Genomic DNA, 55781 nt, shown 5'->3' with positions numbered 1-55781 from the left:
CAAGGACGCCGGCATCGACCTGTCGGCGATCGCCGGTACCGGCCCGCATGGCCGCGTCGTCAAGAAGGACGTCGAATCTGCGGTTGCCGGTGGCACGGCAAAGCCTGCGGCAGCACCTGTTGCCGGCGCCGCTGCACCGGCCGCAGCCCCGCTTGCCAAGGGCATGTCGGAAGACGCCGTTCTCAAGCTGTTCGAGCCAGGTTCCTACGAGCTCGTGCCGCATGATGGCATGCGCAAGACGATCGCCAAGCGTCTCGTCGAATCCAAGCAGACGATCCCGCACTTCTACGTGTCGGTCGATTGCGAGCTCGACGCGCTGCTGGCGCTCCGTGCCCAGCTCAATTCCGCTGCCCCTGAAAAGGACGGCAAGCCGGTCTACAAGCTCTCCGTCAACGACATGGTCATCAAGGCCCTGGCGCTGGCTCTGCGTGACGTTCCGAACGCGAACGTCTCCTGGACCGAGAGCAACATGGTCAAGCACAAGCACGCCGACGTCGGCGTTGCCGTGTCTATCCCGGGCGGCCTGATCACCCCGATCATCCGCCAGGCGGAGCTGAAGAGCCTGTCGGCCATCTCCAACGAGATGAAGGACCTCGGCCAGCGCGCCAAGGACCGCAAGCTGAAGCCCGAGGAGTACCAGGGCGGCACCACGGCGGTGTCCAACATGGGCATGATGGGCGTCAAGAACTTCGCCGCCGTCGTCAACCCGCCGCACGCCACGATCCTTGCGGTCGGCGCCGGCGAGGAGCGCGTCGTCGTCAAGAACAAGCAGATGGTCATCGCCAATGTCATGACCGTCACGCTCTCGACCGACCATCGCTGCGTCGATGGCGCGCTCGGCGCCGAACTGCTCGGAGCCTTCAAGCGCTACATCGAAAACCCGATGGGCATGCTGGTCTGACCTTGGGGGCCTGAATGGACGAGATGCGCAAACCGGCATCCCTGATTTCCCGTATTCTGCGGGCTTTCGGAGTGTCGGTTGGCGCATCTTTCTTGTCTGGTTTCGCAGGATTTTTGGCGTTCTGGGTCTTTGCCCTTTCCTTGGTGAAGATCTTAGGGGCCGAGGAACTGCCGTTTGACGGACCGGATTTCTCGTTGGTGAGCTTTAACCTCCTTCCAGTAACGCTGATCGTTGGTCTCGTGTCGTTCGGAGCGCAGATGCGAACCGCACCGGTCGCGGCCTTGAGGCAAGGCATGCTGCTTTCGCTCGTTCTCTTACTGGCCGTCTCGACAGGGGGCGTCGTCGCCGCGATCTATTTGAACGATGGCATAGACCGCGGATTGACTGATCTGCTCTACCTCATCGGTGCGGTTACTCCTTGTGCGTTTGCTGTGGTCGTCCACTGGGCCCTCGTCCGCGCTCGGATCTCCTCACCGGTCCAGGAGGAAAGTAAATGAAAACGGTTCTCTGCTACGGCGACAGTCTGACCTGGGGTTACGATGCCACCGATGGCGGCCGCCATGCGCTTGCCGATCGTTGGCCGAGCGTGCTGCAGAAGACGCTTGGCCCGGATGTCCAGGTGATCGCCGAAGGACTGAACGGTCGCACAACGGCCTATGACGATCACCTTGCCGATTGCGACCGCAATGGAGCGAAGGTGCTGCCGACGGTTCTGCACAGCCACGCACCGCTCGACCTCATCATCTTCCTGCTCGGCACCAACGACATGAAGCCGGTGATCCACGGAACCGCATTCGGCGCCGTCAAAGGCATTCAGCGTCTCGTCAACCTCGTGCGCCGGCATGACTGGCCGGTCGAAAGCGAGGATGGACCGGAAATCCTGATCGTTTCGCCGCCGACGCTGTGTGAAACGGCGGATGCCGGCTTTGGTGCCATGTTTGCAGGCGGCATCGAGCAGTCGGCGATACTGGCGCCGCTTTATCGCGATCTCGCCGACGAACTCGATTGTGGCTTCTTCGATGCCGGATCGGTCGCTCAAACGACCCCACTCGATGGCGTGCATCTTGATGCGGAGAATACGCGTGCGATCGGCCGGGGGCTGGAGCCGGTCGTGCGGATGATGCTCGGGGTCTGACAATGGCCGGCGGCATTACCATTCGTCCGGCGGAACGACGTGAGGCGGCCGAGCTCGCCATCCTCGTCGATATCGCAGCACAGGGTTTTGCCTCCTGGCTCTGGTACGGCGCGGTGCAGCATGGGGTGACGGACACCGCTTTCGAACGCGGCCGCAACAAACTGCGCGAAGAACCGGGGCCGGGCAACTGGCGGGATGCGCTGGTAGCCGAGGTTGATGATGAGGTGGCGGGCCTTTCCGTCGGCTATGCGATCGGCCCAGACGTGTCGAAGGTCGTCGCCGGGCATCCGGTTCTCGAACCCTTGCTGGCGCTGCAAAGGCAGATCGTCGGTCACTGGTTCATCGAAAGCCTCGGCGTCTATCGCCATCAGCGTGGCCGCGGCATCGGCCGAGCGCTTCTGGCCAAGGAATTCAAGCGCGCCGGTTCGGCGCCGGTGAGCCTGATCACCGAAAGCCATAACGACAGGGCACAGGCACTATACAGGGCAAGCGGTTTCGGCGAGGCAGCGCGCGTCGAGGCGGTTCGGCTCTTTGAAGAAAGCAAGAAACACGACTGGGTGCTTCTCACCCGCAAGGTCGCTTGAGACAAAGGCAGGAAACACATGGCTGAGAATTACGACGTCATCGTCATCGGTTCGGGTCCGGGGGGCTACATCGCCGCCATTCGTGCAGCACAGCTGGGTCTCAAGACCGCGGTTGTCGAGCGCGAGCATCTGGCCGGTATCTGCTCCAACTGGGGCTGCATCCCGACCAAGGCGCTGCTGCGCTCAGCCGAAGTTCTGCACTATGCCCAGCATCCGGGTGCCTACGGCATCAAGATCGAAGGCACGGTGACGCCGGACCTGAAGGCAATCGTCGCCCGTTCGCGCGGCATCGCCGAGCGCATGAATGGCGGCGTCGGCTTCCTGATGAAGAAGAACAAGGTCGACGTGATCTGGGGCGAAGCCAAGCTGACGAAGCCGGGTGAGATCGTTGTCGGCAAGTCGACCAAGCCGGTCGTCCAGCCGCAGGCGCCGCTGCCGAAGAACACCAAGGGCGAGGGCACCTACACCGCCAAGCACATCATCATCGCGACCGGCGCCCGTCCGCGCGCGCTGCCGGGCATCGAGCCCGATGGCAAGCTGATCTGGACCTATTTCGAGGCGATGAAGCCCGAGGAAATGCCGAAGTCGCTGCTGGTCATGGGCTCCGGCGCCATCGGCATCGAGTTCGCCTCCTTCTACCGCACCATGGGTGTGGACGTGACCGTCGTCGAAGTCATGCCGAACGTCATGCCCGTGGAAGACGCCGAGATCTCGAACATCGCCAAGAAGCAGTTCGAAAAGCAGGGCATGAAGATCCACCTCTCTGCCAAGGTGACGAAGGTCGACAAGGCCGCCAATTCGATCACTGCCCATGTCGAGATGAAGGACGGCAAGGTTGAGAAGATCACCGCCGACCGGATGATCTCGGCCGTCGGCGTCCAGGGCAACATCGAAAACCTCGGGCTTGAAACGCTCGGCGTGAAGACCGACCGCGGCTGCATCGTCATCGACGGCTACGGCAAGACCAATGTTCCCGGCGTATACGCGATCGGCGACGTCGCCGGCCCGCCGATGCTCGCCCACAAGGCCGAGCACGAGGCCGTTATCTGCGTCGAAAAGATCGCCGGCCTGCCGAATGTCCACCCGATGGACAAGCTGAAAATCCCGGGCTGCACCTATTGCCACCCGCAGGTCGCTTCCGTCGGCCTCACCGAAGCCAAGGCCAAGGAACTCGGCCGCGACATCCGTGTCGGTCGCTTCCCCTTCGTTGCCAACGGCAAGGCGATCGCGCTCGGCGAGGATCAGGGCCTGGTCAAGACGATCTTCGACAAGAAGACCGGCGAACTGCTCGGTGCCCACATGGTCGGGGCCGAAGTCACCGAACTGATCCAGGGCTTCGTCGTGGCGATGAACCTCGAGACGACCGAAGAAGACCTGATGCACACCATTTTCCCGCATCCGACGATCTCGGAGACGATGAAGGAAAGTGTGCTCGACGCATACGGCCGCGCGCTCAACGCCTGATAGTTTCGGTGTCCGCGTTTTTGGTGTATTTTTGGCATTGCTAATGGACTCATTTCCAATGCACGGAGACCAAAATGAGCGTGAACGGCGTCGGTATTCTGGCTGCGATCATCGTCGGCGGTTTGGCCGGGTGGCTCGCGGAGAAGTTCATGGGCAGCAGCATGGGGCTGATCATGAACATAATACTCGGCATCATCGGTGCGGTGGTGCTGAATTTCGTCCTGGCGGCCTTCGGCATGGCCTATGCCGGCTGGGTCGCCTACCTGATCATCGGCTTCATCGGCGCATGCCTGTTGATCGCCGCTGGTCGGGTCGTAAAACGATAGTCTGCCGGGCCCTCTGTGCTTCCGTCGGGCTTCGAAAATAGACGGCCTGACATTTCTGGTCGGGCCGTCTATATAGAGCGAAAATGGGTCAACCGGCCTGATGCCGGCCCACCGCGACGAGGAAGACAGTATGGTAACGGTATTCGATGCCGTCTCTGACCGGGCGCAACGCGTCCGCCACCCGGAAAAGGCGCACAAGCCCGATACGGAAGTGATGCGCAAGCCGGAGTGGATCCGCGTCAAGGCGCCGATGTCCAAGGGCTACCAGGAGACGCGCTCGATCGTGAAGAGCCACAAGCTCGTCACGGTCTGCGAGGAGGCCGGCTGCCCCAACATCGGCGAGTGCTGGGACAAGAAACACGCCACTTTCATGATCATGGGCGAGATCTGTACCCGCGCCTGCGCCTTCTGCAACGTCGCGACCGGCAAGCCGAATGCGCTCGACATGGAAGAGCCGGCCAACATCGCCAAGGCCGTCAAGCAGATGGGCCTCAGCCACGTCGTCATCACCTCGGTCGACCGCGACGACCTGGAAGATGGTGGCGCCGAGCACTTCGAGAAGGTGATCTGGGCGATCCGCGAGGCTTCGCCGACGACCACCATCGAGATCCTGACGCCGGACTTCCTGAAGAAGCCGGGTGCGCTGGAACGTGTCGTTGCCGCCAAGCCCGACGTCTTCAACCACAACATGGAAACGGTTCCCGGCAATTACCTCACGGTTCGCCCTGGCGCACGTTACTTCCACTCCGTTCGCCTGTTGCAGCGCGTGAAGGAACTGGACCCGACCATGTTCACCAAGTCCGGCATCATGGTCGGCCTCGGGGAAGAGCGCACCGAAGTGCTGCAGTTGATGGACGACCTCAGGACTGCCGATGTCGACTTCCTGACGATCGGCCAGTACCTGCAGCCGACCCGCAAGCACCACAAGGTCGAGAAGTTCGTGACGCCGGAGGAGTTCAAGTCCTACGAGACCGTCGCCTACACCAAGGGCTTCCTGATGGTTTCGTCGAGCCCGCTGACGCGCTCGTCACACCATGCCGGTGACGACTTCACCCGCCTGCGCGCTGCCCGCGAAAAGAAGCTGGCGGCTACCGCCGGCTAACGGTCCGGCACACCAGAACACTGGAAGCTCCGGCCGCGTGCCGGAGTTTCGCATTTGGTGCATTCTTCCCGACTTCCCGGGGGTTCCCATGGAGCAGCCACCAAAACCGGCAAGGGTCAACTTTGTCGACGATGCCGTTGCCGTCGACCATATTCGCAAGGCTAGGCGCATCCTCGTGGTTGGATGCTCCGGCGGCGGCAAGTCGACGCTTTCGCAAAAATTGGCGCGCCAGTTCCAGCTGACCTACATTTCGATCGACCGTGATATCCTGTGGCTGCCCGGTTGGGTACAACGCGGCAGAGCGGAGCAGCGCCGACGCATTATCGAACGGGTTGCCGGTGAACGCTGGGTGATGGACGGCACCGGACCTTCCACATTCGATATCCGCGTGCCGAGAAGCGACATTGTGATCTGGGTGCGTATGCCGCGGCTTCTCTGCATCTGGGGCGTCGTGATCCGCTGGATGAAATATTTCGGGCGTACGCGCCCGGAGATGGCGCCGGGCTGCATCGAGAAGATCGACCGGGAGTTCCTCGAATTCATCTGGACCTTCGAGAAGAAGTTCTCGCCACGGATCGTCGCGGGTCTTGCTGAGCACGGCCCGGATGTGCCCGTTCTGCAGTTGAAATCGCGGCGCCAGGTGCAGAGGCTTCTTGATCTTCTCGGTTCGCCCGCTTAACTCCCGTCTATGCCGCATTTCGAAACAAACCACGTCGTCAAGCACACCGCAGACCAGATGTTCGACCTCGTTGCCGATGTCGAGCAGTATCCGCAGTTCCTGCCGCTCTGCGAAGCGCTGACGGTGCGCACGCGCAAGGAGCGCGACGGCAAGGTCTTGCTACTGGCAGACATGACGGTCGGCTACAAGGCGATCCGCGAGACCTTCACCACACAGGTGCTTCTGAACAAGGCCGAGCGCGTGATCGACGTCAAATACATCGACGGGCCGTTCAAGTATCTCGACAACCGCTGGCGCTTCGAGCCCTCGGGCGAGGGCCAGTCGATCGTGCACTTCTACATCGACTACGAGTTCAAGAGCCGCATTCTCGGCGCGCTGATGGGCTCGATGTTCGACCGCGCGTTTCGCATGTTTTCCGACGCCTTCGAAAAGCGCGCCGATAGTATCTATTCGGCCTGAGCGATCTGAATCAGCATATCGAGCGCGGTGCGGACGGTCGCAAGCCTGACATTGCTGCGGCCGATGTCGCCATAGCGCATCTCCCGATGCAGCAAAGCGCCGCTTCGTCCAGCCGCTGCGAGGTGCACAAGCCCGACAGGCTTTTCAACGGAGCCGCCGCTCGGGCCGGCAATGCCGGTGACGGCGACCGCAAAGTCCGCGGCTGAATTTCGCACCGCGCCCCGTGCCATCTCGATCGCCGTCTGCCGCGAGACGGCGCCATGGGCGGTCAGCGTTGCCGTCTCGACCCCGAGCATCGCGACCTTTGCCTCGTTGGAATAGGTGACGAAGCCGCGATCGACGACGGCGGATGAGCCGGAAATCTCGGTCAGTGCTCCAGCGATCAGGCCGCCGGTGCAGGATTCAGCCGTTGCGACTTTGAGGGCGTGCGCCGTGCACTGCGCGATGATTTGCCCGGCTTGGACTTCGATGTCCGCGGGCCACATCAGGAAAGGTTCCCGTAGACGACCGTAGCGGTGGCAATCGCCGCAATGCCTTCATCACGGCCGACGAAGCCGAGGCGCTCGTTGGTCGTTGCCTTGACCGAGCAACGGTCGAGCGAGATGGCGAGCATCTCCGCAAGGTTCTCGCGCATCGTCAGGCGGTGGGGCCCTACCTTTGGTGCTTCGGCAATCAGCGACACATCGGCATTGGTGATCACGCCGCCGCGTTCGCGCACGATCCGCGCCGCATGCTCCAGGAAGATCCGCGACGGCGCGCCCTTCCACTGCGGGTCCGACGGCGGGAAGTGGTCGCCGATGTCGCCGGCGCCGCAGGTGGCAAGCAGCGCGTCGGTGAGCGCATGCAGCGCCACATCGGCGTCGGAATGGCCGGAGAGCTTCTTCGTGTGCGGTATGAAGACACCACAAATCGTCACGCCGTCACCCTCGACGAGCTGATGCACGTCGTAGCCGTTGCCGGTGCGCACGTCGGGCAGGGCGGCCTGTTTGAGCTTCTCGTCGGCCATGGTGATATCCCTTTTCAATGTCAGCTTGACGTTGTCGACCGTGCCCTCGACCAGCACGACCTTGTGGCCTGCCCATTCGGCGATCGAGGCGTCATCGGTAAAATCGGTGCGGCCGCTTTTTGCGGCGCTGCGATGCGCGCCGAGAATGGCGGCGAGGTCGAAGGTCTGCGGGGTCTGCGCGCCATAGAGTCCGTCGCGCGGTACGGTCTCCATGACAACGCCGTCCTTGTCCGCGCGCTTCAACGTGTCGGCCACGGCGACCGCCGGCAGAACGGCCTTGACGTCGTCGCTAAGAGCGGCCGCGCAGCGCGAGAGCAGCGCATGATCGGCGAAAGGACGAACCGCATCCTGGATCATCACGTAACGCGAGCCGATCCTAGCAAGAGCTTCAAGGCCGGCGAGAACAGACATCTGCCGTGTTGCGCCGCCATGAACGATGACCACGTCGCCCGCGACGGAGTGTTTGCGCGCTGCTTTGAACAGTTCTTCGTCGTCGGGATGGATGACGACGACGATCGGACCTGCGCCCGGCCATGTCGCGAAAGTGTCAAGCGTATGGGCGATAACGGGTCTGCCGCTGACGGTTCGATATTGCTTCGGGCCTTCGGTGGATTGGCCGGCGCGCTCGCCGCGTCCGGCAGCTACAATCACCACGCCGCACTTAAGCTGTTCTTGAGGCTGCATCTTCTGTATGAGGTCCCGCATTCGCCGATCTTCGCCGTGATGTACCGCGAAGGGGCGTGCTTTGCCAGCACTGCATAATGCCTCGGGTCGGAAACGATCTGAGGGCAAATTTGTGCAACAGGCCTGAAATCTTATAGCGACCCTGGCGCGTCCTGAGCGACGCGCCGCGCTGTAAGCCGGGAAATTTGCGTAAGGCGCCGAAATCGCTTGGCAAGCTTGAGAACAATGTCTAAAAATAGTGCAGGAACAACATGTGCCTGAAAGATATGCAATTGCCAATTCCGGCTCTCTCGTCCCCGTTTCGCATCGGAAATGTCGACATCCGCAATAGGGTGGCGCTCGCTCCCATGTCCGGTGTCACCGACCTCCCGTTTCGCCGGCTTGCCTGGCGCTTCGGTGCGGGCTTTGTCGTGACCGAGATGGTGGCAAGCCGTGAACTGGTCGGCAACGCGTCCGAATCCTGGGCGCGGCTGAAGAATTCCGGCATCAAGCCGCACATCGTCCAGCTTGCCGGGCGCGAGGCGCATTGGATGGCCGAGGCAGCCAAGATCGCTGCCGACAACGGTGCTGATATCATCGATATCAACATGGGCTGCCCGGCAAAGAAGGTGACTGGCGGCTACTCCGGTTCGGCGCTGATGCGCGACCCTGATCACGCCCTTTCGCTGGTCAAGGCGACCGTCGATGCGGTCGATGTCCCGGTGACGCTGAAGATGCGGCTCGGCTGGGATGAAAACTCAATCAATGCACCACTGATCGCCAGGCGAGCCGAAGAGGCAGGCGTACAGGCGATCACCGTGCATGGCCGTACCCGCATGCAGTTTTATAACGGCAAGGCGGATTGGGATGCGATTCGTCAGGTGCGAGAGGTCGTGACCGTCCCCTTGGTCGCCAACGGCGATGTCGAGACGGTGGCCGACGCCGACGAGATTCGCCGGCGTTCCGGTGCCGATGCAGTGATGGCGGGCCGTTCGTCCCAGGGACGGCCGTGGCATGTCGGCATACTCGCCGGTGCTGCCAACCGTCCTGAGCAGGCGGAAATCGCGGCGATCTTCACTGAGCACTACGAGATGATGCTGGAGTTCTACGGCGTCGATACCGGCCTGCGGCACGCCCGCAAGCATGTCGCCTGGTATCTGGATCGTTTTGCCGGCGGTCTCGCCGGTGCCGAGAAGGCGGCGATCCTGACGTCGACCGACGCCCGCTTCGTCAGTGCGCGCGCGTCAGCCGCCATTCTTCATGGTGCCGCGACGGCAGCAAAGAGTGATGCGATTGCAGAAGGACTGGCTGCATGACCGAGAAGCCCAGCATTCCGGATTCAGCCGCCAACGGTCTGTCGATGGCTGTTCTCAATGCCATTCAAAACCCGGTGATCCTGGTCGACGCCAACGGCCTCGTCGCCTTCGCCAACTGGGAAGCCGAATCTTTCTTTGGCGCCAGCGCCAATCACCTGGCTCGCCACAACATCAGCGTCTTCATCCCGTTCGGCAGCCCGCTTCTGACCTTGATCGAGCAGGTGCGCGAACGCAGGGCGCCGGTCAATGAGTACCGCGTTGATCTGAGCTCGCCGCGTCTTGGCGCAGACAAGTTGGTCGACCTCTATGTCGCGCCCGTGCTGTCGGAGCCAGGCTCGGTCGTCGTCGTCTTCCAGGAACGTTCGATGGCCGACAAGATCGACAGGCAGCTGACCCATCGTGGTGCTGCCCGTTCGGTGACCGGACTTGCCTCGATGCTTGCGCACGAGATCAAGAACCCGCTTTCCGGCATTCGCGGCGCGGCACAGTTGCTCGAAAGCTCTGTCAATGATGAGGATCGGGCGCTGACGCGCCTCATCTGCGACGAGACCGACCGCATCGTCTCGCTGGTCGATCGCATGGAAGTGTTTTCCGACGAGCGGCCGGTTGACCGGGTGCCGCTCAACATCCATTCGGTGCTTGACCACGTGAAGGCGATCGCCAAGGCGGGCTTCGCCCGCCATCTCAAGTTCGCGGAAAATTACGATCCGTCGCTGCCGCCTGTTTACGCCAACCGCGACCAATTGGTTCAGGTCTTTCTCAACCTGATCAAGAACGCGGCTGAAGCGATCGGCGAACGAGGCGATGGTGAAATCGTGTTGACGACGGCCTATCGGCCAGGCATCCGCCTGTCGGTTGCCGGAACACGCGAGAAGATCTCGCTGCCACTGGAATTCTGCGTGCACGACAACGGTCCCGGCGTCCCGCCGGACCTGTTGCCGCACCTGTTCGATCCTTTCATCACCACCAAGACCAACGGTTCCGGTCTGGGCCTTGCTTTGGTTGCCAAGATCATTGGCGGTCACGGCGGCATCGTCGAGTGCGACAGCCAGCAGAACCGTACGACCTTCCGCGTCCTGATGCCGGCCTCAAAAGGCATGGCTGCGGACGAAGACGATATGCCGATGACAAAAGGAAACCATGCATGACGGGTGCCACGATCCTCGTCGCGGATGACGACGCAGCCATTCGCACCGTGCTCAACCAGGCACTCAGCCGTGCCGGCTACGATGTCCGCATCACTTCCAATGCGGCGACGCTCTGGCGCTGGATTGCGGCCGGTGACGGCGATCTCGTCGTCACCGACGTCGTGATGCCCGACGAAAACGCGTTTGATCTGCTGCCGCGTATCAAGAAGGCGCGTCCTGATCTGCCCGTGCTGGTGATGAGCGCGCAGAACACCTTCATGACGGCGATCAAGGCGTCGGAGAAGGGCGCCTATGACTATCTGCCGAAACCCTTCGATCTGACGGAGCTGATCGGCATCATCGGTCGGGCGCTGGCCGAGCCCAAGCGCCGTCCGGCAAAGCTCGACGACGATACGCAGGACGGGATGCCGCTCGTCGGCCGCTCCGCGGCGATGCAGGAAATCTATCGTGTGCTTGCACGGTTGATGCAGACGGACCTGACGCTGATGATCACCGGCGAGTCGGGAACCGGCAAGGAACTCGTCGCCCGCGCGCTGCACGACTATGGCAAACGCCGCAACGGTCCGTTCGTGGCGATCAACATGGCCGCGATCCCGCGCGATCTGATCGAATCGGAGCTCTTCGGCCACGAGAAGGGTGCCTTCACCGGCGCGCAGATGCGCTCGACCGGACGTTTCGAGCAGGCCGAAGGCGGCACGCTCTTCCTCGACGAAATCGGCGACATGCCGATGGATGCCCAGACCCGCCTGCTGCGCGTGCTGCAGCAGGGGGAATACACGACCGTTGGTGGCCGCACGCCGATCCGCTCGGACGTACGCATCGTCGCGGCGACCAACAAGGATCTGAAGCAGTCGATCAATCAGGGCCTTTTCCGCGAGGACCTCTATTACCGTCTGAACGTGGTGCCGCTGCGCCTGCCACCGCTGCGCGACCGGGCGGAGGATATCCCGGATCTCGTACGCCATTTTGTCCAGCAGGCGGAAAAGGAAGGGCTTGATGTCAAGCGCTTCGACCATGAGGCGCTCGAACTGATGAAGGCGCACCCGTGGCCGGGCAATGTGCGTGAGCTTGAGAACCTCGTGCGGCGGCTGACGGCACTTTATCCACAGGACGTCATCACCCGCGAAATCATCGAAAACGAACTGCGGTCCGAGATACCCGACAGCCCGATCGAGAAGGCGGCGGCCCGGCCCGGGTCGCTGACCATTTCGCAGGCGGTCGAGGAGAACATGCGTCAGTATTTCGCGAGCTTTGGCGATACTTTGCCGCCTGCCGGCCTCTATGATCGGGTGCTTGCCGAGATGGAGTATCCGCTGATCCTGGCCGCGCTTACCGCCACTCGCGGCAACCAGATCAAGGCCGCCGATCTGCTCGGGCTCAACCGTAACACGCTACGCAAGAAGATCCGCGAGCTCGGTGTTTCCGTCTATCGCAGCTCACGTAGTGCTTGACTGGCCACAGTCACCGTTGCATTTTCGCCACAATGCGTTGCTTGAACGTGTGACGACTGCCGAATCGTGCGTCGTTGCCGTCTCCTTCAATCGATTTGAACCAATCGGTATGGACGAGGGCCGGAACGCGACAGCCCATTTGGGTGGTGAGGTCAACCTTTGACCCGAGAATGCAAGCAAGTGATGCCGTCGCCGGCTGGCGGCGGTGGGGGGAACGCTTTTCATGGTGGACGCAATGGCCTTGCCGCTGGGCACAGATGAAGGACTGGCGGCGCAGGATCGGCGCGCGTCCTTTGCCCTGCCGGGCCTCATGCTGGCGACAGGCGCCCTGATTTGCGCGACGGTTTCGCTGCTCATCCTTCTCGGGCTGACGCCGATCAAGCTCGAGCGGAACGTCGTGATCGCCTGTGCGGCGATCAACAGCCTCTTTGTCGTTGGCCTGATTTATCTAATCGCGCGGGAAATCCTGCGGCTGCTGCGGGCACGCAGCAAGGGCAGGGCTGCCGCGCGCCTGCATGTGCGCATTGTGGCGCTGTTTTCGATCGTCGCGATCACGCCTGCGGTTCTCGTGGCAATCTTCGCCAGCATCACGCTCGATGTCGGCCTCGATCGCTGGTTTTCGCTCAGAACCCAGGCGATCGTTCGCTCCTCGATCAATGTTGCCCAGGCCTATGTGCTCGAAAACGCGAGCTATCTGCAGGGGCAGACCGTCTCCATGGCGAACGACCTCGAGCGCAATCGACAGCTCTACAGTCTTGATCGTACCGGGTTTACGGAACTGATGACCCGCCAGGCCCGTGGCCGCGGCATGCTCGGCGCCTTCCTCGTTCGGGCCGACGGTAGCGCCATACTGAAGGCCGACATTTCCACCGACCGGCCTCTGCCGGCCATTCCGCCGGATGCGCTGAAGAGCTCGGTGTCCGGTCAGCCGACCCTCATTCCGCCAGGCATTACCAACCTTGTCGGCGCCGTGATCCCGCTCGACGATATCCCCGGAACCTATCTCTACACGGTTCGCAACGTCGATCCCGAGGTGATGCGGTCGCTGCGGCTGATGGAAGAAAACACCGCTGAGTACAAGACGCTTGAGGCCGGGCGAACCTTTACGCAGATTGCCTTCGGTGTCCTCTATATCGGCTTCGCGCTCATCGTTCTCCTCGCTGCGATCTGGACCGCGATCGCCGTTGCCGACCGGATCGTCAGGCCGATCCGCCAGCTGATAGGCGCTGCCGACAGTGTGGCGTCCGGCAATCTGGATGTCGTCGTGCCTGTTCGCGCCGTTGACGGCGACGTCGGCAATCTGTCACGCACATTCAACAAGATGGTCTCGGAGATCCGCAGCCAGCAGGAACAGATCCTGGAGGCCAAGGACGAGGTCGATCATCGCCGCCGCTTCATCGAAGCGGTGCTGTCCGGCGTGACGGCGGCCGTCATCGGCGTCGGTCGCGACCGGCAGATCACCATCGCGAACTCCTCTTCTGAGGACTTTCTGAAAAAGGCGGCACCCGACCTCCTCGGCGCCGACTTGCGCAGGGTCGCGCCAGAGATCGAAGAAGTTCTGGTTGAAGCCGAAGGTCGTCATCGCAACGATTACCGTAAGCAGATCAACATCATGCGCGGCGGTACCGAGCGGACGCTGAACGTTCAGGTCACACGCGAAGAGGGCGGCGAGGCAAACGAATCCTACGTCATCACCATCGACGACATCACCGATCTCGTCATCGCGCAGCGTTCGACCGCCTGGGCTGACGTGGCGCGCCGCATCGCCCACGAGATCAAGAACCCGCTGACGCCGATCCAGCTCTCGGCCGAGCGCTTGAAGCGACGCTATGGCAAGCAGATCGACCAGGAGGACAGGGCCGTCTTCGACCAGTGCACGGACACGATCGTTCGCCAGGTGGAAGACATCGGCCGCATGGTTGACGAGTTCTCGGCCTTTGCGCGCATGCCGAAGCCGACCAAGGAGAAGGCGGATCTCCGCGCGATCCTGAAGGACGCGATGTTCCTGCGCGAGATGGGCAACAACCACATCAGCTTCGTGCGCGAACTGGGCGAGGAGCCGCTTGAGGGCCTGTTCGACGGCCGCATGCTCGGCCAGGCTTTCGGCAACATCGTCAAAAACGCTGTCGAGTCGATCGAGGCCGTGCCTGCCGATGCGGTGCGCGGCCAGCCCGTGATCATGGCGCGCGCGCGCACCGACGCAAGCGGCCGCTTCGTCGTCGATATCATCGACAACGGCAAGGGCCTGCCGACGGAGAACCGGCACCGCATTCTGGAGCCATACATGACGATGCGCGAGAAGGGCACGGGCCTCGGCCTCGCCATCGTCAAGAAGATCATTGAGGACCACGGCGGACAATTGGAATTGCACGACGCGCCTGTCGATTTTGACGGCGGAGTCGGGGCAATGATCCGCGTGATCCTGCCGCCTGCCGGAGAAACCGGGGGCGAAGACAGTTTGAAGGATAAGGGTGCGAGCGATGGCCGCTGATATTCTGGTTGTGGACGATGAGGAAGATATCCGCGAGATCGTGTCGGGTATCCTGTCCGACGAGGGTCACGAAACACGCACCGCCTTCGACAGCGACAGCGCGCTTGCGGCGATCAGCGATCGCGTGCCCCGCCTGGTGTTTCTCGATATCTGGATGCAGGGAAGCCGGCTCGACGGCCTGGCGCTGCTCGACGAGATCAAGGGGCGCTACCCGGATCTGCCGGTCGTCATGATTTCCGGCCACGGCAACATCGAGACGGCGGTCAACGCGATCAAGCGCGGCGCCTATGACTTCATCGAGAAGCCGTTCAAGGCCGACCGGCTGATCCTGATCGCCGAGCGGGCACTGGAAAACTCGAAGCTGAAGCGCGAAGTCTCGGAACTGAAGAAGAAGTCCGGTGATCCTGTCGAACTGATCGGCACTTCGGTCGCCGTGTCGCAGCTTCGCCAGACGATCGAGAAAGTGGCGCCGACCAACAGCCGTATCATGATCCAGGGGCCGTCCGGTTCCGGCAAGGAACTGGTCGCCCGCATGATCCACCGCAAGTCGACCCGCTCGGCGGGTCCCTTCGTGGCGCTGAATGCGGCGGCGATCACGCCCGATCGCATGGAGATCGCGCTGTTCGGAACCGAAGGCACGCCCGGCCAGCCGCGCCGCACCGGTGCGCTGGAAGAGGCTCACGGCGGCATGCTCTATCTCGACGAGATCGGCGAAATGCCGCGCGAGACGCAGAACAAGATCCTGCGTGTGCTTGTTGACCAGCAGTTCGAGCGTGTCGGCGGAACCAAGCGGGTCAAGGTCGATGTCCGGATCATTTCCTCGACCGCCTACAATCTCGAAAACATGATCTCCGAAGGCCTGTTCCGCGAGGATCTGTTCCATCGGCTGGCGGTCATTCCGGTTCGGGTGCCGGCGCTTGCCGAGCGGCGCGAGGATATCCCCTTCCTCGTCGACATGTTCATGCGCCAGGTCAGCGAACAGGCGGGCATCCGTCCGCGCAAGATCGGCGACGACGCACTGGCGGTGCTTCAGGCGCACGACTGGCCGGGCAACATCCGCCAGCTTCGCAACAACATCGAGCGGCTGATGATCCTGGCCCGCAGCGACGGTCCGGATACGCCGATTTCGGCCGACATGCTGCCGACCGAAGTGGGCGATACGCTGCCGAAGATCTCCGCACAGGGCGACCAGCACATCATGACGCTGCCGCTGCGCGAGGCTCGCGAAATGTTCGAGCGCGATTATCTGATCGCGCAGATCAACCGATTCGGCGGCAATATTTCGCGCACGGCGGAATTTGTCGGCATGGAGCGGTCGGCACTGCATCGCAAGCTCAAGTCGCTGGGCGTCTGATCAGATTCCGGTCTGGCGCCCGCGCTCCCAGGTGAAAGAACGACATGAAGGTAGTCATTTGTGGCGCGGGCCAGGTCGGATACGGCATCGCCGAGCGGTTGGCGCAGGAAGACAACGATGTCTCGGTGATCGACACCTCGGCCGCCTTGATTGCCAACATCACCGAGAGCCTCGACGTGCGCGGTTATGTCGGGCACGGGGCACATCCGGATGTGCTGGCCAAGGCAGGCGCTGACCAGGCGGACATGCTGATTGCGGTCACGCTGTCCGATGAGGTCAACATCGTCGCCTGTGAGGTGGCCCACGCGATCTTCAACGTGCCGACGAAGGTGGCGCGCATTCGGGCACAAAGCTATCTCGCGCCCGAATATGCGAACCTGTTTTCGCGCGAGAACGTGCCGATCGACGTCACCATTTCACCCGAGGTCGAGGTCGGGCGGCTGGTGCTGCGGCGCATTTCCTTCCCCGGCGCGATCGATGTGGTGCGTTTTGCGGACGATCGCATCGCCATGGTTGCCTTCGAATGCCTGGAAGATTGTCCGGTCGTTGGCACGCCGCTGCAGCAACTGAGTGAACTGTTTCCCGACCTGCTTGCGACGGTTACCGGCATCTTCCGCAACGGCAAGGTGATCGTGCCGCATTCGGATGATCAGTTGCAGGCGGGTGACATCGCCTATGTGGTCTGCGACCGGGAACACGCGCGCCGGACGCTGGCGCTCTTCGGCCATGAGGAGCAGGAGCCGCGCCGCATCATCATTTTCGGAGGCGGCAACGTCGGGTATTTCGTCGCCAAGGCCATCGAGGAACATCAGCCGAGGACCCGCGTCAAGCTGATCGAGAGCGATCGTGACCGGGCCGTGATGATGGCCGACAAGCTCAGCAGCACGGTGGTGCTCAATGGTTCGGCGATGGATCAACGGATCCTGGCCCAGGCTGACGTTCAGGATGCCGATCTCGTGGTGGCGCTCACCAACAACGATCAGATCAACATCCTCGGCAGCATGATGGCAAAGCGGCTCGGCGCGAAGTCGACGCTCGTTCTGATCAACGAGCCGTCCTACCAGGATTTCGCCGGCACGGCGGGGGTCGATGCCTATGTGAACCCGCGCGCCGTCACGATCTCGCGCGTGCTGCAGCATGTCCGCAAGGGGCGCATCCGTTCGGTCTACGCGGTCCAGAAGGGCATGGCCGAGGTGATCGAGGCCGAGGCCCTGGAAACGTCACCGCTTGTCGGCAAGGCGCTGCGCGACCTGGAATTGCCGAACGGTATCCGGATCGGCGCGCTCTATCGCGACAAGACGTTTATCCGCCCTGATGGCGCGACCAAGATCAAGGCAAAGGACCGCGTCGTGCTCTTTGCCGCCGCCGCCGCCGTCAAGCACGTCGAGCAGCTGTTCCGCGTCAGCATTCAGTATTTCTAGGGTCGACGTCCATGCCGAGAATTGCTTATGTCAACGGTGCCTATGTGGCGCACGCGGATGCGGGTGTGCATATCGAGGACCGGGGTTACCAGTTTGCCGACGGTGTCTACGAAGTTTGCGAGATACGCCACGGTTTTATCGTCGACCTCAACCGCCATCTCGACCGCCTCGACCGGTCCCTGCGCGAGTTGCGCATCGACTGGCCGATGAAGCGGGCAGCGCTTGTCTACGTGATCCGCAAAGTCATCAGGCGAAACAGGGTCAAGAACGGTCTCTTCTACCTGCAGGTGACGCGCGGCGTCGCGCGGCGCGACCACGTATTTCCGGCCGAGGGAACGGTGCCGTCGATCGTGGTCACGGCGAAACGTACCGATACGGCAGCGATCGCCAGGAAGGCCGCAAACGGAATTGCGGCAATCACAGTACCGGAAAATCGCTGGGACCGGGTCGATATCAAGTCCGTTGGCCTGCTTCCCAACGTGCTCGCACGGCAGAAGGCGAAGGAAGATGGCGCTCAGGAAGCGATCTTCGTCGATGCCGACGGCACGGTGAAGGAGGGGGCGGCGACCAATGTCTGGATCGTCGATCGGAACGGTGTCTTGCGCACGCGCCCCGCCGAACATGGGATATTGAAGGGCATTACCCGCACAACCCTGATGGACGTGGCTGTGCCGCTCGGACTTAAGGTTGAAGAAAGGGCGTTCTCCGTCGACGAAATGCTGGAGGCGCGCGAGGTTTTCATTACCGCTGCCACGAGCATCTGTTTTCCCGTCGTTTCGGTCGACGGTAGGCCGATTGGCAACGGTCATCCAGGAAGCATAGCACAGAATATTCGCGAAGCCTTTTTCGGCGTTGCGGAAAAGACATTGATTTGATACCAAACTTAGACGAGGTGTCGGGGAAGGTACTTGTGGCGCCTCGGATTGCAAAATTCGACAAAAATGCACCGGCGCAAAACGCCGGCAAATAAGAAAGAAGCGGCGCGATGGCGGAACGTTCTCAAAACTTGCAGGATCTCTTTCTCAATACGGTCCGCAAGCAAAAGATTTCACTGACAATTTTTCTGATCAACGGCGTCAAGCTGACGGGCGTTGTGACGTCTTTTGACAATTTCTGCGTCTTGTTGCGTCGTGATGGCCATTCGCAGCTGGTTTACAAGCACGCGATCTCGACCATCATGCCCGGCCAGCCGCTGCAGATGTTCGAGAACGAAGAAGCCGCATCCTGACGGGACGTTAGGCACATTACCAAGCGGGATTCAAAATCGTCGTCGATTATTCCGGAGCTCGAGAAGCTCCGCGACGACATGCGCGCGGTCGTCATCGTTCCGGTCTTGAAGAAGACCGGACGACAGTCCGCAGAGATTCTGTCGACCAACACCACGCGCTCGGACGAAAGTCGCCTTGAAGAGGCGACCGGGCTGGCCATGGCGATCGACCTCGACGTCGTGCATGGCGCCATCGTTCCGGTGGCGCAGCCGAAGCCCGGCACATTGCTCGGCAGCGGCAAGATCGAAGAAATCGGTCATATCCTCGTCGAGAAGGATGCTGGTCTTGTCATCGTCGATCATCCGTTGACGCCGGTGCAGCAGCGCAATCTCGAGAAGGAATGGAACGCCAAGGTCATCGACCGGACCGGCCTCATTCTGGAGATCTTCGGCCGTCGTGCCTCCACCAAGGAAGGCACGCTGCAGGTCGATCTCGCTCACCTCAACTACCAGAAGGGCCGCCTGGTTCGAAGCTGGACCCACCTTGAGCGTCAGCGTGGCGGTGGCGGGTTCATGGGCGGTCCGGGTGAAACCCAGATCGAAGCCGACCGGCGCTTGCTGCAGGACCGTATCGTCAAGCTCGAGCGTGAGTTGGAGCAGGTGCGCCGCACCCGTCAGTTGCATCGCTCCAAGCGCAAGAAGGTGCCGCATCCGATCGTTGCCCTTGTCGGCTACACCAATGCCGGAAAGTCTACGCTTTTCAACCGCATGACTGGGGCAGGGGTGCTTGCCGAGGACATGCTGTTTGCGACGCTCGACCCGACGCTTCGCCGCCTGAAGCTGCCGCATGGCCGCATGGTGATCCTGTCCGACACCGTCGGCTTCATCTCCGACCTGCCGACGCATCTCGTTGCCGCATTCCGCGCGACGCTGGAAGAGGTACTGGAGGCGGACTTGATCCTGCATGTGCGCGATCTCTCCGATCCGGACAACCAGGCGCAGGCGAGCGACGTTCTACGGATCCTTGCCGACCTTGGCATCGACGAGAAGGAAGCGTCTGAGCGGCTGGTGGAGGTCTGGAACAAGATCGACCGGCTCGATGCCGAATCGCGCGAGGCGCTGCAGGCCAAGGCGGCAACGTCGGGCAATACGGTGGCCGTATCGGCGATCTCGGGCGAGGGCGTGGACGAACTGCTTTCGGAAATTGGCCGGCGCCTTTCGGGCGTGCTGACCGAATGCACCGTCGTGCTCGGCATCGACCAATTGCAGCTTTTGCCGTGGATCTATCAGCATGCCATCGTCGATGGCCGCGAGGACATGGAAGACGGCCGCGTCAGTCTCGATCTCCGACTGACGGAGAACGAAGCGGCCGATCTGGAACGACGTCTCGGAAACGGGCCGAAGCCTGTCGAGGAAGACTGGTAGGTTTCGGAGTTTGCCTCGGGGAGGCCGTCTGAAAACCTGGAGCAACGAAAGGGGCGCCGTTGAAGCGCCCCTTGTTTGTTTCACCCCAGCTGGCGCGTTTGTTTCAGCCCAGTTGTCGCTCGATCGCTTTTGCCGCCTGCCAAAGCTCTTCCATCCGCTCCAGCGTTGCGCCGTCGAGCGTCTCGCCGCCGGCCTCGAGCTCGCGTTCGATATGGGAGAAGCGCCGCCGGAACTTGGTGTTGGTGCCGCGCAGCGCCATCTCCGGGTCGGTTCCGACATGGCGGCCGATATTGACAACGGCAAAGATCAGGTCGCCGAGTTCGTCGCTGACCTTGGCACGATCCTTTTCGCGCAACGCCTGGCGCAGTTCGCCGATCTCTTCCTCGATCTTGTCGAGGATCGGTTCCGGCTCCGACCAGTCGAAGCCAACCTTGGCCGCGCGTTCCTGCAACTTCAGCGCCTCGATCAGCGCTGGAAAGGAGCGCTGCACCGAGCCGAGATGGCTTGCGGCGCCATCAGGTGCCAGTCCGCGCTGGGTGCGCCTTGCCTGGCGTTCCGCCTTTTCGGCCTGCTTGATCTGATCCCATTGCAGCTTCACTGCCTCGGGCGTATCGGCGTCGGAGCGGGCAAACACATGCGGATGGCGGCGGATCATCTTCCGGGTCACCGCCTCGACGACGTCGCCGAAGGCGAACTCACCGGCTTCCTCGGCCATGCGGGCATGAAAGACCACCTGCAGCAGCAGGTCGCCAAGCTCGTCGCACAGGTCATGCATGTCGCCGCGCTCGATGGCGTCGGCGACCTCATAGGCCTCCTCGATCGTATAGGGTTTGATCGTCTCGAAGGTCTGGACGATGTCCCAGGGGCAGCCGGTTTCCGGCTGGCGGAGAGCCGCCATGATGTCGAGCAGGCGTTGAATGTCGCGTGAAGGTTCCATGGATATCAGTTCAGCGGAATGGCGTTGTCGTCCTTGCCGGACTGGTAGCTGTCGGAAAGGCTCTGGTAACGGGCACGGATGCGGGCATCCTGGGCGGCAAGGCGGGCACGGGTCTCGTCGTCGGCATCCTTGGCAAGGGCTGCGATCGAGGCTGAATGCCAGAAGGCGTTGTCCTTGGCATAGCCACCCGGCTCAAGCCGGAAGACTTCCTTCAGGATCTTCAGGTCGTGGGGGATCGCAAACGAGTCGCGCGAATCCTCATGGCTGAAGAAATAGTAGAAATTGTCGAAGCCGGCCCAGGTGATGGCGGACAGACACATGGAGCAGGGCTCGTGCGTCGAAAGGAAGATGAGGTCTCGGGTGTCGGGCTTTTCCGCCATCTCGTAGAAACGCTTCAGCGTGTGCACCTCGCCGTGCCACAGCGGATTTTCCGTCTCGTTGTTGGTCTCGGCGAGGACCAGCGACAGGTCGGACTTGCGCAGGATGGCGGCGCCAAACACCTTGTTGCCGGCCGCGACGCCCTTTTCGGTGAGCGGCAGGATGTCCTGTTCGATTACGGTCAGCAGCCGTTCGGCGAGTTCCGCTTGGGTCATGTCATCTATCTCCGGCAGATCGATGTCGGCATTTAACGGAGGTTGCCCATTGGGCGCAATGGTTGCGCGGACGCTCGGAGTTTTAGCAGGCTCGGAGATATTTGCTCAAAATCTTGCGCCCCCGAGCAAAACAATACGGGACCGGAAAGGCATTGAAATTTCTGTTTCTTCAATTGTCGTGCCCCATAAGGGATATTCGCCGCAGCCTGTAGAAGGAACGACCGCCAGACCATGACGCAGCAGCTCGCCGTTTTCCCCGCATTTTTTCGCGTCGCGCAGAAGCGCGTTGCGGTTTTCGGCAATGGCGATGAAGCCTTTGCCAAGGTGCGTCTGCTGCTGAACACCGAAGCCTCGATCGTCGTTTTTGCTGACGCCCCCGAAGCAGAATTCGCGCTCTATCTGCACGATCGCGGCATTGAGCATGTGAAGGCCGACTTTGCTCCGGAGCAACTCGACGGCGCTGTCCTTGTGTTTGCCGCAACTGGCAACGCCGATGAGGATCAGCGCATCGTAACGGCTGCGCGTGTGCAAAAAATCCCGGCCAACGCCGTCGATCAGCCCGATTTCTGCGACTTCTTTACGCCCGCGCTCGTCAACCGCGCTCCGGTCGCTGTTGCCATCGGTACGGAAGGTGCCGGCCCGGTGCTAGCCCAGATGATCCGCGCCCAGGTCGACCAGCTTTTGTCGCCGTCACTCGGCGTCGTCGCTTCGCTCGCTGCGAGCTACCGCGAAGCTGTTGACCGCCTCGTGCCGCGTGGCGTGGCGCGCCGCGTTTTCTGGCGCCGGTTCTTCCACGGTCCGGTTGCCGACAAGGTTGCCGGAGGCGATCTGGCCGCCGCCCGCCGCGAGGCGTCGCGCCTGCTCGATACCGTCGAGAAGGCGACGGGCCATGTCTGGCTCGTCGGTGCCGGTCCGGGTGCCGAGGACCTGCTGACGTTGCGTGCCCAGCGGGTGATGATGGAAGCCGATGCGATCGTCTACGATGCGCTGGTGCCGCAGGCAATCGTCGACATGGGCCGCCGCGATGCCGAGCGCCTGTCTGTCGGCAAGCGCAAGGGCTGCCACTCGAAGTCTCAAGACGAGATCAATCAGCTGCTGGTGACGCTTGCCGCCGAAGGCAAGCGTGTCGTCCGCCTGAAATCCGGCGATCCCCTGGTCTATGGTCGCGCTGGCGAAGAGATGGCGGCACTGCGCGAAGCCGGGATCAGCTACGAGATCGTCCCCGGTATCACATCAGCCTTTGCCGCAGCTGCCGATTTCGAACTGCCGCTGACGCTGCGCGGTGTCGCGTCGTCGCTGGTCTTCACGACCGGTCATGACCTGACTGGCGAGGTGCTGCCCGACTGGGCGCGGCTTGCCGTTTCGGGCGCAACCATCGCCGTCTACATGGGCCGCACCGTTGCCGCCTCCGTCGCCGGCCGCCTGATGCAGGCCGGGCTTCCAGCGGAAACGACGGTTGCCGTCATCGAGAATGCCAGCCGCGCGGATCGCCGCCTGCTGCACGGCATCTTGAAGGACCTGCCGGACCTGGAAAACCGCACAGAGCTTTCCGGGCCGGTCATGGTGATCATAGGCGACGCCGTTGCCGGTGCCAATTTCGAGCGCTCCGAGCCGCTCGTGGCCGGCCAAAAGCGACGCGCCGACAATGCTATTGATGTTGCGGCTGCGCGCAGCGAACAGATACTGAACTGAGGAAGAGGTCATGGTGAGCAAGGTTTTGACGGCAAATCGACTTTCGGACGGCATCTCCGTCTGGCTGGATGCCGCAGGCAACTGGGTTGAGTCGCTGCAGGATGCCTTCATCGCTCGCCATGCAGAGGCCGTGACGGCGCTCGAAGCCACGGGCAAGCAGGCCTTTGAAGACAACAAGGTCGTGGACGCCAATGTCGTCGATGTCGAGGAGGTCAACGGTACACTTCGGCCGCTGCGCATGCGCGAACGCATCCGCGCCGAGGGCCCGTCGATCCCCTATGCTGCCGGCTATAATGGCCTTTCCGGCCCGAAACACGCTGCCTGAGGAACCGATACCCGATGTACCGCTACGATGAATTCGACCATTCCTTCGTTTCCTCCCGCGTCGAGCAGTTTCGCGACCAGGTCGAGCGCCGCCTGAGCGGCGAGCTCGCCGAAGACGCTTTCAAGCCGCTGCGCCTGATGAACGGCGTCTACCTGCAGCTTCACGCCTACATGCTGCGCGTCGCCATTCCCTATGGCACGCTGTCCAGCCGTCAGATGCGCATGCTCGCCCATATCGCGCGCAAGTACGACCGCGGCTACGGCCACTTCACCACGCGCCAGAACATCCAGTACAACTGGCCGCGCCTGTCCGACACGCCGGACATCCTGCAGGAACTGGCGAGCGTCGAGATGCATGCGCTGCAGACTTCGGGCAACTGCATTCGTAACGTCACGGCAGACCATTTCGCAGGGGCCGCCGCCGATGAGGTTGCTGATCCAAGGCCTTACGCCGAAATCCTCAGACAATGGTCGAGCGTGCATCCGGAATTCTCGTTCCTGCCGCGCAAGTTCAAGATTGCCGTGACCGGTGCTGAGCGCGATCGCGCCGCGATCCAGGTTCACGACATCGGCCTGCATCTGAAGAAGGATGAGAACGGCCGCATCGGCTTTGCCGTCTATGTCGGCGGTGGCCAGGGCCGCACGCCGATGATCGCCAAGAAGATCCGCGACTTCCTGCCGGAAGAGGATCTGCTGTCCTACACTACGGCGATCATGCGTGTGTACAACCTGCATGGCCGCCGCGACAACAAGTACAAGGCGCGCATCAAGATCCTCGTGCACGAGACCGGCGCGGAAGAACTGGCGCGTCAGGTCGAGGTCGAGTTCGCGGCGCTGAAGGACACCGAGCTGAAGCTGCCGGAAACCGACATCCAGGCAATCACCAACTACTTCGCGCCGCCGGCTCTCGAAAACCGCGCCGAAGGCTGGGAAAGCCTTGCGCGCTGGAAAAAGACCGATCCTGAATTCGCCCGCTGGGTGCAGCAGAATGTGCAGCCGCACAAGCACCCGGACTACGGCATGGTGACGATCTCGCTGAAGCCGATCGGCGGCATTCCGGGCGATGCCAGCGATGCACAGATGGACGCCGTTGCCGACATCGCAGAGGAATACGCCTTCGACGAAATCCGCGTCAGCCACGAACAGAACCTGATCCTGCCGCATGTGGCGCTGGCAGATTTGGAGCCGGTTTACCGTGCATTGGTCGCGACCGGTCTTGCGACCGCCAATGCCGGCCTGATCACGGATATCATTGCCTGTCCCGGGCTCGACTACTGCGCGCTCGCCAATGCGCGCTCCATTCCGGTGGCGCAGGAGATTTCGACCCGCTTCGGTTCACCCGAGCGCCAGGCCGAAATCGGCGAGCTGAAGATCAAGATCTCCGGCTGCATCAATGCCTGCGGTCATCACCATGTGGGCCATATCGGTCTGCTCGGTGTCGAGAAGAAGGGCGCTGAGCTCTATCAGATCACGCTCGGCGGCTCCGGCGACGAGAACACCTCGATCGGCGAAATCATCGGCCGCGGCTTCGAGCCGGAGAAGGTGACCGACGCCATCGAAACCATCGTCGACACCTATCTGGGACTGCGCCGCGACAGGGAAGAGACCTTCCTCGAAGCCTATCGCCGCGTTGGCCCGCAACCCTTCAAGGATGCGCTCTATGGCAGCGCGCAGGAAGCTGCCTGAGGCGTAAGGAACGGACATGACGAAAATCTGGAAGGAAACCGGTTTCGTGAGCGATGATCCCTGGATCATCGAGACCGAGGAGACAAAGGCCGGCTCGAACGAAAAGGCGATTGTTGGCCTCGATGCGTTCCTCGCCAAGGTCGCCGACAGTGACGAAACCGGCTTGGGCGTCGTCATCGCCCCGGCCGATAACGTGACCAAGCTTGCGCCCCATCTCGATCGCCTTGCTCTGGTGGCGGTGGCGTTCCCGGCGTTCAATGACGGCCGCGCCTTCAGTCATGCGTCGCTGTTGCGTTCGCGCCTTGGCTTTGGCGGCGAGGTGAGGGCGGTCGGCGACGTGCTGATCGACCAGATCCCGTTGATGTTGCGCTGTGGTGTCGATAGCTTCGCGGTCAGCAATGCGACGGCATTGAAGCGTCTGTCGGAAGGGCGCCTGCCGGGCATTGCCGTTCACTACCAGCCGACGGCGAAGGCCGCGACCGATGCCAAATCCTATAGCTGGCGGCGGGTTTCTTGAGGTAGTGTCGGCCGCGACAGTGTGAAGCACGCCGAAATCCCCGAAAGCGACTATATTTGGAAGAGATTTCCTTCCAACAGGGCACGGCTTGGAATATCGGCTTATTGTTGATAGACAGGGTCATCATTTACAGGACTTGTAGCTAAGATGAATGCTCCGGCAAAAACGGAAGATTTCGCGATCCAGGCACCGGCGGGCGTTTTCGTCGAGACGGTGACGAGCGTCGAGCACTATACGGATCGGCTCTTCCGCTTCCGCATGACCCGCCCTGCAGAATTCCGCTTCCGCTCGGGCGAGTTCGCGATGATCGGCCTGATGGTCGGCGACAAGCCGGTCTATCGCGCCTATTCGATCGCCAGCCCCGCCTGGGACGAGGAACTCGAGTTCTTCTCGATCAAGGTACCGGATGGTCCGCTGACCTCGCATCTCCAGGCGATCAAGCCGGGCGACAAGGTGCTGATGCGCAAGAAGCCAACCGGCACGCTGGTGCTCGATGCACTGGTTCCGGGACGCCGGCTCTACATGTTCTCGACCGGCACTGGCATTGCGCCTTTCGCGAGCCTGATCCGCGATCCCGAGACCTATGAGAAGTTCGAGGAAGTGATCCTCACCCACACCTGCCGCGACGTTGCCGAACTGAAATACGGCTTCGATCTGGTCGAGGAGATCCGCAACCACGAATTCCTCAACGAGATCGTCGGCGACAAGCTGCGCCACTATGCGACGGTGACCCGCGAGGACTTTCCGTTCAAGGGTCGCGTGACCGATCTGATGGTCAACGGCAAGTTCTTCTCCGATCTCGGCCTGCCGCCGCTTGATCCCGCGATCGACCGCGGCATGATCTGCGGCTCGACCGCGATGCTGAAGGACACCAAGGAAATCCTGGAAGCCGCCGGTCTGACCGAGGGCGCCAACAACAAGCCGGCCGAATTCGTCATCGAACGGGCCTTCGTCGGCTGATCCGTTTCAGGCAGCTTTATTGGTTGAAGGGCGCGCCATGGGTGCGCCCTTTGTCGTATGCGGTAGAATGTGGCGGAGCCATGCGCTCGCGATAGTTCCGCCCGGTGGCCGAGCATGGCCTGCCCTTGCGGCTACCTCAGTCGGACGGTGGCGACCGGCGGCGGCAAGACGCCTCGTTGTCGCTTGAAGATCGGCAGTATGAAGCCTGCCGACTGAGGCGAGGAGGCTCTCTGTCTTGCGAAGTCAGTATGTTACGGTGATTTTCTCGCGTCGGGTATGCAGGTATGACTGCGTCAGGCGTCGGACAGATATTCCATCAGCGCCGACATCGCTGTTGAAGCAGCGTGCCCGTCGGCACGCTCGATGGCCTCGATTACGCTGACGTGGCGGCGCACGGACCCGGACATCTTCTCGGCGGAGGCCGAGGCGAACCAGATGCGGCGTGCATGGGTCTGCAACGGCGCCAGTGCGGCGGTCAGGAAGCGGTTCGGGCAGGCTTCCTCCATCAGTTCGTCGAAGACCTTGTCGGCGACGAGGAAACCCTCGAGGTCGCCGGTGCCGGCGCAAATGGTCATGTCGGCGGCACAGGCTTTCATCTGCGCGCGTGCGTCGGTGCTCGCGTGGGTGGCGACGAGAGCGGCGGCGAGTGGCTCCAGCTTCTGCCGGGTCTGCATCACATGGGTTTGGTCATCCGGATGGATGGTGGTGATCTCAAGGCCGACGCGCGGGCGGACCGCCATCAGGCCCTGCCAGGCGAGCTTCTGGATCGCTTCGCGAACGGGCGTCCGACCGAGCCCGGCAAGCTCGATCAATCGTTTCTCCGTGACCAGGGCGCCAGGCTCGAGCTTCAGGGTGACGATGAGGCGCTCGATAGCGAGATAGGCGAGGTGGGCCTGGGACGACATGCCGATCCTTTGGTTGCTGATATATCACAGCTTGCCCGATTTTGAACCGGCAGGCAAGCAAGCGAACGAGCATCTCGGTCCATGCATTGATCGATTCTAAGATCGGCGGCAATGCAATTCAGCACTCGCTTAAAAGTCACATTTTTCAATGGTCTGAATAAAAGAAGCTCGTCGTTCGTTACAACGCGGAATGATGTTGACGAACGATGAGGCGCTTGCCAGTCTTGCCTTAGGCAACAACCATCTGGCATCGGCGTTGAGGGGCGCGAGATGAAAGTGGGCGCGTTTCTGGTCTGGTCGCTGATGGCGTTTGCGGGTCTGCTGGCCGTGCCGGCGGTCAGTCACACCAATGCGCTGACCACCTTCTCCTTGATGGCCTCGTCTGCCGCCTTCGTCGGCATGGCGATCGCCCAGTTCATGGCGTCGCGGCCGCCTCTCGTCGAAAGCCTGTTTGGGGGCCTTGATCGCGTCTACCACTTCCACCGCAAGATCGGTATTTCCGTTCTCTGCCTCATCCTCGTCCATTACTTTCTGAAGCCCGATTTCAAGGGGCTGGCGCTGACGAGCGGATTGAACCAACTGGCGGCATCGGCCGGAAAGTACGCCTTCTACGGTTTCGTCGTCCTGCTCGTTCTCAGCATCGTCAAGATCATCCCGAGGACGAAGATCGAGATCCCCTATCACCTCTGGCGTTATACGCATCGCTTCATCGGCCTCCTGTTCGTGCTAGTCGCCTTCCATCAGATGTTCATCAAGCGCCCCTATGACGGCACGGCGTTGCTGGCGGCCTATCTCAACGCCTTCGCAGCCCTTGGCATTCTGAGCTATGCCTACACCCAGCTCCTGCCATGGCTGCGCACACGCGGCTACGAAGTCTTCGAAGTGATCAAGCACGACGGGGCCACGGTGATCTCGGCGCGGCCGCTGAAGCGTGCGCTACGCGCCAAGCCTGGGCAGTTCGGCTTTCTGCGTGTGCTGAAGTCGGGTTTGCGGGAGCCGCACCCGTTCACGATCGCGGGCGTCGAAGCCGATGGCATTGTGCGCTTCGCGATCAAGCCGCTCGGTGACTATACGCAGGCGCTCCGCGACAACATTGCGGTTGGCGACCGGCTGAAGCTGGAGGGTGGCTATGGCCGCTTCAACCATCGTCGCGGCAGCAAGAAGCAGATCTGGCTTGCCGGCGGCATCGGCGTCACGCCTTTCCTGGCGATGGCTCGGCATCTCAAAGGCGACGAGGGGCAGGAGATCCACATGGTCTATTGCGTGCGCGACCGGCGCGAGGCAATCGGCCTTGAAACCTTCGAAGCGCAGGCAAGCCGGCTTCAGAACTTCAGCTTCGTGCTGCACGATTCAGCAACCGACGGGCGGCTGGATGCGGCCAAGCTGGCGGCCGGAAGCGCAATCGACCCGGCAGAGGCGGACCTCTGGTTCTGCGGTCCGGCGCCTCTAAGAGAGGCGATAGTCAAGGGACTGAAGGAGCTTGGCAAGACGCCAAGGCGGGTCGAGTTTGAACAGTTTCAGTTTCGCTAAGCAGTCGATTTCAGAAGCAAGGTTTTTTCAGGGAGAAGTCTTCATGCGTGGTCTGGGGAGAATCCGGGCAAACCTCTCGCCGAGAGCCGGCCTTGGCAAGAAATCCGCCATGCTTTGTTCGGCACTCCTGGCCACCTTGCTCTGTCCCTCCGGGGCCTTGGCGCGTGACGCCTTCGCCGACGATGCCTATGCGACCTACAAGGCGAATGCCGACAACGGCAAGTATCTGTTCGGTGCGGCAGGCTGCGGCGCCTGCCACGGTTCGGGCGACAACACGGATCTGCTGTCCGGTGGCATGGAGATGAACACGGCTATCGGCACGTTCTACGCACCAAACATTTCGCCGCACGCCAACGGCATCGGCGGCTGGAGCAACGCCCAGTTTCTGAATGCAGTGATGGTCGGCCTCGACCGTGAGGGTAACAATCTCTATCCAGTCATGCCCTACACATCCTACGGCGGCATGAAGCCGGAGGATGCGCTCGACATCAAGGCCTATATAGAAACCCTGCCGCAGTCGGATGCGACCTCCAAGGAACACGAGATCGCATTTCCCTTCAGCCGTCAGACGACGATCACGCTATGGAAGCGCAGCCACTTCACGGTGCCGGCCTACCAACCGCGCGAAGAGACGCAGGCCGAGCGCGGGCGCTATCTCGTCGAGAACATCGGTGGCTGTGGAGATTGCCACACGCCGCGCACCACCACCTACGGGCTGGATCTCGAACGGGCCTACCTTGGCGAAAAGGGACTGACCGGAGCCGTTGCGCCGGATATCGGCAAGGAGAAAATGGCGGGCCTGGCTTCGCCGGAGGTTTTCACCAAGGGGCTGATCGACGAGGCCAAGAAGCTGAGCGGTGCGCCGATCAGCGATCCGGTGATGAGGCAGATCGCCAAGGGCTTGAGTGTGCTGAGTGACGATGACCGCCGCGCCATCTACGCCTTCCTGTCTGATCGCGAGGTGAAGGCACCGGCACCGGTGGCCCAATCGGTAACGGCCGTATGCAAGGAAAACACCGCCACCGAAGCGCTGGGCGGCGACAACGCGGCGCTGGCGCAGCAGGCCGACGCCTTCATCGGCAAGTATTGCCGCAACTGCCATGGACCGGGCGAAAGCTCACAAGGAAGCTATCCTGCCGGCGACCTTGCATCGATCGCTGCCGATGCAAATTTCGTGGCACCCGGCGACGCGGCGAAATCGCGCCTCTATACCACCGTCATCAGCGGCCGCATGCCGCTCGGCAAGCGTCCGTCGGCGGACGAAATCAAGGTGCTGGAAGCCTGGATCAATTCTCTCAGCGAAAAGAGCCTGCCGCAAACGGCGGCGGCCAAGCCCGACCGTTCTCGCCCGATGCTGAGCTATGGCCAGTTTGTCGAAGCGGCTCTCAAGGACATCGACAAGGTCAACGAACTCGACCGTCCCTTCATGCGCTACTTCTCCTATCGCGACCAGTACAATGGCATGATGGGCTGCGAGGACGACCAGACCTTCATGACGCGCATGGATGTGCTGGCAGGCGGCTTCAAGAAACTGCTGAACTCGTTGTCCTATGGGCCGAAACTGGCCTTGCCATCCGAGGTGGACGGAACCAACGGGCTGCTCGTGCGTGTCGATCTGCGCGAATTGCAGTGGGAGGCCGCCGACTACGACTTCCTGATCAAGCGCTATTTCTATGGCGTCGACCCTGAGAGCGACGCGTCACTCGCCGCGCTTTCCAAGGCGACAGGCACGCAACTGCCGATCATGCGGATCGACTGGTTCATGAGTAACGGCGCGCGCCCGGAGATCTATAACCGCCTGATGAGGCTTCCGACCGAGATCAGCGAGCTCGAAACCCGTTTCAAGATCAACGTGGCGGATAACATTCGCCAAAGGAAGGTTCTGCGCGCCGGCTTCGCCGACGGCTCATCCGGCGTTTCCGACCATAACCGCATGCTGGAGCGGCACGATATGCCGTTCGGCGGCTATTACTGGAAGTCCTATGATTTCGGCGGCGACATCGGCAAGCAGGTGCTGAAGCGCTTCCCGCATGGGCCAAAGGAACTGGCGCCGCTCGATGCCGGGCTTGAGCCGTTCGAACACGACGGCGGCGAGATGATCTTCTCTCTGCCAAACGGCCTGCAGGGCTACTACCTGTCGACCGCAGAGGGCAAGCAACTTGATGTCGGGCCGACCACCATCGTGTCGTTCCGTGAGCGCCCGATCGGCAAGGGGGTGGAGATCGTCAATGCCCGGTCCTGCGTCGATTGCCATGCGGACGGCATCCTGTCGAAGCGCGATCAGTTGCGCGAGAGCATCGAGACCTCGACGCTGTTCAGCAAGGACCAGCAGGACGTGCTGCTCGCCATGTATGTGAAACAGGAAGAGCTGGACGAGACCTATCGCAAGGATCGCGAGCGTTTTGTCAGTGCGCTGCAGGCGTTGGGTGTCACCGAACCGACGCCCGACGGCGGGCTGCAGAGCAAGCACGCGCCGGGTGACGCCGAGATCATTACGTATTTTGCCGACAAGTATGAGGACGAGCTCGACTTCGATGCGCTGGCGGCGGAGTTCGACATGACGCCGCAACAATTCTCCGATGCGATCAAACGCGTGACGGATACCGATGTTCTGCGGCTCGGCCTCGACTGGGTGACGACGCTTGAAGCGGGCGGCACGATCCCGCGCAATGAGCTCGAGCAGCAATACGCGTTACTGCTGGAGCCGCTGGTGCGCCGCCGCCCGCTTGACACCGCGGGGATCGTCGTTGCCGGTGCCGAGCAACCAGCCGATGCGAAGCCGCAGTCGATTGCAGCAGCGGTGCCTGACTACCGCAAGGAGGAACCGGCTGGCGCCAACAAGCTCGAACTGGCGCTGAACGTGGCGTCGACAACCGCCAGGGTCGGCGACCAGCTTTCCTTCGAGCTCAGCGCCAATCAGGCGTGTGAGTTGCAGATCCTCTATGTCGAGGAGAACGGCAATGTCGAAGTCATCCCCGATGCGATGATCGGCAATACGACGCTGCAGCCGGGCGAGCGCCGCCAGATCCCGCAGCCGGGAACCGGGACGCTGACTTTTGATACGCCGGCGCCGGCCGAGACGATGCTGGCCTTCTGCCGCGTTGGCGGACTGGGTGATCAGAAGCTGACGGTCGAAAAGGCGCGCCAGTATGTGGCGAAGTCGAAGCAGCCGCCGACACGGGGCCTCGCAATCAATCTCGCCAAACAGGCGCAGGCCGATGCCGGCGCCAGCAGTGTTCAGATGGTAACCTTCGAGATCAGGAACTGATGGGCGAATGATGACACAACTGGTCAACGCATCTCTCTTCGCTGTGGCAATGCTCGGTCCCCTGGCCGCGCCCGCTATGGCGTGTGACGGGCTTCGCGCGGCATCCGAGGCGGTCAATCGCGGCGATGAAGCGGGTGCGCGCGCGGCCGCGAGTGCGGAGCAGACCAAGGATTGTTCGGCCGCGGAGATCGCGCTGACGCGGCGTGTGGCGGCACTTGCGACCTTCAATCGCGTGGCGACGGCGGTCGGCCAGGGCGCCCGGCTGGACAGATTCGAGCCCGAACTCGCCGCAGCAAGCAAAGACGCCGGCGGTCCTTGGCAGGTTCTTGATGCGCTCGGAGACATCAATCGCGAACGCAAGAACTACGAGACCGCCGCCACCTATTACCAGCAGGCGCTGGAAGACGCGGCAAACGAGGAACTGACGCCGGAATGGATGGCACCGGACAAGGATTACATTCTGCGGCTTGACCGGCTGGCGTCCGAGATGCGGCTCGCCGCGGCCAAGCCGGTTAAACTCGCCCTGCGCGGCGCCTGCAAGTTCTCCTATCGCGGCGTTTCGATCAGGAAGAAGGCGACGCCCGTGCGCTATGTTTTCGGCACCGCCGAGTTCACGCCGGAAGGTCTGCAGTCAGCCAAGGATCTTTTCGAGTGCCTGAAGTCGGCCAAGCCGCCGGCAATCACGCTGATCGGCCACACCGATCCGGTCGGCACCGCCGCCGCAAACATGGCGCTTTCGGTGGCGCGCGCCGAAGCGCTGGCGAAGTATCTGGTCGACGCCGGGTATCCCGGCACCTGGACGGTTGTTGGCAAGGGCGAGGAGGAGCCGTTCAAGCCCGACGATGCGAGCGCCTATGACGAGGAGATGCTTTACCAGCTCGACAGACGGGTGGAAGTGGATGTGGAGAAGTAGACGGTGCTGCGCAGGATCCTGATCTCGACCGTTCTGTCCATTCTGCCCGCAACAACCGGCATGGCGGCGACGTCGGCGCTGGTCGTAGGCGTCGACATCTATCCGCATGAGGTCAGCCTCGACGGCGCTGTCAAGGACGCCGAGGATGTCGCGCGGGCGTTGAAGGTCGCGGATGTCGGCACGATCCGCCAGTTCATCAATGAGCAGGCGACGAAAGACGCGATCCGCTCCGCCTGGGTCGAGCTCGTCGCCAGCGCCAGCCGCGGTGATACGATCATCTTCACCTATGCCGGCCACGGGGCGCAGATGCCGGAACTGGTGGCCGGCAGCGAAGAAGACGGCCTCGACGAGTTTCTCGAACTACCGGGCTTCGACCGGAGCCGGGCCGAGGAGACGGCAAAGGAAATCATCGTCGACAATGAGCTGAACGCCTGGTTCGCTGAGGCGGAGACCAAGGGCGTCCAGGTGCTTTTTGTTTCCGACAGCTGCTTTTCTGGGGGAATGAACCGCTCCGTCTCCGGCAAGACGCGGCTCGCACCCGTCGTGCGGGCAAAGGTGCCACCGCCATCGGAACAGGCAGTCGCCGGTGCTACAGCCAAGGAGACGGATCTCTCTCAGGTGACGATCCTCGCTGCCTCGCTTGAGAGCCAGCCGACGCCGGAGGTGGTGATCGGTGGGGAACCGCGCGGCGCCTTGAGCTGGAGTTTCGCGCGCGCGCTCGAAGGTGCCGCGGACCGCGACGGTGACGGCCAGATTTCCCGGATCGAGCTTGAGGATTACGTCTTCTCCAACGTCAAGCTCCAGTCGGAAGCGCTGCAGGTGCCAAACTTTACGCCGCAGGTTCCGCGCTCCGACAAGGAGATCGTGCTGTCGCTACCGCGAAGTGCCACCATCACCGGTACCGCACCGACGGACGGCGCGCGGGCGCTGAAGCCCGCACGTAACATGGGGTGGACTGGCAAGCTTGCGCTCAACGTCTCCGGAAAGGCGCCCGCACTCGATAATCTGGCCACGCAGGGAGTGCCCTATCGCTGGGACGCCGCAACAGGGACGTTCTACACGCCAAATGGTGACGTCGCCGGCGAACATGTTGCTCCCGACATGGTCCAGGGCGTCGTCGACAAGTTCATCCTGGTCGACTTTCTGAAGACCATGGTGGCCCAGAGCCCGGGCAAAGTGTCGTTGAGCCCCACCAAGGACATCTATTCAGCAGGCGACCGACTGAGTTTCGAGGCGTCGCAAGGCGGCTACGCCAATATGCTGGTCTTCAATCTGGCAAATACCGGCGAGGTTCAGCTACTCGACGTGCAGATCACCGGCACGGGAAGCCATGTTTTCAAGCTTCGCGACCTGGAGGTGGTGAGGCCTTTCGGTGCGGACCATCTGGTCGTCATCTGCACCAACGCGCCGATCGACGCCGTTGCTGCGGCCTTCTCCGCCCCAGGGCTCGATGCCAGATCGCTGCTGCGGGCGCTTGAAACGAGGCTGGAGGGCAGCGACAGCACGGTTGCAATCCAGCCGCTCTATACGCGGGACCTTGGCCAATGATCGCGTGTCTTTGCAAGGCGCGGCGTGCTTTCGCCGTGTCGGTTTTCACAGTTGCTATGGCACTGCCTGCACTTGCGGCCGATCGCGCGCTGCTGATCGGCGTCGGTACCTATCAAAACTTGCCGCCGAAATTCACCCTCCATGGCCCGAAGAACGATCTCGTGGCGATGCAGGAAATGCTGACGGGCAAGCTCGGTTTCGATCCGTCCTCGATCCGTGTTCTCAAGGACGAGCAGGCCAATCGTGAGGCAATCCTGGCGGCAATCGACACCTGGCTCGTCGAAGGCACGAAACCGGGCGATCGGGTTTATCTCTATTACTCCGGCCACGGCCTGCAGGTGCAGGACCAAGACGGCGACGAAGAGGACGGCATGGATGAGGCCCTGGCGCCGGTCGACATCGTTGCCGGCGATACCGATTGGCAAGGGGCGGTCCTCGATGACGAAATCGACCAGCGCCTGGAGCGCCTCAAGGGGCGGGCGGTCACCCTGGTGATCGATGCCTGTCATTCAGGCACCATCTCCCGTTCGCTCTCCGAAGACGTCGCGGCCGGCATCGACGGTGCGCGCTTTCTGCCGCGCCCGAACGCCAGGCCCGTCGAGCAGGCGTTGACCCGCGGGCTCAGGATCGACCTTGCCGTAGTCGACAAACCCAAGCTCGTCAGTGAAGTGGGCGTTACCGCCTGGAGCGCCTCCGCCCCCTACCAGGTGGCCTGGGAAGACGTCCGGCTCCCGGTCGAGGAGCGCCACGGCGTCTTCACTGCCGCCTTCGTGGCCGGCCAAAGTGGCGCGGCGGCCGATGCCAACGGCAATGGCCTGACGAGCAACGCCGAGCTCTTCGAATTCGTGAAGGCGCAATCGGCCGGCTACTGCGCATCTCAGAAAAAATGCGGCAGCCTCGATCCGCAATTGGAGACGAAGGCTCAGAACCTCGGCGCCAGTGCTACGGCGCCGGATAAGGCCGATGCCACGAGCGAAGGGCAGGGTGGTGGCACCCAGCAGGCCTCGAGCCAGAACGAGAGCGGTCCGGCCTATGGGGACGCGAATGCGATCGCTGCTTTGAGCGACATTATCGGCAAGACTGAGGCTGGTGACGTCGGCATCAGCATCGACCGGCCGTCGATGACGATGAAGGCCGGCGACGTCTTCAAGGTCACCGTGAACAGCCGGACCGGCGGCAACTTGCTGCTGTTCGACATTAACGCTCAAGGCAAAGCCATACAGATCTTCCCGAACGAATTCGCGCAAAAGACCACACCGCTTGCCGCAGATGTGCCGCTGACCCTGCCGGACGAATATTACGGCTTCGAATTCGAGGCATCGGGTGAGGGCGAAAACGTGTTCGTCGCGCTGGTCGTCGCTGACCCCGTCGACTTGTCTGACGTCGCTCCGAAGACTCGGGGATTGAAGGTCGAACTCAATGCGCGTGAAACCTTGAGCGAAATCGTCGCGCGGCTGCAAAAGACCTGGACCGATGATCTCGACCGGCGCGGTATCCGCTGGTCCGTCGGCACGCTCAGCTATCGCGTCGAGTAGCTGCAGATCGTTCAACGAAACGAAAAAGCCCGCCTCATCGAGGCGGACTTTTCTTTGAGAGAATGACAGATCCTAGTGCAGGATCTGGCTGAGGAAGAGCTTGGTGCGCTCATGCTGCGGGTTGTCGAAGAACTCGGCCGGCGAGTTCTGTTCGACGATCTGGCCCTGGTCCATGAAGATCACCCGGTTGGCGACCTGGCGCGCGAAGCCCATTTCGTGGGTCACGCACAGCATGGTCATGCCTTCTTCGGCGAGCGACACCATGGTGTCGAGCACTTCCTTGACCATTTCCGGGTCGAGCGCCGAGGTCGGCTCATCGAACAAGAGGATCTTCGGCTTCATGCACAGCGAGCGGGCGATCGCCACGCGCTGCTGCTGACCGCCAGAAAGCTGGCCCGGGTATTTGTTTGCCTGTTCCGGGATCTTGACGCGCTTCAGGAAGTGCATCGCGATCTCTTCGGCCTGCTTCTTCGGCATCTTGCGGACCCAGATCGGTGCAAGCGTGCAGTTTTCGAGGATCGTCAGGTGCGGGAAGAGGTTGAAGTGCTGGAAGACCATGCCGACTTCGCGGCGCACTTCGTCGATCTTCTTGAGGTCGTTGGTGAGCTCGATGCCGTCGACGACGATCTTGCCCTTCTGGTGCTCTTCAAGGCGGTTGATACAGCGGATCATCGTCGACTTGCCGGAGCCCGACGGGCCGGCAATGACGATGCGCTCGCCGCGCATGACCTTCAGGTTGATGTCACGAAGGACGTGGAAGTCCCCGTACCACTTGTTCATTCCTGTGATTTCGACCGCAACGTCCGTTGCAGATACGGTCATTTTGGAAGCAGTGGCCGTGTTTGCCATGCGATTCCTCCCCTCTTTTTATCGTTTATGGGCCGTGTCGAGCACGCGTTCCATGAAGCCTGAATAGCGCGACATACCAAAGCAGAAAAGCCAGAATATGAAGCCAGCGAAAATAAGGCCCGAGATCGGCGTGACCGAAGAGGCCCAGTTGGCGTCGGTAAAGTTGAAGCGGACGATGCCGAGCAGGTCGAACATACCGATGATCGACACCAGCGAGGTATCCTTGAAGAGACCGATGAAGGTGTTGACGATGCCCGGGATCACCAGCTTCAGCGCCTGCGGCAGCACGATGAGGCCCATCTTCTGCCAGAAGCTGAGGCCGAGCGAATCCGCCCCTTCATACTGCCCCTTCGGAATGGCCTGGAGACCACCGCGCACCACTTCGGCCATGTAGGCCGAGGCAAACAGCGACACGCCGATCAGGGCGCGCAGGAACTTGTCGAAGGTGACGCCCTGCGGCAGGAACAAAGGCAGCATGACGCTGGCCATGAACAAAACGGTGATCAGCGGGATGCCGCGGACCAGTTCGATGAAGGCGGTGCACAGCATCCTGATCACAGGCATGTGTGATCGTCTGCCAAGCGCCAGCAGAATGCCGAGCGGCAGGGATACGGCGATGCCGACGAACGAAAGGATGAGCGTCACCATCAGGCCGCCCCAAAGCGGCGTTTCGACGAAGGTCAGCCCGAACCAGCCGCCCGGAAGCAGGATGAACGAGAGGATCGGCAGCACGGCGAAAAGCAGGATGGCGTTGAGACCCTTGTACGGTGCCTTCGGGATCAGCATCGGCACAAGGAAAAGAATGAAGAGGATACCGACCAAGGTCGGCCTCCACCGCTCTTCCAGTGGATAGCGTCCGTAGACGAACTGATCGAGTTTTGCGTTGACGAATGCCCAGCACGCGCCACTCCAGCCTTCCGGCTGCGAGCCGCCTTGCGCAACGGTGGCGCAAACACCGCGACCGCCGCCGGTCCAGGCGGCATCGATGAACAGCCATTGGATGGCTGGCGGTAGGAACCAAGCCAGCGCAAGCAGGCTGATGATGGTGAGCACTGTATCCTTCGGCGTTGCGAAGAGATTTGTGCGCAGCCAGTGGAGGACGCCACCTTCTGCTGCCGGGGGAGCAGAACCCTCGATCATCGAGGTGCGGACAAACGTTGCCTGGTGTGTGCTCATCGTCTTATCTCTCCACCAGGGCCATGCGGGCATTGAACCAGTTCATGAACAGCGATGTCGCGAGGCTGAGCGACAGGTAGACGATGATCCAGATCGTCACGATTTCGATCGACTGGCCGGTCTGGTTGAGGATGGTGCCGCCGACGGCTACAAGATCGGCGTAACCGATGGCGACTGCGAGCGACGAGTTCTTGGTCAGGTTCAGATACTGGCTGGTGAGCGGCGGAATGATGATCCGCAGCGCCTGCGGAACCACGACAAGGCGCGTCGTCAGGCCCGGACGGATGCCGAGTGCGTGCGCTGCTTCGGTCTGTCCCTTGGACACGCCGCGAATGCCGGCGCGCACGATCTCGGCGATGAAGGCGGCGGTGTAGAAGGAGAGCGCCAGGAACAACGACAGGAATTCCGGCCCGATGACCGAGCCGCCGGTAAGGTTGAACTTGCCGGCAACGGGAACGTCGAAGGTGATCGGCGAACCCGAGGCGAAGAAGGTCAGGAGCGGCAGGCCGATGATGAGACCGAGAACCGTCCACAAGAGCGGGAAGCGCTGTCCGGTGGCTTCCTGCTTCTTACGTGCGTAGCGTGCCAGGAGGATGCTCGCGACGATCGCAATGACGAACGCAAACAGCGTGTACTGCGAGCCATCGCCAAAGATCGGCTTTGGGAAGGCGAGGCCACGGTTGTTGAGGAACATGTTGAGCGGCAGCGCTGCCGATTCGCGCGGCTGCGGCAGGATCGCGAGAACGCCGCTGTACCAGAAGAAGATGACGAGCAGCGGCGGAATGTTGCGGAAGATCTCGACATAGGCGAGCGACAGCTTGGCGATCAGCCAATTGTGCGACAGCCGGCCGATACCGACGGCAAAGCCGATAATGGTCGCGGTGACGATGCCGCAAACGGCGACGAGCAGCGTGTTGAGCAGGCCGACGATGAGTGCGCGCTGATAGGTCGAATCGCTGGTATAAGCGATGAGCGACTGCCCGACGTCGAAACCGGCTCGTCCGCTCAGGAAGTCGTAGCCAGAGGCGATGTTCGCCCGCTTGAGGTTCTCGATCGTATTGGCGGCGACCCAATAAACGAAGGCCGCGAGTACGATGACAGTGATAACCTGGTAAAAGACCGCCCGCACTTGCGGGTCGTTGATGAACGACCCTGACGGTTTCGGTTTCTCAGGCGTAGTTGTGACGCCAATCGCCATGCAATGCCTCTTTCCCCTTTTCACCCTTTTGGGTGTTTTTATCGTTGGGATGGGGAAGCGGTGACCCGCTTCCCCGGTCTTGAAATGATCGCTTAGCGGACCGGCGGTGCGTACTGGATGCCGCCCTTGTTCCACAGCGCGTTGAGGCCGCGCTCGATCTTGAGCGGGCTGCCGGCGCCGATGTTGCGGTCGAAGACTTCGCCGTAGTTGCCGACGGCCTTGATCACGTTCACGGCCCATTCGTTGGTGAGGCCGAGGTCGGTGCCGATCTTGGTGTCAGCTTCGACGCCGAGGAAGCGCTGGACGTCCGGGTTGGTGGACTTCTTCATTTCTTCGACGTTGGCCTGGGTGATGCCGAACTCTTCACCCTGGATCAGCGCGTAGTGAACCCAGCTGACGATATCGAACCACTGGTCGTCGCCCTGGCGAACGGCCGGGCCAAGCGGCTCCTTCGAGATGATTTCCGGCAGGATCATGTGATCGTCCGGCTTCGACAGCGTCAGACGCAGCGAGTAGAGGCCCGACTGGTCGGTCGTGTAGACGTCGCAACGGCCGGCATCATAGGCAGCGTTGACTTCTTCGAGCTTTTCGAAGACGACCGGATTGTACTGCAGGTTGTTCGACTTGAAGTAGTCGGCAAGGTTGAGTTCGGTGGTGGTGCCGGTCTGCACGCAGACGGCAGCGCCCGAAAGCTCCAGCGCCGATTTGACGTTCAGGCCCTTGCGAACCATGAAGCCCTGGCCGTCATAGTAGTTGACCGGGCGGAAGTTGAAACCGAGCGCGGTGTCGCGGTTGATCGTCCAGGTGGTGTTACGGGCAAGCACGTCGACTTCGCCGGACTGAAGCGCCGGGAAGCGTTCCTTGGCCGAGGTGGGCGTGTACTTCACCTTGCTGCCATCCGCGAAGATCGCGGCGGCGATCGCCTTGCAGTAGTCAACGTCGAAACCGCTCCAGTTGCCCGACGCATCCGGCGCGGCAAAGCCGGCAAGACCGGTGTTCACGCCGCACTGGACAAAGCCCTTCGCCTTGACGTCATCAAGAGTAGCGCCGGAAGCCGCCTGTGTGCCAATCCCCATGACAGCAGCGCCAACAAGAGCTGTCAAAATTCTTCTTGCCATTTTTAGAACCTTTTTCTGTTGTCGTTAGTTCCCGTCTGCACCGGTGCGCATCCTGGCGCGTGCAGCCTCCGCCACCCTCCTGGCGCGAGTGCCGGCTATCTCATGCTCAAATTCCATGAGGGTCAAGAGAGGCCGCCAATTTTCTGGTTTTGCATGTGAAAAACTCGAAGCAAGCCAGAAAGTTAGGCAGTTTTTGACGGCAACGGGCAGGCGCTGGGCGAAAAATCGCCAGAAGTGTGTTGTTGCCGGTCAAAACAGCGCTCCGTGATTTTTGCCACTTGACCGCAGTTGTGCCTCGTTCGAAGAGTTCCGCTTTCGAATTTTGAAAGCGGAACATGCAATGGCAGACAGCGGCAATGTGAACGGCAAGGCGGGCATCAACACACGGCTCGCCCACAGCGGCAACAATCCCTCCGATTACTTCGGCTTCGTCAACCCCCCGGTGGTACATGCATCCACCGTGCTGTTCCCGAACGCCAAGACGATGGAGACGCGGGCGCAGAAATACACCTACGGCACCCGCGGAACGCCGACCACGGATGCGCTTTGCGATGCGATCAACGAGCTCGAAGGCTCCGCCGGAACGATCCTTGTGTCCTCGGGACTTGCCGCCGTCACGGTGCCGTTCCTCACCTATCTTTCGTCGGGCGACCACGCGCTGATCGTCGATTCGGTCTATTTCCCGACCCGCCACTTCTGCGACACGATGCTGAAGCGCCTTGGCGTTACCGTCGAATACTACGATCCGATGATCGGTGCTGCGATCGAAAGCCTGATCCGTCCGAACACGCGTCTGGTTCACACCGAGGCGCCGGGTTCGAACACGTTCGAGATGCAGGATATCCGCGCCATCGCCGATGTCGCCCATCGTCACGGTTGCGTCGTGACCATGGACAATACCTGGGCGACGCCCGTCTATTTCAAGCCGCTCGATCATGGCGTGGACGTATCGATCCATGCGGCCACCAAATATCCGTCCGGCCATTCGGACATACTTCTTGGCACCGTGTCTGCCAACGCCGCCCACTGGCCGGCGCTGACCGAGGCGATGGTGACTCTCGGCATCTGCGTCTCGCCGGATGACAGCTACCAGATCTTGCGTGGCCTCAGAACCATGGGCATCCGTCTCGAACGCCACCAGGAAAGCGCGCTCGCTCTGGCGCAATGGCTGGAAGGACGCGACGAGGTCGCGCGCGTCCTGCATCCGGCGCTGCCGAGCTTCCCGGGTCACGAACTCTGGAAACGCGATTTTACCGGTGCGAGCGGCATCTTCTCCTTCGTCCTGAAGGCAGAGCCCGATCGCTTCAAGGCCAAGGCGCATGCCTTCCTCGACGCGCTGAAGCTCTTCGGCCTCGGTTACTCCTGGGGCGGCTTTGAAAGCCTCGCGCTGCACGTGGGCTTGGGAGACCGCAAGGTTGCGGTGGCGCCGACGGAAGGACCGGTCATCCGCTTGCAGATCGGCCTCGAGGATGTGCCGGATATCCGTCGCGACATCGAAGCGGGATTGGCGGCGGCAAACGCCGCCTGATGCGAGGGGGCGCCGCGGCTAACAGGCGGCGCCTCGCCCTCCCGCCCCGTTGATCCGCCTGCCGATGATCGTGCCGCAACGGGCGGCGGTATGCTAACGGCCCGGTGCGCCGTGGCCGTAGAGCCAATCGAGGTCGGCGGCGAGCGCCTCGGGCCCCTTCAGTTTCAAGACGATGTCGCGGCCGATCCGAACAGGGCCGCGGGCATGGTAGGCGAAATGATTGAAGGCTGCCCGGCGGCGGACGCGGGCAATGCGCGGCCTGCGGATCGCTTCGTAGGTCTTCAATGCATCCGGGACGCTGATGCCGTTCGACAGGCACTCTGAAAGCGCGAATGCGTCCTCGATTGCCATCGCGGCCCCTTGCGCGGCAAAGGGCGTCATCGCGTGTGCCGCATCACCGATCAGGGCGATCTTTTTCCCGTCCTGCCAGGCCCCGTCATCAACCGTGCAGAGCGGCCAGTAGGTGGGAGATGCTGCCTTCTCGATCAGCGCGCGAATGCCGGCGTTCCAGCCGGCAAATGCCGTTTGGCAGTCTTGACGTCGCTCCTCGGAGTCCTTGCCGACCCAGACACTGTCGGTCTGGCTGCCTTCGATGATGGCGACGAGATTGAAGCCGGAAACTTCACGCAAGGGGTAGGCAACCAGATGTGCGCGCGGGCCAAGGAACGCGGTGACCTGATCGGGTTTGAAAAGGCCCACCGCCAGGCTGTTGTCAACCGTCATGCGCCAGGCGACATTGCCGGAGAACTGCACACGGCCGGCGCCAGGCACATTGTTGCGCAGGTGTGACCAGATGCCGTCGGCGCCAACGATAATATCGGGTTCGCTGCCCGTCACTTCCGCAATCGTCCGCTCTGCGTCCACCTCGATAGAGTATCCAAGGTGGAGATGGCAGCGCGGTTCGTTGGCCACTGCCGAAAGCAGAACCTTCTGGAGGCTCGCACGATGCAGGACGGCATAGGGCGCCTGCCAGCGGCGGCGCGCGAACGCGCCGGCCGGAACGCTGGCGAGCGGGCGCAGGGACTGGCCGTCCGAAAGCCCGATGCGCTCGGGTTCGTTCCAGACCTTTTCAAGGTCTGCGAGCAGGCCAAGCTCGATCAGGATGCGTGAGGCGTTCGGCGACAACTGCAGGCCGGCGCCGACTTCGGTCAGCGCGGTCGCTCTTTCGATGATGTCGACTTTGAAGCCGCGCCGGGCGAGGCACAGGGCGCCGGTGAGGCCGCCAATGCCGGCGCCGATGATCGCGACGGGGCGCGACATGCGCTAGATCAGGCGGCCTTGTGGGCGAAAAGGCAGCCGGCCGGATTGGTTTCGGTTGCCGTCAGCTTCGGATTGTAGCGATAGAGCGTGGAGCAGTACGAGCAGACCTTTTCGTTGTCGTCGCCCATGTCGATGAAGATGTGCGGGTGATCGTACGGTACGGACGCGCCGGTGCACATGAATTCCTTGACGCCGATTTCGATTGCCTGGTGTCCGCCATCATTCTGGAAATGCGGGATGCTGTGGCCGGCCATGTCATGCTCCGATGAATGCAAGTCTTGAGAGTTCAAATTTGCCGGCACCATAGTGAGCTTTGCTGCAAAAGTGTAGCGGCAAACACGCCGCAGCTGTGGTTTTTACCGGCGCGGGGTTTCACTCGCGAAACTGACGAACTAGGTTGCGCCGGATCGACATGCCCAAGGACGATAAAGATGGATCTCAATCCGCCGCCGTTTTCCCGTTTCACCCATGAGGGCCAGGAAATTGCCTTCTTCGATGAGGGTGACCCGTCCGGCGCTCCCATCCTACTCATTCACGGCTTTGCCTCGAGCGCCAACGTCAACTGGGTCTTTCCGGGTTGGTTGAAGACGCTGGGCGATGCGGGATATCGCGTGATTGCGCTCGACAATCGTGGCCACGGCAAGAGCAGCAAGCCCTACGATCCTGAGCTTTATCATCCGCAACAGATGGCGGGCGATGCGGCAGCACTCCTCAGGCATCTCGGTATCCCCGAAGCGCATGTGATGGGGTATTCGATGGGCGCCCGCATCTCGGCGTTCCTGGCGCTTGCGCATCCTGATCGGGTGCGCTCGCTGATCTTCGGCGGCCTCGGCATCGGCATGGTGACGGGGGTAGGGGACTGGGATCCGATTGCCGACGCCCTGGTGTCACCGTCGCTCGAGGTCGTGACCCACGCACGCGGCCGCATGTTCCGCGCCTTCGCCGACCAGACCAAGAGCGACCGGCAAGCGCTCGCCGCCTGTATTTCGACATCCCGCGACCTGCTGACGCCCGAAGACATGGCGCGCGTCGACGTGCCGACTTTGATCGGCGTCGGCACGGCCGACGATATCGCGGGCTCGCCGCAGGAACTGGCGGCGTTGATGCCGCATGCGCGCGCGCTCGACATTCCGGGCAGGGACCATATGCTCGCCGTCGGCGACCGGGTCTTCAAGAAGGCGGTGCTCGAGTTCCTGGAGGAAGTGGGGCGCGGCTAAAAGGTACGTGTCGACCGGCCGCGGCAAGCCACGTGCGCTTGCCCACCGAGGTGCGGTGCGACCGAAGGTGGAACTCTGGCCGGACCATTTAAGTCGCGCCGGATTTCACCTATAGTAACGGTGAGGACGCACAGGAAGGAGAGCGACGATGGTCGCCAAGACCGAACTTCGCCAGACGGAAGCCTTGAAGGTGATGGACCCGATCTGGAACAGCCTGCGTGAGGAAGCCCGCGTGGCGGCCGAGCAGGACCCGATGCTCGCAGCCTTCCTCTATTCGACGGTAGTCAACCAGCATTCCCTCGAAGAAAGCGTGATCTATCGCATCTGCGAGCGGCTCGATCACCCCGATCTCCAGGCGAACCTGCTGCGGCAGACCTTTGCCGAGATGCTGGAGGACTGGCCGGAATGGGGCGCCATCCTGCGCGTCGACATTCAGGCCGTCTATGACCGGGACCCGGCCTGCACGCGCTTCATCGAGCCGGTGCTCTACTTCAAGGGCTTCCACGCGATCCAGACGCATCGCCTGGCCCACTGGCTGCTGAAGCGCGGCCGCAAGGACTTTGCCTTCTACCTGCAGAGCCGGGCATCGAGCGTGTTCCAGACGGACATCAACCCGGCCGCCCGTATCGGGCGCGGCCTCTTCCTTGATCACGCCACCGGCCTTGTCGTCGGCGAGACGGCCGTGATCGGAGACAATGTTTCGATCCTGCACGGCGTGACGCTGGGTGGCACGGGCAAGGAAGGCAGCGATCGCCACCCGAAGATCGCCGACGGCGTTCTGATCGGCGCCGGCGCCAAGATCCTTGGCAACATCCACATCGGCCACTGCTCGCGCATTGCTGCAGGCTCGGTCGTCCTGAAGCCTGTGCCACCGAAGACGACCGTTGCTGGCGTGCCGGCAAAGGTGGTCGGCGAAGCCGGTTGCTCCGAGCCGTCGCGACAGATGGACCAGATCCTGAGCAGCTTCGATATCTGAACGAAAGGGAACCCGTGTGTTGCCGCTTTCGAGGGGTTTACACCCGCCGATGCAGCATGCGAGAAGCGCGGCACAGACAAACGGCTACGGAGACGTATTTTGAAGCCCGAAGAAATCCGCAAGCTTGAAGCCTATTTCAAGCGCACCTTCAATCAGCAGATGGTCGTCAAGGCGCGCCCGAAGAAGGACGAGTCCGCTGAAGTCTATCTCGGTGACGAGTTCCTCGGTGTCGTCTTCCGCGATGAGGAAGATGGCGAGCTTTCCTACAACTTCTCCATGGCGATCCTCGACATCGACCTCTAAGTCGCAGTTCGACGGTTGAAGTAAAGAACCCCGAAAATCCCCATGATTTTCGGGGTTTATTATTTGAGTGAAACATTGGTGTGGCTCAGGGCAATTGCTCAGGATCTTCATCTTCTGGCTGCGGGAGGTCGCGGAAGAAAATTTGCTCCAGGCGCCGTTTCTTCATCAAGCTGTTGCATCTGTTGTATTTTATTGCATCGCACACTCGTCTTGACTTTTTGTGCAGTGCACATAAACTGAAGCCTCTAGATCAGGCCGTCACTAAGGAGACACCCGATGTTCAACCTCGATGATGCAAACAAGAAGAGCAAAGAAGCCATTGATGTGGCTGTGAAGAGCTATTCCGCCTGGACCAAGGGTCTCCAGGCCATTGCGACCGAAGCCGCCGACTTTTCCAAGAAGTCCTTCGAAGAAGGCGTCGCCCACGTAGAGAAGCTGACGAGCGCAAAGAGCATCGAGGCTGCTTTCGAACTGCAGACCAACTACGTCAAGTCGAGCTACGAAGGCTTCGTCGCCGAGGCTACGAAGATCGGCGAAATGTATGCCGATCTCGCCAAGGACGCCTACAAGCCCTACGAAGCGCCGGTTGCCAAGGCAACCGCTGCGGTCAAGGCCGCCGCTGCCGCCTAATCGGCAGGCACATCGTTTCTAAAGGGCCGGTCGCAGCACTTGCGACCGGCCCTTTTTGTTTTTTGCATTTGCTGTGCGCAGGCCAAAGAAAGTTGATCAATCTTTCCCGCCATCGTGCGATTATGATTGCAGTGCGTTGGTTCGGTCTTAAAATCTGAAAACGAGCCATTAGATAAAGGGCAAGCACGCAGCGCCCGAGTTGGATGGAAGCGCTGCGGTACAAGGAACTGACAAGAATGATCGCCATGCCGGTCCGGATGCAGCAAGGTAGCGACGACGAGGGAGGTGGCAGCAACCGCAGCACTTCCGTCATCACCCGCACCAAGCCGAAGACCAAAAAGCCGAGTTTGTATCGTGTTCTGCTTTTGAATGACGATTACACGCCGATGGAGTTTGTCATCCATATCCTGGAGCGCTTCTTCCAGAAGAACCCGGAAGAGGCGACCCGCATCATGCTCCACGTCCATAATCATGGCGTGGGCGAATGCGGCGTCTTTACCTACGAAGTCGCCGAAACAAAGGTGACGCAGGTGATGGATTTTGCCCGCCAACATCAGCATCCGTTGCAATGCGTCATGGAAAAGAAATGAGGAACTAACGTGCCAACATTTTCGCCCAGTCTCGAAAAGGCGCTGCACCAGGCACTCACTTTTGCCAACGAGCGCCACCACGAATACGCTACGCTCGAGCATCTGCTTCTGGCATTGATCGATGATGCCGACGCGGCGGCCGTGATGGGCGCGTGCAACGTCAATCTAGAGACGCTGCGCAAAACGGTAACGGACTATGTCGACAACGAACTGTCGAATCTGGTGACCGGCTACGATGAAGATTCCAAGCCGACCGCAGGCTTCCAGCGCGTCATCCAGCGCGCCGTGATCCACGTCCAGTCGTCTGGCCGCGAGGAAGTCACCGGCGCCAATGTGCTGGTGGCGATCTTCGCCGAGCGTGAAAGCCACGCGGCTTACTTCCTGCAAGAGCAGGAGATGACACGCTACGACGCGGTGAACTTCATTTCGCACGGTATCGGCAAGCGTCCGGGCACCTCCGAATCGCGACCCGTTCGCGGCGCGGACGATCACGAGTCCGAGCAGAAGCCGTCGCGCGAGAACGAGGAAAGCAGCGCCAAGAAGCAGCAGGATGCGCTCACGGCCTATTGCGTCAATCTCAACGAGAAGGCGAAGTCCGGCAAGATCGACCCGCTGATCGGCCGTCACGCTGAAGTGAACCGCACCATTCAGGTGCTGTGCCGCCGCTCGAAGAACAATCCGCTCTATGTCGGCGATCCCGGCGTCGGCAAGACGGCGATTGCCGAGGGCCTTGCCAAGCGCATCATCGAAAAGAAGGTGCCCGAAGCACTGCAGGACGCGACGATCTTTTCGCTGGACATGGGCACGCTTCTCGCCGGAACGCGCTACCGCGGCGATTTCGAAGAGCGCCTGAAGCAGGTGGTCAAGGAGCTCGAGGATTATCCGGGCGCCGTGCTCTTCATCGACGAGATCCATACGGTCATCGGCGCTGGTGCGACTTCGGGCGGCGCAATGGACGCGTCAAACCTGCTGAAGCCGGCGTTGTCTTCCGGATCGATCCGCTGCATCGGCTCGACCACCTACAAGGAATATCGCCAGTTCTTCGAAAAGGACCGGGCACTCGTCCGGCGCTTCCAGAAGATCGACGTCAACGAGCCAACGATCGCCGACGCGATCGAGATCATGAAGGGCCTGAAGCCTTACTTCGAGGAGTATCATCACCTGAAGTACTCGAACGAGGCGATCAAGGCCGCGGTCGAGCTTTCGGCCCGCTACATCAATGATCGCAAGCTGCCGGACAAGGCGATCGACGTGATCGACGAATCTGGTGCAGCACAGATGCTGCTGCCGGCCGGAAAGCGCCGCAAGCTGATCACCGAGAAGGAAATCGAGGCGACGATCGCGACGATGGCGCGCATCCCGCCGAAGACCGTTTCCAAGGACGACGAGGCGGTGCTCGCCAACCTCGAGAAGGAACTGCGCTCGGTCGTCTATGGTCAGGACCTCGCAATCGAGGCGCTCGCGTCTTCAATCAAGCTGGCGCGTGCCGGCCTGCGCGAACCGAACAAGCCGATTGGCTGCTACGTCTTCTCCGGCCCGACCGGCGTCGGCAAGACGGAAGTCGCCAAGCAGCTTGCCACCTCGCTCGGCGTCGAGCTGTTGCGCTTCGACATGTCGGAATACATGGAGCGGCACACGGTTTCGCGTCTGCTCGGTGCACCTCCCGGCTATGTCGGCTTCGACCAGGGCGGCCTCCTGACCGATGGCGTCGACCAGCATCCGCACTGCGTGCTTTTGCTCGACGAAATCGAGAAGGCCCATCCGGACCTGTTCAACATCTTGCTGCAGGTCATGGACCACGGTTCGCTGACCGACCACAACGGCAAGAAGATCGACTTCCGAAACGTCATCCTGATCATGACGACCAATGCCGGCGCATCGGAAATGGCACGGGCCGCCATCGGCTTTGGCTCCTCCAAGCGCACCGGCGAAGATGAAGAGGCGCTGAACCGCCTGTTCACGCCGGAATTCCGCAACCGTCTGGACGCGGTCATTCCCTTTGCTTCGCTGCCGACCCCGGTCATCCACCAGGTGGTGCAGAAGTTCGTCATGCAGTTGGAAACCCAGCTCGCCGAGCGCAACGTCACCTTCGACCTCGCGTCCGAGGCGATCGCCTGGCTCGCCGAGAAGGGCTACGACGAGAAGATGGGTGCACGGCCGCTCGCCCGCGTCATCCAGGAAAACATCAAGAAGCCGCTCGCCGATGAGATTCTCTTCGGCAAGCTGAAGAAGGGTGGCGTCGTCAAGGTGACGATCGGCACAAAGGCTGACGGCACCAAGGGGCTGCTCCTCGATGCGGTTCCTGAGACGACGCCGATCAGGCCGAAGGCCGAGGTTTCCCGCCCGGCCATGAAGAGCGCCAAGCCGCGAAAGGCCGAAGAAAAGGAAGAGGTGGGGGCCGAGCCTGCACCGAAGTCGAAGCCAAAGAAGGCGGTTGCCAAGGCGTCGTCCGACGACGAGGGCAAGGCCGGCGACACGGCCCCGAGGAAGGGCCGTACGGTGCCGAAGGTGCCGCGCAAGAAGTAGGCTGCTGCCAGCGATGTTCGACAGTGCCGGGTGCAACGCACCCGGCACTGTTTTTTCTGAATAGTGAACAATCCGGATCAGCCGATGGACAGTGAAGACGACAGGCATTCCACGCTCGCCTGGTTCGGGAAGGGCATGCGCGGCATCTTCAGCTTGCCGGCCTTTATCCTGATGCTGTCTTTCGTCGGCTTCTGCTCACTGACGGCGCAGGCCGGGATCCCCGTGCAGCAGGTCGTGTTCATGGTCGGCATGGTCTGGGCGCTTCCGGCCAAGGTTATCCTCGTCAGCTCGATGATGAGCGGCGCCGGGCTTGCAACCGCCTTCCTTGCCGTGTCGCTGTCGTCGGTGCGGTTGATGCCGATGGTTGCGGCACTCATTCCGGAATTGCGCGGATCAAGGACACCGACCTGGCTGTTGCTTTTCCTATCGCATTTCGTTGCTATCACGGCCTGGGTCTTTGCCATGGAGAAGGTGCCGCAGGTTCCGCGCGACCGGCGCGTCGCCTTCTTCGCCGGCTTCGGCATCACGCTGGTGGCGGCAAACATGCTCCTGGTCGCCGTCGTCTACCACTTCGTTGCCGACTTCCCCCCGATCGTCGCCGGTTGCCTCTTCTTCCTGACGCCCGTCTACTTCCTGGCCTCGATCTGGCACTCAGCCCGTCATCCCGTCGTCTACATCGCGCTCCTGTTCGGTCTTGCCGGCGGACCGCTTTTCTATTGGCTGCTGCCGGAGTTCGACATCCTGCTCGCGGGGCTTGGCGGCGGCACGCTCGCCTGGCTGGTCGAGCGCCTCTGGCGAGGCCGCAAGGAGGGCGCTCATGACCTGGCATGACGGCTGGTGGGCCTACGCCTTCATCGCGATTGCCGGGTGGCTCGCAACCGACATCTGGCGCTGGCTGGGCGTCATAGCCGGCAACAGGCTTCGCGATGATTCCGAAGCGTTGAACTGGGTGAGGGCGGTCGCAACGGCGCTGGTCGCCGCGGTCATTGCAAAGCTTATCCTCTATCCCACGGGCGTGCTCGAACAGTCACCGCTCTGGTTACGACTGGGCTCGGTCGCACTCGGCACAGTTTCCTTCTTCTTGTTGGGTCGAAGGCCTGCGATCGGCATTGCGACCGCAATCGCGACCCTTGCGATGGGATTGTGGCTTCTCGATTTTTAGTTGCGCTTAGCTGAATCTTAAGCCGCTGGCGTTAAGACAGGTGAAGGACGGTGGTCTTGCTGCAGGTTTATGCGTGCTGCGCTGGTCCGCTTGAACGCAACGGGTCTGACGTCAAGGAACTTGTCATGCGCTTCCTGCCTGCGGAAACGGCCGTATTGGGCACGATTGCCGCCTTGGGTGCCATCGATATTGTCTTGATTGGAATCAATGGCATCGATGTCGATGTGCCGGGATACTCGCTGGTGATTCTGGTCGGGTTGGCCCTCTTGGCAGGGGGGCAATTTTATCGTTACGTCCGGAAGGAGGAGCCGATCGCCTCGGCGGCCATCGCAGCGGGCTCCTTCGTGCTCTTCTCGATCGTTGGATCCGCCTTCAACTATATGTTCTTGCCGATCCGCTTCGCCCCAATCGATCCACTCCTCATGCAGGTCGATGCAATGCTGGGATATCACTGGCCAGCGTTCGTTGGCTGGGCGGCCGAGTCTCCTTGGATCGGGACCTCATTGTATTTTATTTACTTCACGTCACTGCCGCAGTTGCTTGGCCTCATATTGTTTCTCGGGTTTTCGGGACGAACTGATACACTGCATCGCTTCCTCCTGACCGGCGTTCTGGGGGCGCTTCTTTCGATCGGATTCTGGATTTTCTTCCCGACCTTTGGGGCCAAGGCGTATGATGCGTTGCCGGCATCCGTGCTGAGCGCCATTCCGCTCGCTGTCGACCCTGCCTACGGTGCCGAACTCGTTCGTCTCGGTCGTGAAGGCGTTTTGTATCTGAGCCCGAAGAACATCCTGGGCTTGATAGGTTTTCCCTCGTTTCACATCGTCATGGCCTGTATGTCGGTCTATTTTGCCATGCAGACGCGCTTTTTGTTTCCGATCTTTGCAGTCCTCAATGCCTTGATGCTGCCCGCCGTGCTGGTACAAGGCGGCCATCATCTCACCGACATCTTCGGAGGCATGGCAGCATTCGCTATCGCCCTTGGATGTGCGAATGCTGGCATGCGGATACTGTCCGCCCCCCAGTCGCAAACGACCCCGATCGGTACTCGAGAGGCTCAGGTAAATACTTGAGGTGTGATCAAAGCGCCTGGCGGACCTTTTCGGCATTGGCTGCGAGGATCGCGCCATCTTCCATCGTGCCGGAATGCGGCTTCAGCGGCACGCCGGCATGGCGCGGAATGACGTGGAAATGCAGGTGGAAGACGGATTGGCCGGCCGGCGCCTCGTTGAATTGCATGATCGTCACCCCATCGGCCTCGAAGGCTTCCTTGGCGGCAACGGCGAGCTTCTGCACCGTGGAAATTAGCGCCGGCAGCGTCGCGGCATCGGCGTCGAGCAGGTTGCGCGACGGTGCCTTCGGCAAGACGAGAAGGTGACCTTCGGCTTGCGGCATCACATCCATGAACGCAATCGTCGCGTCGTCCTCGTAGACGCGGTGCGAGGGAATTTCGCCGCGCAGGATCTTGGCGAAGATGTTGTTGGTGTCGTAGCTCATTGTTCTTCCTCGTGCATTGGCGTCAAGCGCATCAGTCGTCCTGTCGCTCACCTTTGCGGAAAGGACCGTGTTCCGCAAGAATCTCCCCGGTTTCCTCCACATCCCTGCGCTCACGCTCGAGATAGTCGGCGACGGCGCGGGCAAGCCCTGGATGGGTGATGTAATGCGCGGAATGGGTGGTGACCGGCATGTAGCCGCGGGCAAGTTTGTGTTCGCCCTGCGCGCCTGCCTCAACCCGCTTCAGGCCCTTGGCGATGGCAAAGTCGATCGCCTGGTGATAGCAGACCTCGAAATGCAGGAACGGGTGGTCTTCGATGCAGCCCCAATGTCGGCCATAGAGTGCGTCACTGCCGATGAAGTTGATGGCGCCGGCAATGTAGCGGCCATTGCGGCGCGCCATGATCAGAACGACGTCGTCGGCCATCCGCTCGCCGATCAGCGAGTAGAAGGCGCGGGTGAGATACGGACGACCCCATTTGCGGCCACCGGTATCCATGTAGAAGACGAAGAACTGGTCCCAGATCGCCTCCGTCAGGTCGCTGCCGGTGAGCCAGTCGATCGAGATGCTGTTTTCGAGCGCAGCCCGGCGTTCCTTCTTCAGGGCCTTGCGCTTTCGCGAGGCGAGCGTCTCCAGGAAATCGGCATGCGAGCCGTAGCCTTCGTTGGTGAAATGGAACTGCTGGTCGGTGCGGTGGAGGAAGCCGGCACGCTCGAGCGCCGGCATCTCCGCTTCAGGTACGAAGGTTACATGTGCCGACGAAACATCGTGCCTGCGCGCCAACTCCATCAAGCCTGCTGCAAGTGCATCCTGCACCGGGCGCTCGTTTTCCCCACCTGCAGTCAGCAGACGCGGTCCGGTCGCGGGCGTAAAGGGGACGGAGCTTTGTAGTTTGGGATAATAGCGCCCGCCCGCCCGTTCGAAGGCATCGGCCCAGCCGTGGTCGAAAACATATTCGCCCTGGCTATGGTTCTTCAGGTAACAGACGAGTGCGCCCCGAAGCCGGCCATCTGCACCCTCGAGCAGCAGATGCTGTCCGAGCCAGCCGGTCTTGGCCGTCGCCGATCCGGATTCTTCAAGGGCCGACAGATAAGCGTGTGAAACGAAGGGATTGTAGACGCCGCCAGCATGGTCCTTCGATGCGCCGGAGAGCGTGTTCCAGCGTGCAGCCGTTATATCGGCGAAGGACTGGGCTATGCGTAGGGTGACGGCGTCTGACATTGCTTCAGGAAACCAGGGCCTCCCGCGGGTCGAAACCCTCGAAGGTCATCTGGTCGGCGTGGGCGTAACTATAGGCCTCGGCCTGGCGGTCGCGAACGGTCCAGGTGATGATCGTGCGACCGAGCGTCCGCTCCTTGGTGATGAACGGGTTCGGCAGGTGGCCGTAGTGGTAGGAGATGAAATCGAGCCCGAGTTGCATCGCTTCCTCATGCACGAAGAAGGTCTCCGGGTTGGCGCCTTCGGCTGTCAGCCCGAGCGGGTAGGGCGCGTCGAGTGCCTTCAGGTCCTTCAGCAGCCAGTGATCAAAGCTCATCAGGGCAACGTGTCCCTTGTAACCTTCGAGCGTCTCGAGAACGGCTGCGGCAAAACCTTCGTCGTCGCCCTTGCGGCCCTTGAGTTCGATGACGAGCGGAACTTTTCCGGCAACCAGTCGCAGCATTTGCGTCAGCGTCGGAACCTTGTCCTTGGTGCCGCCGATCGCCATCAGACCAAGCTCTCCGGCCGTGCGCGCGCGCACGTCGCCCTTGATGCCGCAGAGGCGCTCCGTGTCGTCGTCATGAAAGACGACTGGAATGCTGTCGGCGGTGTATTGCAGGTCGCATTCGATCGCAAAGCCCGCTTCGACGGCGCGGGAGAAGGCCGAGAGCGTGTTCTCCCAGACTTCTCTGTTCATGTCGTGATAGCCACGATGGGCGATCGGTTGGGCCTTCAGCCAGGAGATATCGGTCATAGCGGGCACCAGTCAGGCGATTTCGATGACAGCGTCGATTTCAACGGCGGCATTGAACGGGAGGGATGCCATGCCGACGGCGGCGCGGGCGTGCTTGCCTGCTTCCCCGAGCACACCTGCAAGCAGGTTGGAGGCGCCGTTGATGACGAGGTGCTGCTCAACAAATTCCGGCGTCGAGGCGACGAAGCCGTTGATTTTCACCAGACGGCGGATGCGACCGAGATCACCGCCAAGCGCGGCCTTTGCCTGGGCGAGAATGTTGATCGAGCAAAGTTCGGCCGCCCGCTGGGCACGCGCAACGTCGACGTCCTTGCCGACGATGCCGGTCACAGCGACCTTGCCGTCCTCCATCGGGAGCTGACCGGAGATATAGAGCATCGAGCCGCTGATGACGTAGGGAACATAGTTCGCAACCGGGGTCGCGGCCTGGGGAAGAGTGACGCCGAGGTCCTTGAGGCGCGTTTCGATCTCTGCGGACATAGAAAGCTCCATTGTTGTCTTTTGTGTTAAAATCCGGCATTCAGGCCGGATCGCGGTGGGCGCCGGCAATTCCCGATGGGTGTCGCCCCGCTTTTGCCGAAAGCTTGTTTATAGCATTGCCGGCGAGTCCAACAGGAGGAAACGGATGTTTCGCAAAGGCTTCGGTCTCGTCAATCTCGGATGCGTTTGTTTCGCCGTGATGACGGCTTCGGGCGCAACGGCAGCGAGCGCGAATGTCCTCGTTCCTCATCGTGCCGTCTACGATCTCGAGCTCAAGGACGCATCAGATCGCTCCGGCATTGCCGGAATGTACGGCCGCATGGTCTATGAATTCAACGGGTCCGCCTGTGAGGGGTACACGGTCAGCTTCCGCTTCGTGACCCAGGTCGATACCGGCGAGGAAGTGCGCCTGACCGATCAGCAGACCACGACCTACGAGGATCTGAAGACTGGCAATTTCCGCTTCCTGACGCGCTCCTTCACCGACGAGAAGCTGGACAAGGAGGTGCGCGGCACGGCGCATGAGGAGAAGGCCGGCGTCAAGGTAGAGCTGACCGCGCCCGACAAGCGCGAGGTCGAACTTGCAGCCAGTCGGTTTCCGACCGCCCACATGATGGAGGTCATCTCGCGGGCAAAGAAAGGCGACAGCCTGTTCGAGGCACGCATCTTCGACGGGTCCGATTCGGGCGACAAGACATTGATCACCTCGACTTTCGTCGGCAGGTCGCGCAAGCCGACCGCCGATGAGCCGGATGCCGGCAAGGCGGGCAAGCTCAGCGGCG

At 61.6% G+C, this 55781-nt stretch carries 54 protein-coding genes (2 of these 54 cut by a window edge); 39 read left to right on the top strand and 15 right to left on the bottom strand.

What is annotated here, in order from left to right; genetic code table 11:
• From MKZ91_RS20030 to MKZ91_RS19990, 9 genes are all read left to right on the top strand, one after another.
• Nucleotides 1-901, top strand: partial view of a pyruvate dehydrogenase complex dihydrolipoamide acetyltransferase gene (locus MKZ91_RS20030; RefSeq protein ID WP_336172834.1) — the 3' portion only. It extends 443 nt beyond the left edge of the window; 901 of the gene's 1344 nt are visible here — the last part of the coding sequence; its start codon lies beyond the left edge, outside the window; its stop codon occupies nucleotides 899-901.
• Between the two features lie 14 nt (nucleotides 902-915).
• Nucleotides 916-1398 (top strand): hypothetical protein, encoded by a 483-nt coding sequence (locus tag MKZ91_RS20025; RefSeq protein ID WP_336172833.1) that lies wholly within the window; start codon nucleotides 916-918, stop codon nucleotides 1396-1398.
• Nucleotides 1395-2036: an SGNH/GDSL hydrolase family protein gene (locus MKZ91_RS20020; protein ID WP_336172832.1), complete on the top strand. Its 642-nt coding sequence runs from the start codon at nucleotides 1395-1397 to the stop codon at nucleotides 2034-2036. The genes MKZ91_RS20025 and MKZ91_RS20020 overlap by 4 nt, the downstream gene beginning before the upstream one ends.
• Nucleotides 2037-2038: 2 nt before the next feature.
• A complete protein-coding gene (locus MKZ91_RS20015; RefSeq protein WP_336172831.1) occupies nucleotides 2039-2620 on the top strand; it encodes a GNAT family N-acetyltransferase in 582 nt (193 codons plus the stop codon).
• An 18-nt stretch (nucleotides 2621-2638) separates the two neighbouring features.
• Nucleotides 2639-4084 carry a dihydrolipoyl dehydrogenase gene (lpdA, locus tag MKZ91_RS20010; RefSeq protein ID WP_336172830.1) on the top strand — a complete coding sequence of 482 codons (1446 nt, stop codon included), beginning with the start codon at nucleotides 2639-2641 and terminating at the stop codon, nucleotides 4082-4084.
• A gap of 74 nt (nucleotides 4085-4158) precedes the next feature.
• Nucleotides 4159-4410 (top strand): GlsB/YeaQ/YmgE family stress response membrane protein, encoded by a 252-nt coding sequence (locus MKZ91_RS20005; protein ID WP_336172829.1) that lies wholly within the window; start codon nucleotides 4159-4161, stop codon nucleotides 4408-4410.
• 130 nt (nucleotides 4411-4540) lie between these two features.
• The gene (lipA, locus tag MKZ91_RS20000; protein ID WP_336172828.1) at nucleotides 4541-5512 is read left to right on the top strand and encodes a lipoyl synthase; all 972 of its coding nucleotides are present in this window, start codon (nucleotides 4541-4543) and stop codon (nucleotides 5510-5512) included.
• 88 nt (nucleotides 5513-5600) lie between these two features.
• The gene (locus tag MKZ91_RS19995; protein WP_336172827.1) at nucleotides 5601-6191 is read left to right on the top strand and encodes an AAA family ATPase; all 591 of its coding nucleotides are present in this window, start codon (nucleotides 5601-5603) and stop codon (nucleotides 6189-6191) included.
• 9 nt (nucleotides 6192-6200) lie between these two features.
• Complete coding sequence (locus MKZ91_RS19990) at nucleotides 6201-6650, top strand: type II toxin-antitoxin system RatA family toxin (RefSeq protein WP_336172826.1); 450 nt, start codon at nucleotides 6201-6203, stop codon at nucleotides 6648-6650.
• On the opposite strand, the gene MKZ91_RS19985 is transcribed toward MKZ91_RS19990, so the two are convergent.
• Nucleotides 6638-7135 (bottom strand): CinA family protein, encoded by a 498-nt coding sequence (locus MKZ91_RS19985; protein WP_336172825.1) that lies wholly within the window; start codon nucleotides 7133-7135, stop codon nucleotides 6638-6640. The two genes, MKZ91_RS19990 and MKZ91_RS19985, sit on opposite strands and share 13 nt — an antisense overlap.
• Nucleotides 7135-8340 carry a bifunctional 2-C-methyl-D-erythritol 4-phosphate cytidylyltransferase/2-C-methyl-D-erythritol 2,4-cyclodiphosphate synthase gene (locus tag MKZ91_RS19980; protein WP_336172888.1) on the bottom strand — a complete coding sequence of 402 codons (1206 nt, stop codon included), beginning with the start codon at nucleotides 8338-8340 and terminating at the stop codon, nucleotides 7135-7137. Before MKZ91_RS19980 ends, MKZ91_RS19985 begins: the two co-directional genes overlap by 1 nt.
• A gap of 251 nt (nucleotides 8341-8591) precedes the next feature.
• On the opposite strand from MKZ91_RS19980, the gene dusB reads away from it, so the two are divergent.
• The 9 genes from dusB (at nucleotide 8592) to hflX (ending at nucleotide 20132) form a co-directional block, all read left to right on the top strand.
• Nucleotides 8592-9635: a tRNA dihydrouridine synthase DusB gene (gene dusB, locus MKZ91_RS19975; protein WP_336172824.1), complete on the top strand. Its 1044-nt coding sequence runs from the start codon at nucleotides 8592-8594 to the stop codon at nucleotides 9633-9635.
• Nucleotides 9632-10783: a two-component system sensor histidine kinase NtrB gene (locus MKZ91_RS19970; RefSeq protein ID WP_336172823.1), complete on the top strand. Its 1152-nt coding sequence runs from the start codon at nucleotides 9632-9634 to the stop codon at nucleotides 10781-10783. The genes dusB and MKZ91_RS19970 overlap by 4 nt, the downstream gene beginning before the upstream one ends.
• Nucleotides 10780-12234 carry a nitrogen regulation protein NR(I) gene (gene ntrC / locus MKZ91_RS19965; protein ID WP_336172822.1) on the top strand — a complete coding sequence of 485 codons (1455 nt, stop codon included), beginning with the start codon at nucleotides 10780-10782 and terminating at the stop codon, nucleotides 12232-12234. Before MKZ91_RS19970 ends, ntrC begins: the two co-directional genes overlap by 4 nt.
• Nucleotides 12235-12457: 223 nt before the next feature.
• Complete coding sequence (locus MKZ91_RS19960; protein WP_336172821.1) at nucleotides 12458-14725, top strand: sensor histidine kinase NtrY-like; 2268 nt, start codon at nucleotides 12458-12460, stop codon at nucleotides 14723-14725.
• Nucleotides 14715-16079: a two-component system response regulator NtrX gene (gene ntrX / locus MKZ91_RS19955; RefSeq protein WP_275023581.1), complete on the top strand. Its 1365-nt coding sequence runs from the start codon at nucleotides 14715-14717 to the stop codon at nucleotides 16077-16079. Before MKZ91_RS19960 ends, ntrX begins: the two co-directional genes overlap by 11 nt.
• 44 nt (nucleotides 16080-16123) lie before the next feature.
• On the top strand, nucleotides 16124-17500 hold the full coding sequence (gene trkA / locus MKZ91_RS19950) for a Trk system potassium transporter TrkA (RefSeq protein WP_336172820.1): 1377 nt from the start codon (nucleotides 16124-16126) through the stop codon (nucleotides 17498-17500).
• Nucleotides 17501-17511: 11 nt separating this feature from the next.
• Nucleotides 17512-18375: a D-amino-acid transaminase gene (locus MKZ91_RS19945; protein WP_336172819.1), complete on the top strand. Its 864-nt coding sequence runs from the start codon at nucleotides 17512-17514 to the stop codon at nucleotides 18373-18375.
• 110 nt (nucleotides 18376-18485) lie between these two features.
• Nucleotides 18486-18728, top strand: coding sequence for an RNA chaperone Hfq (hfq, locus tag MKZ91_RS19940; RefSeq protein ID WP_003535434.1), 243 nt, complete (start codon nucleotides 18486-18488; stop codon nucleotides 18726-18728).
• 78 nt (nucleotides 18729-18806) lie between these two features.
• On the top strand, nucleotides 18807-20132 hold the full coding sequence (gene hflX / locus MKZ91_RS19935; RefSeq protein WP_336172818.1) for a GTPase HflX: 1326 nt from the start codon (nucleotides 18807-18809) through the stop codon (nucleotides 20130-20132).
• A gap of 103 nt (nucleotides 20133-20235) precedes the next feature.
• Here hflX and mazG read toward each other — a convergent pair whose 3' ends face one another.
• Nucleotides 20236-21069, bottom strand: coding sequence for a nucleoside triphosphate pyrophosphohydrolase (mazG, locus tag MKZ91_RS19930; protein ID WP_336172817.1), 834 nt, complete (start codon nucleotides 21067-21069; stop codon nucleotides 20236-20238).
• A 5-nt stretch (nucleotides 21070-21074) separates the two neighbouring features.
• Nucleotides 21075-21662: a nucleoside deaminase gene (locus MKZ91_RS19925; RefSeq protein ID WP_336172816.1), complete on the bottom strand. Its 588-nt coding sequence runs from the start codon at nucleotides 21660-21662 to the stop codon at nucleotides 21075-21077.
• Between the two features lie 231 nt (nucleotides 21663-21893).
• Between MKZ91_RS19925 and cysG the strand changes: the two genes are divergently transcribed.
• From cysG to MKZ91_RS19900, 5 genes are all read left to right on the top strand, one after another.
• Nucleotides 21894-23354 carry a siroheme synthase CysG gene (gene cysG / locus MKZ91_RS19920; RefSeq protein ID WP_336172815.1) on the top strand — a complete coding sequence of 487 codons (1461 nt, stop codon included), beginning with the start codon at nucleotides 21894-21896 and terminating at the stop codon, nucleotides 23352-23354.
• A 10-nt stretch (nucleotides 23355-23364) separates the two neighbouring features.
• Entirely contained in the window at nucleotides 23365-23679 is a 315-nt protein-coding gene (locus tag MKZ91_RS19915) for a DUF2849 domain-containing protein (RefSeq protein WP_336172814.1), read from the top strand.
• Between the two features lie 14 nt (nucleotides 23680-23693).
• Entirely contained in the window at nucleotides 23694-25364 is a 1671-nt protein-coding gene (locus MKZ91_RS19910; RefSeq protein WP_336172813.1) for a nitrite/sulfite reductase, read from the top strand.
• Nucleotides 25365-25380: 16 nt separating this feature from the next.
• Complete coding sequence (locus MKZ91_RS19905; RefSeq protein ID WP_336172812.1) at nucleotides 25381-25881, top strand: DUF934 domain-containing protein; 501 nt, start codon at nucleotides 25381-25383, stop codon at nucleotides 25879-25881.
• Between the two features lie 147 nt (nucleotides 25882-26028).
• Nucleotides 26029-26841, top strand: a complete 813-nt coding sequence (locus MKZ91_RS19900; protein WP_336172811.1) for a ferredoxin--NADP reductase — start codon at nucleotides 26029-26031, stop codon at nucleotides 26839-26841.
• A gap of 293 nt (nucleotides 26842-27134) precedes the next feature.
• On the opposite strand, the gene MKZ91_RS19895 is transcribed toward MKZ91_RS19900, so the two are convergent.
• The gene (locus MKZ91_RS19895; protein WP_336172810.1) at nucleotides 27135-27746 is read right to left on the bottom strand and encodes a GntR family transcriptional regulator; all 612 of its coding nucleotides are present in this window, start codon (nucleotides 27744-27746) and stop codon (nucleotides 27135-27137) included.
• A 270-nt stretch (nucleotides 27747-28016) separates the two neighbouring features.
• On the opposite strand from MKZ91_RS19895, the gene MKZ91_RS19890 reads away from it, so the two are divergent.
• From MKZ91_RS19890 to MKZ91_RS19870, 5 genes are read left to right on the top strand one after another with little or no spacing between them, the layout of a single operon-like run.
• Nucleotides 28017-29276 (top strand): ferredoxin reductase family protein, encoded by a 1260-nt coding sequence (locus tag MKZ91_RS19890; protein ID WP_336172809.1) that lies wholly within the window; start codon nucleotides 28017-28019, stop codon nucleotides 29274-29276.
• Nucleotides 29277-29319: 43 nt separating this feature from the next.
• Nucleotides 29320-32544: a c-type cytochrome gene (locus tag MKZ91_RS19885; RefSeq protein ID WP_336172808.1), complete on the top strand. Its 3225-nt coding sequence runs from the start codon at nucleotides 29320-29322 to the stop codon at nucleotides 32542-32544.
• A gap of 7 nt (nucleotides 32545-32551) precedes the next feature.
• Nucleotides 32552-33457, top strand: a complete 906-nt coding sequence (locus MKZ91_RS19880) for an OmpA family protein (RefSeq protein WP_336172807.1) — start codon at nucleotides 32552-32554, stop codon at nucleotides 33455-33457.
• Between the two features lie 3 nt (nucleotides 33458-33460).
• The gene (locus MKZ91_RS19875) at nucleotides 33461-35005 is read left to right on the top strand and encodes a caspase family protein (protein ID WP_336172806.1); all 1545 of its coding nucleotides are present in this window, start codon (nucleotides 33461-33463) and stop codon (nucleotides 35003-35005) included.
• A 56-nt stretch (nucleotides 35006-35061) separates the two neighbouring features.
• On the top strand, nucleotides 35062-36540 hold the full coding sequence (locus MKZ91_RS19870) for a caspase family protein (protein ID WP_336172805.1): 1479 nt from the start codon (nucleotides 35062-35064) through the stop codon (nucleotides 36538-36540).
• Nucleotides 36541-36612: 72 nt separating this feature from the next.
• Here the strand turns inward: MKZ91_RS19870 and MKZ91_RS19865 are convergent, their stop codons facing one another.
• The 4 genes from MKZ91_RS19865 to MKZ91_RS19850 form a co-directional block, all read right to left on the bottom strand.
• The gene (locus MKZ91_RS19865; RefSeq protein ID WP_336172804.1) at nucleotides 36613-37389 is read right to left on the bottom strand and encodes an amino acid ABC transporter ATP-binding protein; all 777 of its coding nucleotides are present in this window, start codon (nucleotides 37387-37389) and stop codon (nucleotides 36613-36615) included.
• A gap of 18 nt (nucleotides 37390-37407) precedes the next feature.
• On the bottom strand, nucleotides 37408-38565 hold the full coding sequence (locus tag MKZ91_RS19860) for an amino acid ABC transporter permease (protein WP_336172803.1): 1158 nt from the start codon (nucleotides 38563-38565) through the stop codon (nucleotides 37408-37410).
• A 4-nt stretch (nucleotides 38566-38569) separates the two neighbouring features.
• Nucleotides 38570-39763 carry an amino acid ABC transporter permease gene (locus tag MKZ91_RS19855; RefSeq protein ID WP_336172802.1) on the bottom strand — a complete coding sequence of 398 codons (1194 nt, stop codon included), beginning with the start codon at nucleotides 39761-39763 and terminating at the stop codon, nucleotides 38570-38572.
• 92 nt (nucleotides 39764-39855) lie between these two features.
• Nucleotides 39856-40881 carry an amino acid ABC transporter substrate-binding protein gene (locus MKZ91_RS19850; protein ID WP_336172801.1) on the bottom strand — a complete coding sequence of 342 codons (1026 nt, stop codon included), beginning with the start codon at nucleotides 40879-40881 and terminating at the stop codon, nucleotides 39856-39858.
• A gap of 340 nt (nucleotides 40882-41221) precedes the next feature.
• Here MKZ91_RS19850 and MKZ91_RS19845 point away from each other — a divergent pair, with 340 nt between their 5' ends.
• Nucleotides 41222-42409, top strand: a complete 1188-nt coding sequence (locus tag MKZ91_RS19845; RefSeq protein ID WP_336172800.1) for a cystathionine beta-lyase — start codon at nucleotides 41222-41224, stop codon at nucleotides 42407-42409.
• 93 nt (nucleotides 42410-42502) lie between these two features.
• Here the strand turns inward: MKZ91_RS19845 and MKZ91_RS19840 are convergent, their stop codons facing one another.
• Together MKZ91_RS19840 and MKZ91_RS19835 are read right to left on the bottom strand one after the other, a co-directional pair.
• Complete coding sequence (locus MKZ91_RS19840; protein ID WP_336172799.1) at nucleotides 42503-43669, bottom strand: FAD-dependent monooxygenase; 1167 nt, start codon at nucleotides 43667-43669, stop codon at nucleotides 42503-42505.
• Between the two features lie 8 nt (nucleotides 43670-43677).
• Nucleotides 43678-43923 (bottom strand): zinc-finger domain-containing protein, encoded by a 246-nt coding sequence (locus tag MKZ91_RS19835; RefSeq protein WP_336172798.1) that lies wholly within the window; start codon nucleotides 43921-43923, stop codon nucleotides 43678-43680.
• A 177-nt stretch (nucleotides 43924-44100) separates the two neighbouring features.
• Here MKZ91_RS19835 and MKZ91_RS19830 point away from each other — a divergent pair, with 177 nt between their 5' ends.
• The 9 genes from MKZ91_RS19830 (at nucleotide 44101) to MKZ91_RS19790 (ending at nucleotide 52146) form a co-directional block, all read left to right on the top strand.
• A complete protein-coding gene (locus MKZ91_RS19830; RefSeq protein ID WP_336172797.1) occupies nucleotides 44101-44886 on the top strand; it encodes an alpha/beta fold hydrolase in 786 nt (261 codons plus the stop codon).
• Nucleotides 44887-45034: 148 nt separating this feature from the next.
• Nucleotides 45035-45862, top strand: coding sequence for a serine O-acetyltransferase (cysE, locus tag MKZ91_RS19825; protein ID WP_336172796.1), 828 nt, complete (start codon nucleotides 45035-45037; stop codon nucleotides 45860-45862).
• 99 nt (nucleotides 45863-45961) lie between these two features.
• Nucleotides 45962-46165, top strand: coding sequence for a DUF3126 family protein (locus tag MKZ91_RS19820; protein ID WP_034796738.1), 204 nt, complete (start codon nucleotides 45962-45964; stop codon nucleotides 46163-46165).
• 276 nt (nucleotides 46166-46441) lie between these two features.
• Complete coding sequence (locus MKZ91_RS19815) at nucleotides 46442-46795, top strand: phasin family protein (protein ID WP_336172795.1); 354 nt, start codon at nucleotides 46442-46444, stop codon at nucleotides 46793-46795.
• A gap of 236 nt (nucleotides 46796-47031) precedes the next feature.
• On the top strand, nucleotides 47032-47385 hold the full coding sequence (gene clpS / locus MKZ91_RS19810; protein ID WP_025426809.1) for an ATP-dependent Clp protease adapter ClpS: 354 nt from the start codon (nucleotides 47032-47034) through the stop codon (nucleotides 47383-47385).
• A 9-nt stretch (nucleotides 47386-47394) separates the two neighbouring features.
• A complete protein-coding gene (gene clpA, locus MKZ91_RS19805) occupies nucleotides 47395-49911 on the top strand; it encodes an ATP-dependent Clp protease ATP-binding subunit ClpA (protein ID WP_336172794.1) in 2517 nt (838 codons plus the stop codon).
• Nucleotides 49912-49995: 84 nt separating this feature from the next.
• Nucleotides 49996-50742, top strand: coding sequence for an AzlC family ABC transporter permease (locus tag MKZ91_RS19800; RefSeq protein ID WP_336172793.1), 747 nt, complete (start codon nucleotides 49996-49998; stop codon nucleotides 50740-50742).
• Nucleotides 50729-51073 carry an AzlD domain-containing protein gene (locus MKZ91_RS19795; RefSeq protein ID WP_336172792.1) on the top strand — a complete coding sequence of 115 codons (345 nt, stop codon included), beginning with the start codon at nucleotides 50729-50731 and terminating at the stop codon, nucleotides 51071-51073. The genes MKZ91_RS19800 and MKZ91_RS19795 overlap by 14 nt, the downstream gene beginning before the upstream one ends.
• Nucleotides 51074-51129: 56 nt before the next feature.
• Nucleotides 51130-52146 carry a phosphatase PAP2 family protein gene (locus MKZ91_RS19790; RefSeq protein WP_336172791.1) on the top strand — a complete coding sequence of 339 codons (1017 nt, stop codon included), beginning with the start codon at nucleotides 51130-51132 and terminating at the stop codon, nucleotides 52144-52146.
• Between the two features lie 7 nt (nucleotides 52147-52153).
• Here the strand turns inward: MKZ91_RS19790 and MKZ91_RS19785 are convergent, their stop codons facing one another.
• The 4 genes from MKZ91_RS19785 to MKZ91_RS19770 are packed head-to-tail and all read right to left on the bottom strand — an operon-like array spanning nucleotide 52154 to nucleotide 54999.
• Complete coding sequence (locus MKZ91_RS19785) at nucleotides 52154-52570, bottom strand: HIT family protein (RefSeq protein ID WP_336172790.1); 417 nt, start codon at nucleotides 52568-52570, stop codon at nucleotides 52154-52156.
• A gap of 31 nt (nucleotides 52571-52601) precedes the next feature.
• On the bottom strand, nucleotides 52602-53789 hold the full coding sequence (locus tag MKZ91_RS19780) for a GNAT family N-acetyltransferase (protein WP_336172789.1): 1188 nt from the start codon (nucleotides 53787-53789) through the stop codon (nucleotides 52602-52604).
• Between the two features lie 4 nt (nucleotides 53790-53793).
• Nucleotides 53794-54519: a glycerophosphodiester phosphodiesterase gene (locus MKZ91_RS19775; protein WP_336172788.1), complete on the bottom strand. Its 726-nt coding sequence runs from the start codon at nucleotides 54517-54519 to the stop codon at nucleotides 53794-53796.
• A 12-nt stretch (nucleotides 54520-54531) separates the two neighbouring features.
• Entirely contained in the window at nucleotides 54532-54999 is a 468-nt protein-coding gene (locus tag MKZ91_RS19770; protein ID WP_336172787.1) for a RidA family protein, read from the bottom strand.
• A gap of 145 nt (nucleotides 55000-55144) precedes the next feature.
• Between MKZ91_RS19770 and MKZ91_RS19765 the strand changes: the two genes are divergently transcribed.
• Nucleotides 55145-55781, top strand: the 5' portion of a protein-coding gene (locus MKZ91_RS19765; RefSeq protein WP_336172786.1) for a cell envelope integrity EipB family protein. Its footprint extends 191 nt past the window's final position; only the first 637 of its 828 coding nucleotides appear in the window; it begins with the start codon at nucleotides 55145-55147; the stop codon falls past the right edge of the window.

Origin of the sequence: Ensifer sp. MJa1, from assembly GCF_037026475.1 — a bacterium.
Classification (GTDB): domain Bacteria; phylum Pseudomonadota; class Alphaproteobacteria; order Rhizobiales; family Rhizobiaceae; genus Ensifer.
Note: the sequence above shows the minus strand (reverse complement) of the source record. Positions and strands in the feature narration are given on the sequence as shown.

What these genes read in the sequence shown, in the direction of transcription:
- MKZ91_RS19780 (WP_336172789.1), bottom strand. Translation starts at nt 53,789, where the DNA reads ATGTCAGACGCCGTCACCCTACGCATAGCCCAGTCCTTCGCCGATATA.
- MKZ91_RS19845 (WP_336172800.1), top strand. Translation starts at nt 41,222, where the DNA reads ATGGCAGACAGCGGCAATGTGAACGGCAAGGCGGGCATCAACACACGG.
- MKZ91_RS19840 (WP_336172799.1), bottom strand. Translation starts at nt 43,669, where the DNA reads ATGTCGCGCCCCGTCGCGATCATCGGCGCCGGCATTGGCGGCCTCACC.
- MKZ91_RS19770 (WP_336172787.1), bottom strand. Translation starts at nt 54,999, where the DNA reads ATGTCCGCAGAGATCGAAACGCGCCTCAAGGACCTCGGCGTCACTCTT.
- MKZ91_RS19970 (WP_336172823.1), top strand. Translation starts at nt 9,632, where the DNA reads ATGACCGAGAAGCCCAGCATTCCGGATTCAGCCGCCAACGGTCTGTCG.
- MKZ91_RS20005 (WP_336172829.1), top strand. Translation starts at nt 4,159, where the DNA reads ATGAGCGTGAACGGCGTCGGTATTCTGGCTGCGATCATCGTCGGCGGT.
- MKZ91_RS20015 (WP_336172831.1), top strand. Translation starts at nt 2,039, where the DNA reads ATGGCCGGCGGCATTACCATTCGTCCGGCGGAACGACGTGAGGCGGCC.
- dusB (WP_336172824.1), top strand. Translation starts at nt 8,592, where the DNA reads ATGTGCCTGAAAGATATGCAATTGCCAATTCCGGCTCTCTCGTCCCCG.
- cysE (WP_336172796.1), top strand. Translation starts at nt 45,035, where the DNA reads ATGGTCGCCAAGACCGAACTTCGCCAGACGGAAGCCTTGAAGGTGATG.
- MKZ91_RS19995 (WP_336172827.1), top strand. Translation starts at nt 5,601, where the DNA reads ATGGAGCAGCCACCAAAACCGGCAAGGGTCAACTTTGTCGACGATGCC.
- MKZ91_RS19860 (WP_336172803.1), bottom strand. Translation starts at nt 38,565, where the DNA reads ATGAGCACACACCAGGCAACGTTTGTCCGCACCTCGATGATCGAGGGT.
- MKZ91_RS19905 (WP_336172812.1), top strand. Translation starts at nt 25,381, where the DNA reads ATGACGAAAATCTGGAAGGAAACCGGTTTCGTGAGCGATGATCCCTGG.
- MKZ91_RS19800 (WP_336172793.1), top strand. Translation starts at nt 49,996, where the DNA reads ATGGACAGTGAAGACGACAGGCATTCCACGCTCGCCTGGTTCGGGAAG.
- MKZ91_RS19915 (WP_336172814.1), top strand. Translation starts at nt 23,365, where the DNA reads ATGGTGAGCAAGGTTTTGACGGCAAATCGACTTTCGGACGGCATCTCC.
- MKZ91_RS19945 (WP_336172819.1), top strand. Translation starts at nt 17,512, where the DNA reads ATGCCGAGAATTGCTTATGTCAACGGTGCCTATGTGGCGCACGCGGAT.
- MKZ91_RS19990 (WP_336172826.1), top strand. Translation starts at nt 6,201, where the DNA reads ATGCCGCATTTCGAAACAAACCACGTCGTCAAGCACACCGCAGACCAG.
- MKZ91_RS19850 (WP_336172801.1), bottom strand. Translation starts at nt 40,881, where the DNA reads ATGGCAAGAAGAATTTTGACAGCTCTTGTTGGCGCTGCTGTCATGGGG.
- MKZ91_RS19870 (WP_336172805.1), top strand. Translation starts at nt 35,062, where the DNA reads ATGGCACTGCCTGCACTTGCGGCCGATCGCGCGCTGCTGATCGGCGTC.
- ntrC (WP_336172822.1), top strand. Translation starts at nt 10,780, where the DNA reads ATGACGGGTGCCACGATCCTCGTCGCGGATGACGACGCAGCCATTCGC.
- MKZ91_RS19830 (WP_336172797.1), top strand. Translation starts at nt 44,101, where the DNA reads ATGGATCTCAATCCGCCGCCGTTTTCCCGTTTCACCCATGAGGGCCAG.
- MKZ91_RS20020 (WP_336172832.1), top strand. Translation starts at nt 1,395, where the DNA reads ATGAAAACGGTTCTCTGCTACGGCGACAGTCTGACCTGGGGTTACGAT.
- ntrX (WP_275023581.1), top strand. Translation starts at nt 14,715, where the DNA reads ATGGCCGCTGATATTCTGGTTGTGGACGATGAGGAAGATATCCGCGAG.
- MKZ91_RS19985 (WP_336172825.1), bottom strand. Translation starts at nt 7,135, where the DNA reads ATGTGGCCCGCGGACATCGAAGTCCAAGCCGGGCAAATCATCGCGCAG.
- mazG (WP_336172817.1), bottom strand. Translation starts at nt 21,069, where the DNA reads ATGGAACCTTCACGCGACATTCAACGCCTGCTCGACATCATGGCGGCT.
- MKZ91_RS20025 (WP_336172833.1), top strand. Translation starts at nt 916, where the DNA reads ATGGACGAGATGCGCAAACCGGCATCCCTGATTTCCCGTATTCTGCGG.
- lpdA (WP_336172830.1), top strand. Translation starts at nt 2,639, where the DNA reads ATGGCTGAGAATTACGACGTCATCGTCATCGGTTCGGGTCCGGGGGGC.
- MKZ91_RS19835 (WP_336172798.1), bottom strand. Translation starts at nt 43,923, where the DNA reads ATGGCCGGCCACAGCATCCCGCATTTCCAGAATGATGGCGGACACCAG.
- MKZ91_RS19795 (WP_336172792.1), top strand. Translation starts at nt 50,729, where the DNA reads ATGACCTGGCATGACGGCTGGTGGGCCTACGCCTTCATCGCGATTGCC.
- lipA (WP_336172828.1), top strand. Translation starts at nt 4,541, where the DNA reads ATGGTAACGGTATTCGATGCCGTCTCTGACCGGGCGCAACGCGTCCGC.
- MKZ91_RS19785 (WP_336172790.1), bottom strand. Translation starts at nt 52,570, where the DNA reads ATGAGCTACGACACCAACAACATCTTCGCCAAGATCCTGCGCGGCGAA.
- MKZ91_RS19885 (WP_336172808.1), top strand. Translation starts at nt 29,320, where the DNA reads ATGCGTGGTCTGGGGAGAATCCGGGCAAACCTCTCGCCGAGAGCCGGC.
- MKZ91_RS19775 (WP_336172788.1), bottom strand. Translation starts at nt 54,519, where the DNA reads ATGACCGATATCTCCTGGCTGAAGGCCCAACCGATCGCCCATCGTGGC.
- MKZ91_RS19865 (WP_336172804.1), bottom strand. Translation starts at nt 37,389, where the DNA reads ATGGCAAACACGGCCACTGCTTCCAAAATGACCGTATCTGCAACGGAC.
- cysG (WP_336172815.1), top strand. Translation starts at nt 21,894, where the DNA reads ATGACGCAGCAGCTCGCCGTTTTCCCCGCATTTTTTCGCGTCGCGCAG.
- MKZ91_RS19895 (WP_336172810.1), bottom strand. Translation starts at nt 27,746, where the DNA reads ATGTCGTCCCAGGCCCACCTCGCCTATCTCGCTATCGAGCGCCTCATC.
- MKZ91_RS19925 (WP_336172816.1), bottom strand. Translation starts at nt 21,662, where the DNA reads ATGACCCAAGCGGAACTCGCCGAACGGCTGCTGACCGTAATCGAACAG.
- MKZ91_RS19855 (WP_336172802.1), bottom strand. Translation starts at nt 39,763, where the DNA reads ATGGCGATTGGCGTCACAACTACGCCTGAGAAACCGAAACCGTCAGGG.
- MKZ91_RS19815 (WP_336172795.1), top strand. Translation starts at nt 46,442, where the DNA reads ATGTTCAACCTCGATGATGCAAACAAGAAGAGCAAAGAAGCCATTGAT.
- MKZ91_RS19960 (WP_336172821.1), top strand. Translation starts at nt 12,458, where the DNA reads ATGGTGGACGCAATGGCCTTGCCGCTGGGCACAGATGAAGGACTGGCG.
- MKZ91_RS19900 (WP_336172811.1), top strand. Translation starts at nt 26,029, where the DNA reads ATGAATGCTCCGGCAAAAACGGAAGATTTCGCGATCCAGGCACCGGCG.
- hflX (WP_336172818.1), top strand. Translation starts at nt 18,807, where the DNA reads ATGCGCGCGGTCGTCATCGTTCCGGTCTTGAAGAAGACCGGACGACAG.
- trkA (WP_336172820.1), top strand. Translation starts at nt 16,124, where the DNA reads ATGAAGGTAGTCATTTGTGGCGCGGGCCAGGTCGGATACGGCATCGCC.
- hfq (WP_003535434.1), top strand. Translation starts at nt 18,486, where the DNA reads ATGGCGGAACGTTCTCAAAACTTGCAGGATCTCTTTCTCAATACGGTC.
- MKZ91_RS19980 (WP_336172888.1), bottom strand. Translation starts at nt 8,340, where the DNA reads ATGCAGCCTCAAGAACAGCTTAAGTGCGGCGTGGTGATTGTAGCTGCC.
- MKZ91_RS19890 (WP_336172809.1), top strand. Translation starts at nt 28,017, where the DNA reads ATGAAAGTGGGCGCGTTTCTGGTCTGGTCGCTGATGGCGTTTGCGGGT.
- MKZ91_RS19880 (WP_336172807.1), top strand. Translation starts at nt 32,552, where the DNA reads ATGATGACACAACTGGTCAACGCATCTCTCTTCGCTGTGGCAATGCTC.
- clpS (WP_025426809.1), top strand. Translation starts at nt 47,032, where the DNA reads ATGATCGCCATGCCGGTCCGGATGCAGCAAGGTAGCGACGACGAGGGA.
- MKZ91_RS19910 (WP_336172813.1), top strand. Translation starts at nt 23,694, where the DNA reads ATGTACCGCTACGATGAATTCGACCATTCCTTCGTTTCCTCCCGCGTC.